Genomic DNA, 57,033 nt, shown 5'->3' on the forward strand with positions numbered 1-57,033 from the left:
GAATCGACATGCGCGATTCGCCGTAAAATGGAAGCCCAATGTGTAACCTATGTCTCCCGACAAAGTGTTACCCATGTCTGCCGACTAAACACCCTCAGGGTCCGACCCCGGCATTTTCGCCGTTCGGGTGAGTATGAAAATCGCAGCCTGGATTACTGTGCCGCCACGTGGCCGTAGCAGGTTTTCAGTTTGGCGTAGTCATAGTAGTGGCTGTTGACGGCATGGCGGGCGCCGTCGCAGGCCGCCTGGAAGTCCGTTTCCTTTTCGTTGTACAGCATTTTGACCAGCACCTCGCCGGCGCTGTTGCGGTACACATCCCATTGCATATTGGCCGCCATCGGTGCCACGTACAGGCCACGCCAGCTGTTGTTGTCGTAGCTGTAGCTTTGCGCCGCGGGCAGTGGCACCGTCACGCCCTTCAGGCCCATGGCGGTGGCCAGCGGGATGATCGCTTCGGCATGCGTGAAGCGCAGCTTGGCGCCGTGCGACAGGTTGCCGCGCACGATGGCGTCCACCTCCTTGAAGAAATCCTCGCGCAGCGCCCGCACGTAGTTGTAGGTAACGCCCGCGCTTTCCGTGGTGCCCGGCCCCTTGTTGTAAAAGTCCTGGTAATCCTGCACGAAAGCCTGGTACTTGGCCGCGTCCGACGGCATGTACTGCACGAAGTCGGCCTTCACTTCATTGCTCATGCCGGCCACGATGGCGTACAGGTTGTACAGCACCGAGGCCGCATCGGCCAGGCCCTTGATGGTGGTCTTGCCGTCGCCCGTGACGGTATTGGCGAACTTGCCGTCGTCGCTGCTGAAGGTATAGGTGCCGGTATTGGCAAAGCTGTAGCTGCCGTTGTCGATCTTGTCGACGAATGTTTTGGCAAACAGGCGTTCGAGCACTTCGCGGCCCAGGGTGCGCGCGGTGGCATCGGTATCGATCGCCGTGTATTTGGCGAGGAAGGCCGGGCTTTCCAGGTAGGCCTGGTAGGCCTGGCTGTCCTGGTAGGTGGCGTGGAACGGATCCGACGCATTGCTCGCCAGGTCGCTCTTGGGCACCAGCTTGTGCGAGTACAGCAGGAAGCGGTTGGTGCCGGCCGGCTGGATCACGGGCTTGTCATTCGGGTAGCCGGCAGGGGCGGGCGGCAGGGTAATCAGCGGTGCGATGGCCGGTGCGCTGGCGGCCAGCGACTGGGCGAAGAAAGCCGCGCTGTCCTTGGCGCGGTCCACGCCTGAACTGATGGTGACGATCTGGCGCGGCGCGCTGGCGGCCGTGGCGCCAAGCTGCGTGAACAGCGCGGGCAGGCGCGCCAGCATGCGCACGGCCAGCTGCTTGTGCTCATTGATGCCGGTCTGCGACAGGTTGCCGTAGCCCGGTGCGCTGATGCCCTCGACGCCATAGCCGAGCAGGGCGTTGGCCTTCATCAGCTTGAGGATGTCGGCGCCCAGCTTCTGGCCCAGTGGCGTCAGGGCGTCGTCGGCGGCCGCCTTTTGCCAGACGTTGTAAAAGGCCGCGTCATACTTCATGCTCGACAGGCCGCGCGAGCCGTGGCGCGCCACCAGTTCGGTGAAGATGGGCGCATAGCCGGCCGGCGCCGCCTCATAGGTGGCCGCCTCCTGCTGCGGCGTGTACGGCGTCTTGGTCTGGTAATAGGTAGCGGCAGCGGCGACGGGTGGCGTGACGACAGCGGCAGGGCTGTCGTCGCCGCCACCGCAGGCGGCAAGGCTCAGCATGATCAAAGAAAGCGGGAACGGCAGACGGCGTGCGTTATGCATGGTGTTTCCTTCAGATGTGGGGGCACAGGGTGCCCGCATCAGGCGGCGCACCCGGGTGGAAAGACGATGTGGATGGGTTTAGAGCTTGAGCGCTTTGGCCAGGCTGTTGGCCCGGGCGTCGCGTTCGCTCAGTGGCGCCAGGCCATGGCGCTCCTCGATGAATTTGAGGATGGAGACGGTTTCATATTCGGTATGGTCGATATGGCCGCCTTCGCTGAACGGCGAAATCACCAGCGCAGGAATGCGCGTGGCCGGGCCGAAGCGGTCGCCCTTGGGCGGCGCCACGTGGTCCCAGAAGCCGCCGTTTTCATCGGTGGTGACGACGATTACGGTGTCCTTCCACTGCGGGCCTTCCATGATGGCGTTGATGATGGCCACGCCCTCGTCGTCGCCGGCGGCCACGCTCGATTTGTCCATCCCCGGATGCATGTTCTTCTTGCCCATCGGCTTGTAGAACGAGACCGGCGGCAGCTTGCCGGCCTTGACGTCGGCGATCATGTCCGAGCGGTCTTTCAGGTGGGTGGCGCGCTGCTGCGCACTGTCGATAAAGCGCTTGAAGTAGGTGAACGGCTGGTGGTGATATGAAAAATCGTCTGCCTTCTTGCCCGACTTGGTCGAGGCCACGGCGATATCGTAGCCGTCGGCGTAGTACACCCACGAGATGCCCTTGTCGCTCAGGCGGTCGCCGATGGTCGGCATGGTTTGTGGCGGCAAGAAGGTCTGTTTCTTGGTCGGATCGAACAGCAGCGGCCCTTGCATGGTGTTGACCGCGTAGCCGTCCTGCGTCACTTCCGCTTCCTCGCCTTTCTTGTGGCCGGTGCCGCGCTCGTCGCGCGCGACGAGCGATTCGGGCGCATTCGGGAACACGGGCGTGCAGGCGCAGGTCAGCCACATATGGTTCAGGAACGAGCCACCATAGGCAGACTGGAAGAAGCGGTCGGCCAGCGTGTAGCGCTGCGCCAGCGCCCACAGTTTGAGCTTGCTGCCGTCAAAATGGCCCATCGGCAGGGCGCCGGTATTGCCTTCGACCACGAAGCGGTCGTTCTTGCCATCATTGATCTGGCGCTTGTGGGTCCAGAACGCGTGCACCGGGCTGGCCGTCTTGTCGCCCAGCGAGACGCTCGGTTCGAGCCGGAATACATTGTTGGCGATATCACCCTTGAAGCGCTGGTCGAAACCGCCCTTGTCGAGCGCCACGGCCGGCAGCAGCACATATGGCTTGCCGTCCGGGCCGGTCTGGGTGGTGGTGTCGGGCGAGCGGCCATTGGCGATGCCGTCGGCGCCGGGAAAGGTGCCGAACAGATGGTCGAAGCTGCGGTTTTCCATGTAGACGACAACGATCTGGCCGATCTTCGCCAGCTTCGGATCGGCGGCGGTCTGCTTGCCTGTGGTACCGGTGGCGTGAGGCGTGGTGCAGGCGGCCAGGCTGATGGCGCCGACGCCGGCCAGGGCGAGTCTGAGTACGTGATTCAACATTGCGGGTCTCCTTGCGACGCCTCCATGGCTGGGGCGTCTTTTTTTGATTGAATGGCCAGAACTGGCTTCATGAAGAAATTGCACACGTGTGCATCACGCGTGTGCAAACCTTAACCCGGAATTTTTTTGGTGTCAACAAGTACAGGAAAGGGGAGGATAAGTGTGGAAAAACGCAGACGGAGCGCGCTGGCGCCGTCTGGTGTCGAAGGCCTTAGCGCGTGCTGCCGCGCCGCACCAGCGTGACCGGCACTTCCTTCAGCCGGCCCGGCATGGAGAATTTTTCCATCCGTTCGACCAGGCTTTTCACGGCGCGGCGCGCCAGTTCGCCGGCGTCCTGCCGGATGGTGGTCAGGCCATAGGCGTCCAGCGACGCCATCGGAATATCGTCGAAGCCGATCACCTGCAATTGCTCCGGCACCTGCAGGCCGTATTTGCTGCGCGCCGCATCGATAAAGCCGCAGGCGATCAGGTCGGTCGCGCAAAAGACGCCGTCTGGCAGCTTGCCCGAGGCCAGCAGCGCGTCGGCCGCTTCCTGGCCCGCCTGGTAGCCGATGGCGCCGGCCAGGTATTCGGTGGCGCTGCAGCGCTTTTTGGCAATCGCCGGCGCCAGGTGTTCAAAAAACGCCTTGCCGCGTGCGATGCCGCTGAAACTGCTGGACTGCATGTTGACAAAGGCCAGGCGTTTGGCGCCGCTATCGAGCAGGGTGCTGGCCGCCAGTTCGCCGCCGCTGCGGTTGTCGCTGTTGACGACGTCCACGCCCTTCAGGTCGCGCGCGCGGTTGATCATCGCCACCGGTACTTGCCGCTGCAGGTATTCGCTGGCCACGGCGGACGGCGGCGAGCCCGATGTCATGATCACGCCCGAGATTTTATAACTGAGCAGGATGCGCAGCAGTTCGCTCAGGCGTTCCGGGTCTTCCGCGTTCATCAGCAGCGGCACCAGCGCATGCTCGCTGAGGCTGCGCGTGATTTCACCGAGCAGGGCCACGCGGAAAGGGTCGGTAAAGCCCGTGATGACGACGCCGACCAGATTGCTCTGGCCCTGGTTCATGCTGCGCGCCAGCATATTGACCTGGTAGCCCAGCGACTGCGCCGCCGCCATCACGCGGGCCCGCGTTTCCGGCGCCACGCTGGCGCCCGGCGTAAAGGTGCGCGAGACAGCCGAACGCGACACGCCGGCCCGTTTGGCGACGTCGACCGAGGTGACCCAAGACTTGTCTTTTTGATCCATGGAAGGTGTAGAGAATGGTAGGCTGATGCACAACATTGCACGGCGGCTTGCCGCGCCATCATCTTAGCCGAAAAACAGGCGGCGCGGCACAGGCAAGATGCCCGCGCCGTGCCGCCGTTTGTGCCGCCTGCCCCTCAGCCTACCACTTCGGCGTGTACTTCAAGGTGAGCTGCACGCTGCGCGGGTCGCCGAAATGGTTGTTGCCACCGGTGTCGTTGTACGACGGGATCACATAGCGCTTGTCGAACAGGTTGTTGACGTTCAGCGCCAGCGATACCTGCGGCGTGGCCTGCCAGGCCAGGCGCGCGCTCCACAGCGAGAAGCCGGCCACGTCGAAGCTGCGGCCATAGTCGAGCGTGTGGCTTTGCATGGTCACGCCGCCACCCACGCTGAACTTGTTCCACGCGCCGGGCAGGGTGTAGCCGGACCACAGGCGCAGCATGTGCTTCGGCGTCCAGGTCGAAAATACCTGGCCCTGGTTGTCCGGGTCCTCAAGGTAGGTGGTGGTGGTGTAGGCGTAGCCGGCCGACAGCTGCAGGCCCGGCGCCACTTCGCCCGACACTTCCGTCTCCAGGCCCTGGCTGCGCACCTTGCCCGAGGCGCGCGAGCAGTACCAGCCGTCGCAGGCAAAGCCGGCGTCGTAGTCGGTGACGGCGCGGTCCTTGTGCTCGTAGCGGAATACCGCCAGCGAGGTGTTCACTTTGCCGTCCAGCAGTTCGCCCTTGATGCCCGCCTCGTAGCTGTTGCCGGTGATCGGTTTCAGGATCTCGCCGGCCACATTGCGGTTGGTCTGCGGCTGGAATACGCCGGCATAGCTGAGATAGGCATTCCACTCTGGCGTGAGCGCATAGATCAGGCCGGCCGATGGGCTGAACTTGGCCGATACATCGGTGGTGTCGCGGTAGTCGTCGCGGGTGGCATACACGAAGTCATACCAGCTGAAACGCCCGCCCAGCACCGCTTTCAGCTGGCTCGTCAACTGGCCGTTCCAGCTGCCGTACAGGCCTTTCTGGCGCATGTCGTAGGTGCTGTAGCTGGTCACGCCGCGCGCGGCGATGGTGTCGAAGTCCTGCCATGGGCGGTGATGGTCGATATTGAAAATCTGCGCGCCCTGGGTCCAGGCGCGCGCATAGCGGTCGTCGGAATGGAACGTCACGTAGCTGGCGCCGAGCACCACTTCCTGGTCGATGCCAAGACCATCGAATTTGCCACGCACAAAGGCGTCGATGCCGCGCTTGCGGTTGTCGAAATCGGTGGAAAAGTCGCCATACATCGAGCCGCTGCCGTCCGCCTTGATGGTGCCGGCCATGCGCTGGTGGGTCGAGCTGGTTTTTTCATTGGTGGCCAGGGCGGAGGCCTTGAAGGTCCACTGGCTGTTGAAATGGTGTTCCAGGTCCGCGTTCACGGTGGTCTGTTCGACCTTGCTGCGGTTCCAGTCGGCGCCCGTATAGGTCGAGCGCGGCAGGCCCAGTTCGCTGCCGTCCGCATAGCGGCCCACGCCGATGAATGTCGGCCGGCCACGGCTGTTGACATTGCTGAGCGCCAGGCCCACGGTGGTGCTCGGGCTCAAGTCGTAGTCGAGCGCCGCATAGGCGGTGCGCGTTTTGCTCCATACCTGGTCGATGAAGGAGTGCGTATCGTCCTGGTCGAGGATCACGCGCCCGCGCAGGCTGCCGTCCGCGTTCAGGGGGCTGCTGACATCGACCTGGCCATTGTAGTGATCCCAGGAACCGGCGCGGCCCATCAGGCTGACCTGGCGGCCGGCCAGCGGGCGCTTGCGCACCAGGTTGACCGAGCCGCCCGGGCTGCCAGTGCCCTCCAGCAGGCTGGACGCGCCGCGCAGCACTTCCAGGCGGTCGTAGATGACCATGTTTTCCTGGCCCCAGTTGCCCAGCGCATAGGTATTGCGGTCGATCGGCACGCCGTCGTACTGCCACTGGTCAATCTGGAAGCCGCGCGAGGTAATCACCACGCCCGGCCCCACGCCATGCACGCCGACCACGCCGGTGACGTTGTTGACCGCTTCGCGCAGATCGGTGATGCCCTGGTCGTCGAGGCGCTGGCGCGTCAGCACGCTGACCGACTGCGGCATGTCCTTCATCGATTGCTCGCCCTTGCCCAAGGTGATCTTGCGCGCCGTGTACGAACCGCTGCCTTCGGTGGTGGCGCCCTGTTCAGCCTGGCCGACGATGGTAATGGCGGGCATGGTGCGGTCGACGGCTGCAGTCGTCGCAGGTACGGCAGGGGTCGCCGGGGCGGCCACCAGCACATAGCCGGTCGGCGTCTTGCCAATCGCGTAGCCGCTGCCGCGCAGCAGCACCGCAAAGCCTTCGTCGACGCTGTAGCTGCCCTGCAGGCCGGCGGTGGTCAAGCCTTGTACCCTGGCCGCGTCGATCACGATCGCCACGCCGGACTGCTGGGCGTAGCGGTTCAGGGCGCCGGCCAGCGGGCCGGCGGGGATCGTGTAGTGGATGGCCGCGGGCGTGGACTGGGCCAGCGCCGGCAATTGGGTGCCGGCGCAAGCGAGCAGCAGGGCGGCGACAGCCAGCGGACGCAAACGTGTATTGAGCGTGCGTGGGAATGGAGCAGTAACGGACATGGGGACAGCCTTTTGTGAATGATCTCAGCTGCCTTGACGCACGAGATGCGACTACACGAACCTGCGTAGGCAATTATTTTTTTGCGGAGCCAGTGTCTGGTACATCCACCATCACCAGATAGCGCGTCAGCATGCGCACGCGCAGCTGCGGGAAATTATCGAGCAGCAGCTGCAGCGCCTTGTCTGTGTCGTCCAGCGGCAGCACGGCCGCCACGCGGATATGTTCGAGTTGCGCGCGGTCGTAGCGCAGCTGGCCCGGACGGTGGCGCGCCAGTTCGTCGAGCACCTCGGGCAGCGGCCGGTCGTCGACCACCAGCTGGTGCGCGCGCCAGGCGTCCTGCAGGCTGGCCGCGTCAAACGTTTCCAGCTGCCCGGTGCCAGCATTGGTGATGCGCGTGCGCTGGCCGGCCGCCACCACCGTGTCCGCATGGCGTGGCAGTTGCACAGCCACTTTCGATTCGAGCATGCTGAGGATGGTGGCATCGTCCTGCTGGCGCACCGTGAAGCGGGTACCGAGCGCGCGCAGGGCGGCATGGTGGCTGTCGACGATAAACGGACGCCGCGCATCTTTCGCCACCTCGACCAGGATCTCGCCTTGCACCAGCTGCAGATGGCGCTCGCCTTTTGTAAAGCGCAGATTGACGGCCGTGTCGCTGCTCAGGGTAAGGTGGCTGCCATCGGCCAGCGTATGCGTGCGCCACTGGCCGGTCGGGCTGCGCAGGTCGGCCAGCAGGTAGGCCGGGCGGTCGCTGGCGGCCAAGCCCACTGTTAGCACCAGCATGGCAGCGGCAACGCCAGCCGCCAGATGGCGCCGACGCCTGGGTGCGACGGTCGCCAGCGCGGCGCGCGCCGGGCGCGTGTCGCCACCTGCCGCGTCGCGCACGGCATGCACCTGGCCCAGCAGGCTTTCCATGCCGGCGGCGGCGCTGGCGTGCAACGGGTCTTGCGCCTTCCAGGCTGCGAAGCCGGCATGGGCCGCCTCGCGTTCGCGCGCATCATCGGCGCTCAGCTGGACGATCCAGTGCGCGGCCTGCTCTGCAATGCTGTCCGCCTGCACGCGATTCATGCGGGAATCGTCAGGATGCCTGGCGGCAGGCCAGCAGCGCCTGCACCAGGTATTTCTGCACCATCCGCGTCGACACGCTCAGCTGCTGCGCCACTGCAGCCTGCGGCTGTTCGTCCAGGTAGTGCAGCAGGAACGCCTCGCGCGCCCTGGCCGAAATGCCGGCCAGCGCGCCGGCAATCTGTTCCAGCGCCTGTACCGCCATCAAAATCTCGTCGGGCGACGGCGCGCCTTCCGTTCCATCCATCACCAGCGCCAGTTCGGCCAGGTAAGTGCGCTCCAGCAGCTGCCGGCGCGCCCGGTCGACCAGCAGCCGCTTGGCCGTGGTGGACAGATAAGCGCGCGGTTCGCGCATGCCGAACAGCGCGTCGCGCGACGCGATAATGCGCACAAACGTATCCTGTGCCACGTCGGCCGCGCTGTGCGGGCAACTGAGCTTCTTGCGCAGCCAGCCATACAGCCAGCCATGATGCTCGCTGTAGAGCGCGTGCACTTGCTGTTGCAGGGTGGGTTGAACGGCGGACATGAAAGAACGGATGGCCTATGAATGAGAATTATTCTCATTGTAAGCGCCAGCCATGCTTTGCCACAATCCCAAAAGCGACTGCTTGCCAGCATTGTTGCTTTCAGGCTGCACGAGCCCCCTAAGGCTTGTGCGCAGTGCCCCTCTTTTTGGCGATCTGATCCAGCCGGTGCAGCGCCTGCGTGCGCAGCATTTCGTCGTTCGACGACGCGCACTCGCGTATCACGGCCAGCGCTTCCTCGGTGCCGATCGTCTGCAGCGCCCACAGGCATTTCTTGTAATAGGCGCCGTAGTCGTCATAGTCGAGGTAGGCCAGCGCTGGTTTCAGGGCAATCGCGCTTTTCAGATAGGGCACGCTGGCAGGGTCCGGGTAGTCCTGCAGGTAGCCGACGATATCCTCGTGTTCGTCATGGTCAGGATCGAGCAGGCGTTCACGTTCCGCCGCGAAGTCGGATGGCAGGTCACAGGTCATGGTCAAGTCCGGGTTGCTGCGCCGTGAAGGCGCGATAGTGCCAGTGTGACGGCAAACGCGGGCTGGATCAATCGTCCGGCGCGCGCACAAAAAAACCCGCTGTTGCGCGAGGCAAAAGCGGGTTCTCAATGCTGCAAATTCTTGGTGGTGATAGGTGGACTTGAACCACCGACCCCAGCATTATGAATGCTGTGCTCTAACCAACTGAGCTATATCACCAAACAGACCGGTCAGACCGGATGCTGGTTTTGACCAGGGGAAAACCTGATCGATGTTCTTTGGTGGTGATAGGTGGACTTGAACCACCGACCCCAGCATTATGAATGCTGTGCTCTAACCAACTGAGCTATATCACCCAACAGCCGAGCATTATCCAGTCTTCCGATTTCCTTGTCAATGCTGGCCGCAAAAAATCTGTGGGTTTTTCGCGTGCTCTTATTTTAGCAACGGTTTTATCTGCGCCAGCATCTGCGCGGCCGGGTCGGCACTGAGGCAATCGATAACGATGCGGTCCGGCATGGCGCGCAGCCAGGTCAGCTGGCGCTTGGCCAGCTGGCGCGTGGCGATAATGCCCGTTTCGCGCAGTGCGGCGCGGTCGATGCGCCCGTCGAGGTAGTCCCAGGCCTGGCGGTAGCCGACGCAGCGCATCGATGGCAGGCCCGGGTGCAGGTCGCCACGGCGGCGCAGTCCATCGACTTCATCTAACAGGGCGTCGTCTTTCAGCATGGCGTCAAAACGCGCGGCGATGCGCGCATGCAGCACGGCGCGGTCGGAAGGTTCCAGCGCGAACGACTGCAGCCGGAACGGCAGCACGGTCTTTTCGCGCAGCGCCAGCAGGGCCGACATGGGCTGGCCCGACAGGGCGATGATTTCCAGCGCGCGGCCGATGCGCTGGGCGTCGTTCGGTGCCAGGCGCGCGGCCGTGGGTGGGTCGAGTTCAGCCAGGCGCGCATGCATGGCGGGCCAGCCGATGGCGGCCGCGTCCGCTTCGAGCTGCACGCGCAGGTCCGCGTCGGCGCCCGGCAAATCGTCGAGGCCGTCTGCCAGTCCCTTGAAGTACAGCATGGTGCCGCCGACCAGCAGCGGCAGCTTGCCGCGCGCCGTGATGTCGGCCACCAGGCGCAGCGTGTCGTTGCGGAACTGCGCCACCGAATACGAGTCGAGCGGGTCGATGATATCGATCAGGTGGTGCGGCACCGCCGCCAGTTCTTCAGGCGTCGGCTTGGCCGTGCCGATATCCATGCCGCGGTAGACCAGGGCCGAGTCGACCGAGATGATTTCGGATGGGATCGCTTGCGCGATGGCCAGCGCGGCGGCGGTCTTGCCGCTGGCCGTGGGGCCCATGATGGCGATGGCGGGGGGGAGAATGTTGGTCATGATGCTTGATGGTGGCTTGCTATGCAAACCCAAAAGCAAGGGCCGGGATCAGACCCTCAGGGTCTGACCCCAGAATTTGCGGTTGGGGTTAAAAGTTATTGTCCGCGCAGGAAGAGCTTGTCCAGCGCATTGATCTCGACCTGCACCCAGGTGGGTCGCCCGTGGTTGCACTGGTCGGCCCGTTCGGTGCTTTCCATCTGGCGCAACAGGGCGTTCATTTCCTGTACCGACAGGATGCGGTTGGCGCGCACGGCAGTGTGGCAGGCGAGGGTGCCCAGCAGTTCGTTCTGGCGCTCGATCAGCACGCGCGAGCCGCCGTATTCGCGCACGTCGCGCAGCACGTCGCGCGCCAGCGTCTGCGCGTCGGCGTTTTTCAGCAGGGTCGGCACGCTGCGCACGGCCAGGGTGGTGGGCGACAGGGCGGCGATATCGAAGCCCAGCGCTTTCAATGTGTCCTGGTTTTCATTGGCGGTCGACACTTCGATCGCGTCGGCATAAAACGTCACCGGGATCAACAGCGCCTGCACCTGCATGTCGTGGCCCGATACCTGCGCCTGCAGCGCGTTTTTCAGCTGCTCGTAGAGGATGCGTTCGTGCGCCGCGTGCATGTCGACCAGCACCAGGCCCTTGGTATTTTGCGCCAGGATATAAATGCCGTGCAGCTGGGCCAGCGCAAAGCCGAGCGGATATTCTTCGCGCGCCATCGCTTCGGGCGAGGCGACATACGGTTCGACCTGGGTGATCGGCGAAGCGGCGCCGGCGCCGAACAGCGCGCCATACGATGCCGTGTCCTGGGCCACGCCCGGCGCCTCGGCAAAAAACGGGCGCGTGCCGCCAGCAGGCGGGGGCGCAAAGGTATTGGTGAACTGCGCGCCAAACGAGGTCTGCGTCTGTTCGCGGCGCCACAGGCCAGGTCCACCCAGGCCCGCGCCGGTATCGCCGCCGAGGCTGGACGCGGCAGGCAAGGGCGCCGGCACGCTGCCGAAGGCGGTGGCCGAGGTTTGCGCCAGCGCGCGCTGTACCGCGTGGAAGACGAACTGGTGCACCGAGCGGCTGTCGCGGAAGCGCACTTCGATTTTCGACGGGTGCACATTGACGTCGACCAGTGACGGGTCGAGGTCGAGCGCCAGCACATAGGATGGAAAACGGTCGCCGTGCAGCACGTCCTGGTAGGCCATGCGTACCGCATGGACCAGCAGCTTGTCGCGCACGAAGCGCCCGTTGACATAGAAGAACTGGCCGTCGGCGCGCGCTTTGGACGCCGTTGGCAAGCCGGCAAAGCCGTGCAGGCGCAGGCTGCCGGCCGTCTCATCCAGTGCCAGGCGCGCTTCGGCAAAGTCATTGCCCAATATATGGGCGCTGCGTTTGGCCAGTTCGCTGATGTTCCACTGGTCGATGGTGCGGCCGTTGTGCGACAGCGAAAACGACACGTCGGGCCGCGCCAGCGCGATGCGGCGCACGACTTCGGCGCAGTGGCCGTATTCGGTCTGTTCCGATTTCAGGAATTTGCGCCGCGCCGGCGTATTGAAATACAGGTCCTGCACGTCGACCGTGGTGCCCGGCGCACCCGACGACGGCGCGACCGTGCCATTGTGCGAGCCGACGATTTCCCAGGCATGGGCGGCGTCGGCCGTGCGCGAGGTGACGGTGACGGCGGCAACCGAGGCGATGGAAGCGAGCGCCTCGCCGCGAAAACCCAGAGTGCCGACGTTTTCCAGGTCGTGCAAGGACGCGATTTTCGAGGTGGCGTGGCGCGCCAGGGCCAGCGGCAACTGGTCCTGGGCGATACCGCGGCCGTTGTCGGTAATCGCGATGCGTTTCACGCCGCCTTCTTCCAGGCGCACGGTGATCTGCGTGGCGCCCGAGTCGAGCGCGTTTTCCAGCAGCTCCTTGACCACCGCCGAGGGCCGCTCGACCACCTCGCCGGCGGCGATTTGCGAAATCAGCTGGTCAGGCAGGGCCTGGATCGGACGGTGGGGCGTGATGGGAGCGTTCATGCCGTGATTATAGCGTGGCTGGCGTGGCGCTTATTTCCCCGCCTCGCGCACCGGTATCGGCGCATTGCACAGGTCGAGATGGCCGGCCTGCACCTTGCTCCACGGCCCGCCCCGGTTGCGCTGGGCTTCCAGCACCGCCTGGTAGGCGGCGCTGTCGGTACGCATCACCTCCATCTGCACGCGCTGCTCGACTGGCACATCTGCCGCCAGGCGTATGGACTTGATCGGCACGTTTTTGTCCGGGCTGTCATAAAAGCCCATCGGCGCCGCGCCGCGCGGCAGGGTCGCCAGCAAGGGCATGCCGGAAACCACGCGCCCGACTACCGTGATGTCGCGGTCCAGGTGGCGCGGCGACTGGCCGATGACCGCGTACAGTTCGGTGCCGCCGCCGCTGTCGCTGCCCACGTCGCGGCCCACGCCGACGGTGGCGTAGCAGTGCGTCAGCCAGGCAGTGCCGCTTTTCGGGTCGCGCGCGGACGGAAAATCGTTCGAATGGCCCACTTGCGGCGCGTAGCCGTCAGCGTCGGGCAGGCGCGTGAAGCTGGTGATGGTTTTCAGTGGCACCGTGAATTCGCCGGGCAGGGTGCGCTGCGCATGCTTGATGGCTTTCGGATTCTTTTCGTCCGGATCGCCCCACTGCGCGACCCAGTTGTCCTGCGCGCGTGTGATCGCCAGGCCGTCGTAGTACTGCTCGGCCACCAGCGCCTTGATATTGGCCACGTGTTTCGGCGCGAACTCGGGCGCCAGTTCAATCACCACGCGGCCCAGCGCGGTGTCCATGTACAGCGTGTTGGCCGGATCCAGCGCGCGCCAGTCGGCCGGCGTGGAGGCCTTGATCACGTCGGCCACCGTCTGTTTGGCGGGCAGTTCGGCTGGCGCACGGATAGTGGCGGCATGCAAGGACGGCAGCGCGGCGCTGATGGCGGCGGCGATTGTCAGTGTCTTGAGGTAGTTCGGTCGCATGGAGTCTCCTGGCTGGCGCGGCTTGCGCCCGGCGGAAAGTTTATAACGGAATGGCAATATTTCGCAAAGAAAAGCATGGCGCAAAAGTGCGCTTGCATGTCGCGCCGCAAGGCCGTCGCCGCCGTGTTTCCTTAACCTGGCCTTAAATTGTGATGCCGCATGCCACACATGCCGGGGCGCTGAAAAATTAATCATAAAATATCGGGCCCGGGACTGCCGTCGCACAGGCCCGGTGGTGTATGATTCCGCCGCTACCTTTAGGGAAAAAAATATGGATTTTGTGCAATTCCTCGACATGATTGTCCATGTCGACAAGACACTCGGCATCTTGATTGAACAGTACGGCACGCTGGTGTATGCGGTGTTGTTTGCCATTATTTTCTGTGAAACAGGCCTGGTAGTATTGTTTTTCTTTCCTGGCGATACTTTGCTGTTTATTGCCGGCGCTTTTTGCGCGACCGGCCAGATGCACCTGGGCTTGCTGATTGCGCTATTGGTCACGGCCGCCGTGACGGGCAATACCCTCAATTACTGGATAGGCGAGGCGATCGGGCAAAGGGTGTTTACCCATGATTACCGCTGGATCAACAAGGACGCCATGCGCCGCACGCATGAGTTTTTTGAAAAGCATGGCGGCAAGACGATTATTCTGGCCCGCTTCGTGCCCGTGGTGCGTACCTTCGCGCCGTTCGTGGCCGGTATTTCCGACATGACGCATACGCGCTTCCAGATGTACAACATTACGGGCGCCCTGCTGTGGGTGGTGGGCCTGGTGACGGCCGGCTATTTCTTCGGCAATATCCCGTGGATCCGCGACCACCTGACCCTGATCGTGCTGATCGGCGTGGGCGCTGCCGTGGTGCCGGTGGCGCTGGGCGGCATCTGGAAACTGTACAAGAAAATGACGGCCAGGTCGGCGTAAAATCGACGTAAAGCAGCAAACGGTTCCAGGGCAATCGCGCCCCGGAGCCGATTTTTCCCTTCCATCAGTCCTGTTGTTCTTCGACTGCGATTCAAGTTTTGGATGTTTCCAGCCGTAAACCAGGGAGTACTCTTACTTTCTGGATTTCCATGCGACACTTGAGCGCCCTGTTAGCTTGCAGCCTGGCCGTGATGACGGCGATGGCAAGCGCCAAAGATGCCCCCACGCCGCTGGTCCCCGCCAAGACCCCCGCGGCTGCGTCCGCTCCCGCGTCGGCCTCCGAGCGCGCGGCCGCCATGAAAACCCTGACCGAGTCCGTCAAGGGCAAGCCGTCCGTCACCGTTGCCCCCACCGCGCGCGACAAGGAAGAGGCGGCCGAAGTCGACCTGTCCGAACGCATCGCGGCGCGCCTGGCGGAAATGCGCGCCACCCAGGCCGCCCGCGCCGCCGCCCGCGCCAGGCATGCCGCCGTGACCAAGGCAGTGCCGCCACCGCCGCCACCGGTAGCGCGCGGCACGCACTGGTCGTACGAAGGCGACAGCGGCCCGGCCAACTGGAGCAAGATCAATGTGGACTGGGGCAAGTGCAGCACCGGCAACCGCCAGTCGCCGATCGATATCCGCGACGGCATGAAGGTCGAACTCGAACAGATCAGCTTTGACTACCACCCTTCGTCATTCAACGTAGTCGACAATGGCAATACGGTGCAGGTGGCCGTAGGCAGCGGCAATTACATCACGGTGCAGAACCGCATGTTCGAACTGCAGCAGTTCCATTTCCACCGGCCGTCGGGCGACCGCATCAATGGCAAGACTTATGAGATGGTGGTGCACCTGGTGCACCGCGACGCCGAGGGCCGCCAGGCGATCCTGGCGCTGATGCTCGAACGCGGCACGCCGCAGGCGACCATCCAGACCGTGTGGAACAACCTGCCACTGGAAAAATTCGACACCATGAGCCCGTCGATTTTGCTCGACCCGATGGAAATGCTGCCGACGCGGCGCGATTACTACACCTACATGGGATCGATGGAGCAACCGCCGTGCAGCGAGAACGTGCTGTGGCTGGTGATGAAGCAGCCGGTGCAGGCATCGGCGGCGCAGATGGCGCTGTTCAGCCGGCTGTATCCCTTGAATGCGCGGCCGATTCAGGCGACCAATGGCCGCATCATCAAGGAGTCGAATTAAACTGTAATTGCTGGCTGCCGTGCCACTCGGCGCCGGCGGCCAGCAAATCGGGCTGGATCAGCGCCGCTTCGATGCAAACAAAGCGCGGGTATTCATCGTCGGCCAGGTCGGGCAGGGCGGCTGCGTCCTGCGCGCCCGGATTCCATACCACCGCATCGGTAAAACCCTGCTGCGCCAGGCGCAAGGTGTCGGCGCCCGATTCAAGCTGCAAGGGGCCGGGCAACTGGTGATAGATGCGATCGAGCTTGTCGGCAAATTGCAGCACTTCTTCCGCTTGCAGCGCGTCCGGCGGTGTCTCGTCCGAATAGCGCACGCGCTGCAGGCCGGTAATGCGCGCCTGGTCCAGCTGTTCGATGGCGAAATAGCTGTGCAGGGCGGCCGAGAACGGGAACGGCTGGCTGCCCGTGTTGCGCACGGCGAGGCTGATCTCCAGCGCCGATGCCTGCACTGTCACGCGCAGGCGCAGCGCGAAGTCGAACGGCCAGGCGGCGGCGATCGCCGCTGGCAGGTCGTCCTGGTCGAGGCTGAATTCGGCCCAGGCGGCGCCATTGTCGGTTCCGCTGGCCGCTTCCTGCCAGGTCGCCACGCGGGCAAAGCCGTGGCGCATGCCGGCGCCGCGCGCACCAAATTGCGGGAAGATCACGGGCACGCCGCCGCGGATGGCGCGGCTGCCGTCAAGAGCCGAATCGCGGCTGCAGAACAGGCGCTCGCGGCCATCGCTGCTGCGCCACGATACCAGGTGGCCGCCGTACAGCGTTACCGTCGCCTGCGCGCCATCGGCGGCGCGGATGGTCACGGCCGGCAGCTGGCCGAATGTGTTCTTGCTCATGCTTGTATTCCTGTCAGGTCATGCGGCTTTTCGCCAGCGGCGGATTTTTCGCAAAATAGTTCTTGATGCCGGTGACGATGGCGTTGGCCATCTGGTCCTGGTAGCCGTTGTCGGTCAGCTTGGCTTCTTCTTCCGGGTTCGAGATAAAGGCGGTCTCGATCAGGATGGAAGGGATGTCGGGCGCTTTCAGCACGGCGAAGCCGGCCTGCTCGACGGAGCCCTTGTGCAGGCGGTTGATGCCGCCGATTTCGCGCAGCACGGCCGCGCCCAGCTTCATGCTGTCATTGATCTGCGCCGTCGTCGACAGGTCGAGCAGCACGCTGGCCAACTGCTTGTCGTGGTTGCCCACATTTACGCCGCCGATCAGGTCGGCCTGGTTTTCCTTGTCGGCCAGCCAGCGCGCCGCGCTCGACGAGGCGCCTTTTTCGGACAACACGAACACCGACGAGCCGCGCGCGGTCGGCTGCACGAAGGCGTCGGCGTGGATCGAGACAAACAGGTCGGCCTGCACCTTGCGCGCTTTTTCCACGCGCATGCCGAGCGGCACGAAGAAGTCGGCGTCGCGCGTGAGCATGACGCGCATGTTCGGCTGCAGTTCGAGCTTGGCTTTCAGGCGCTTGGCAATCGCCAGCACCACGTCTTTTTCGCGGCTGCCCCTGCCGCCCGTGGCGCCCGGGTCCTCGCCGCCGTGGCCGGGGTCGAGCGCGATGGTAATCATGCGCACCACTTTCTGGCCCGGCTGCGGGCGCGCTTCCGGACGCTGTTCGGGGCGCAGGTCGGGCCGGATCGCCGGCAGCGACGGCGTGGCCGGCACGCCCGGGATCACCACCACCAGCGGCGGCTTGCCGCTCTCGGGCAGGGGCAGGGCCGGCGGCGGCGTATGCGTGTCGGACATCAAAGGCTTGGCCGGGTCGCTCGACCAGTCGCCCTTTTCGATCATCTGCGCGATCAGGTCCTGCTCCTGCACCGGGTACAAATCGAAAATCAGGCGGTGGTTGTAGGAGCCGGCCGGCGGCAGCGTAAACAGCTGCGGGCGGATTTCTTCCTTCAGGTCGAACACCAGGCGCACCACGTTGGGCCGGTTCTGGCCCACGCGTACCTGCTTGATATACGGGTCGTTCGACTGGATCTTGGCCACCAGGCCCTTGAGCGTGGGATTGAGTTCGAGTCCCTCGATATCGATCACCAGCCGTTCCGGGTCCTTGACGATGAAATGGGTCGCCTTGAGGATGCTGTCGTTTTCCAGCGTGACGCGGGTGTAGTCGTCGGCCGGCCAGACGCGCACGGCGAGGATTTGCGCCGCCATCGCCGACATCGGCGCGAACACGGACAACAGCAGGGTGCCGCCGGCCTTGAGTACCGTGCGCCGGCTTACCGGCGAGGCGATCAGAGGTTCGGGGCGAATTTGAGACGGTGGAGGCATGACAGACCCAATTCAGAAGACGCTTGCAATTCTACATCACGGCCTGTGCCGGCCACGCTCAAATAAATATCGAGATCGGCCTTCGGCAGCACCGGACAGGCTTTTTCCGGCCACTCGATGATGCAGATGTTATGGCCGTCGAAGTCTTCGCGAAAGCCGGCGTCGAGGAATTCTTCGGCGCTGCCCATGCGGTACAGGTCGAAGTGGATCACCTGCACCGCCTGGCCGTCCAGTTGCACCGTGTACGGTTCGGACAAGGTGTAGGTAGGGCTTTTCACATGGCCCGCATGGCCGGCTGCATGCAGCAGGGCGCGCGTCAAGGCCGTCTTGCCGGCGCCCAGGTCGCCGTGCAGATAAATCGCCAGCCCCGGCGCCAGCGCGCGCGCCAGGGCGGCGCCCAGCGCGGCCGTGCCGGCTTCGTCGTGGAGATGGGCTTTGAAGTGTTCGGTCATAGTCTTCGGTATCGCATAAAATGGAGGCTGCATGCGCCTGCGCGCATCAGTCATTGTAACCGCCAGCGCTTCTGCCGCACTTCGTAAAGTTTCCTATGTCCACCACCATCACCGATCTCGCCGATCTCGCCGCTTTGGCGCACACCATCAGGCAATGGGGGCGCGAGCTCGGTTTTGCCGAGGTGCGCATCACCGACGTCGACCTGTCACACATGGAGGCGCCCTTGCAGGCCTGGCTGGACGCAGGGTATCACGGCGAGATGGAATACATGGCCAGCCATGGCATGAAGCGTGCGCGTCCGGCCGAGCTGGTGCCAGGCACGGTGCGCGCCATCAGCGCGCGCATGAACTACCTGCCGCCGGCGCTGGGCCCGGATTGGCGCGAACGGGAAGCGGCGCGCGACGCCGATCCGTCGGCCGCCGTGATCTCGGTGTATGCGCGCGGCCGCGACTACCACAAGGTAATGCGCTCGCGATTGCAGCAGCTGGCCGAACGCATCAAGGGCGAGATCGGCGACTTCGGCTACCGCGTCTTCAGCGATTCGGCGCCCGTGATGGAAGTCGAACTGGCGGCCAAGGCGGGGCTGGGCTGGCGCGGCAAGCATACCTTGCTGATCAACCGCCAGGGCGGCTCCTTCTTTTTCCTCGGCGAGATCCTGGTCGACGTGCCGCTGCCGGTCGATCCTCCCGAAACGCCGCATTGCGGCCAGTGCTCGGCCTGCATTACCGTCTGCCCGACGCAGGCCATCCTGGGGCCGTACCAGCTCGATGCGCGCCGCTGCATTTCCTACCTGACGATCGAACTGAAGGGCGCAATTCCCGTCGAGATGCGCCCGCTGATCGGCAACAAGGTGTATGGCTGCGACGATTGCCAGACCGTCTGCCCGTGGAACAAGTTCGCCCAGCGCGCGGTGGTGCCCGATTTCGACGAGCGCCACGGCCTGGGCAGCGCCAGCATGGTCGACCTGTTTGCCTGGACCGAAGACGAATTCAACCGCCGCATGGAAGGCAGCGCGATCCGCCGCATCGGCCATGAACGCTGGCTGCGCAACCTGGCCGTCGGCATGGGCAATGCGGCCGCCACGGCCAAAGGCCAGAGCGATATCGTGGCGGCCCTGCTGTCGCGGCGCGAGTATCCGTCCGAGATCGTGCGCGAACACGTGGCGTGGGCGCTGGCCCTGCACGGCATCGCCTGAAACAGGGTACGCATCTTTTCCTTGACTTATCGATATATCGTTATAAAATGACGATACCTACTAACGATATATCTTTAAAGAAGAGAAAACATGAGAAACTCACATTACACAGAACAAGGCCAGGGCGGCCAGCACCATCATGGTCATTGCGGCCACCATCACCATCACGATCACCACCATCACCATGGCCGCATGGAAATGCACGGCCGTGGCCCGCGCGGCGGCGGTTTTGACGGCGGCGAACGCGGCGACGGCATGGGCCGTGGCGGTCCGGGCGGCCGCGGCGAACGTGCCGAGCGCGTGTTTGGTCGCGGCGACCTGCCATTGATCGTGCTGGCGCTGATCGAGATCAGCCCGCGCCACGGTTATGAAATCATCAAGGCCATCGAAGAACGTTGCGCCGGCGCCTACGCCCCCAGCCCAGGCGCCGTCTACCCGACCTTGACCTTGCTCGAAGAGCAGGACCAGGTGACGGCGTCCGACAGCGGCAGCGGCAAGAAGCTCTACACCATCACGGAGCAGGGCCACCTTCATCTCGACGCCAACCGCGCCCAGGTCGACGGCATTTTCGCCCGCCTCGACATGGTGGCTCGCATGCAGGCACGCCGCGCGCTGCCCGAGCGCCTGCACCAGGCCATGCACACCCTGAAGCATGCGCTGCTGCTGAACAAAACCAGCTGGAGCGACGAGCAGACCGACAGAGTCGCCGCCATCCTGGAAAAAGCCGCCAACGAGATCGTCGACGGCCACTGAACTCACCAGATAAAGGACAGAACATGACTGATGCAGCAAATACTCCTTCGCGCACGCACACCATCGAACGCCTGCGCCATGACTTGAAACTGCGCGTACTGACCGTTGTGCGCACCGAAGAACTGACGGCGCACATGCGCCGCATCACCCTGGCCGGCGGCGACCTGGAAGGCTTTGTGTCGCCCTCGCACGACGACCATGTCAAACTGTTTTTCCCGGCGCCCGGCGACACGCAGCCAGTGTTCCCGGTGCTGGGCAATGGCGCCAATCCGGTGCAGCATGCCGAGGGCGCACGTCCGATCGCGCGCAACTACACGCCGCGCCGCCACGACCCGGTGAAGGGCGAGCTCGAGATCGACTTCGTGCTGCATGGCGACGGGCCGGCTTCAAGCTGGGCGGCGCAGGCGGCGCCGGGCCAGACCCTGGGCGTGGGCGGGCCGCGCGGCTCGATGGTGGTGCCGCTCGACTTTGACTGGTATGTGCTGGTGGGCGACCAGACGGCCCTGCCGGCAATCGCCCGCCGCCTGGAGCAATTGCCGGCCGGCGCGCGCGCGATTGCCGTGATTGAAACCGTGGACGACGGCGAGCAGGTGGCGTTGGAATCGTCAGCGCAGGTCGAGATTCACTGGGTCGGGCGCAATGGGCGCCAGGGCGCGCTATTGCTGGAAGCGCTGCAGCGGATCGCCTTGCCGCAGGACGGCGATGGTTTTGTGTGGGTGGCGTGCGAGCATGCGCAGGTAAAGGGTTTGCGCAGTCACTTTATCGATGCAGGCGTGCCCAAGGAGCATTTGCATGTGGCCAGTTATTGGAAGCATGGCGCGGCCGAGCATCATGAACACCATGACGAGTAATCAAGGCCAAGATCAACAGCGGGCCGGCGACGCGGACCTGAAGAAATGCCGATGGCGGCGTTGCAGCTCCTCGCCGTACATGCGTACTGTCTTCGTCGCTGCGCCTTGCCCTCGACATTTTTCAGGCCCGCTTGGCCCGATGTTGCCCGTGCCGGCGACCAAGGTTTTAATTCGCTTTGCGGGTGTAATCAAGGCGCAGGGACGCTAATTTGACGGCCAAGGGTCTACTTCAACAACCCCGCCAGCTCGACCGCTGTCTTGACCTGCATCTTGTCGAAGATATGCGCGCGGTGCACTTCCACCGTGCGCATGCTGATGCCCAGCTTGTCGGCCACCACCTTGTTCATCTTGCCGGCCAAAATCAGGTCCAGCACTTCGCGTTCGCGCGTCGACAGGGTGGCCAGGCGCGCGTGCACGGCGGCCAGTTCGCCGGCCTGGCGCGAGTTGGCCAGGCCCTGCTGCACGCGATCCATCAGGTCGTTGTCGTTGAACGGCTTTTCAAAAAAATCAAAGGCGCCGCGTTTCAGGCTGTCGACCGCCATCGGCACGTCGCCGTGGCCGGTAAGGAAAATCACCGGCAATCGCGCCGTCAGGTCGCGCCTGACCAGCTGGTCGAACATGGCGATGCCGTTCATGTCGGGCATGCGCACGTCGAGCAGCACGCAGTCACCCTGTTCGTCAAACGTGCCGTCCAGGCTGTCGAGGAACTGCTGTCCGCTGGCGTAGCTGCGTGCCTCGATGCTGCGCGAGGCGGCCAGCCAGGACAGGGAATCGCGCACCACTTCTTCGTCGTCGATAATATGCAGCATGGTCTCTCCGGTTACTGTCGTTATGCGTGTATTTGCTGTGAATTGCCAGCCGCGCGCGGCACCGCCGGCACGCTGAAGGTAAAGATGGTGCCGCCGGCCGGATTCGCACTAAAGGTCAGCGCGCCGCCATGGAACTCGATGGCGGTGCGGCAGATATTGAGGCCCATGCCCATGCCTTCGGCCTTGGTCGAGAAAAACGGCGAAAACAGCCGTTCGGCGACATCGGCCGGGATGCCATGGCCCTGGTCGATCACGTCCACCGTCACCATTTCCTGCTGCGCGTCGTAGCTCGCCCGCAGGCGCATGATACGCCGTCCGGGCGCCGCGTCCTGCATCGCTTCGATGGCGTTGCGCGTCAGGTTCAGCAGTACTTGTTCGATCATGACCGGATCGGCATGCAGCAGCGGCAGTTCCGGCGGCAGTTCTTCCAGGATGGTGACATAGAATTTGCGCGCCTGCAGGTCGATCAGCGCGCGGATGCCGTCGACCAGGCTGCGGATATCGACATCCTGGCGCTGTGGCTCGCTCTTGCGCACGAAGTCGTGCACGCTGCGGATGATCTGGCCGGCCCGCTGCGCCTGCGCGCTGGCCTGTTCCAGTGCCGGTTTCAGGGTATTGGGCTGCACCGGCTGGCCGCTGTCGCTGGCCCGCTTGATCAGGTTCAGCGCGCCGGTGGTGTAGCTGGAAATGGCCGCCAGTGGCTGGTTCAGTTCATGCGCCAGCATCGACGCCAGTTCACCCATGGTGGCCAGGCGCGAGCTGGTCTGCAGCTTTTCCTGCTGCTGGCGATTGAGTTCTTCCACTCGCTTGCGGTCCGAGATATCGAGCACGGAGCCCATCCAGCCGGTCTGCTTGCCGTTCTTGTCGACCAGTGGCGCTTCAAAAATGAGCACCGGCACGCGGGTGCCGTCGGGGCGCTGGAAATAAGTTTCGAACTGCGGCGTGGCATTGCCGGCCAGCGCCTTGACGAAGCGCTGCTGGTATTCGTCCATCGCCTCGGGCGCCCAGTAGGGCATCGGCGGCAACCGGCCCAGGATTTCTTCCGAGCTGTAGCCGACCATCTGGCAGAACGCCGGATTCACATAGGTCACGCGCCCCTCCAGGTCGCGCGCGCGCATGCCGGTGACCAGCGAATTTTCCATCGCCGTGCGAAACAGCATCTGCTGGCGCAGCGCGCCTTCGGCCGTCAGGCGGCGCGAGATATGGCGCCACAGGGCCAGCAGGCTCCACAGCAAACCGAGCGACAGGGCGATGACCGAGCCGACCAGCAGGTTGGGCAGCAGCTTGGGCTGGCTTTTCACGCTGTCGGTAAACAAGGTGATGTTCGCGCCCGGTACGTCGAGCGCGCGCTTGTGCGTGTACACGCCGTGACCGGGGCCGGCGGCGGCGCGCCGCGCCAGCACCTTGTCGTCGCGGTCGATCAGCGAAATCTGGTTGTCCTGGGCGAACCACCAAGGCACCATTTCATCGAGCAGGCTGCTGACCTGGTAGGTGGCCACCAGACTGCCGATATAGTGCTGGCCGTTGTACAAGGGCTGGTGGTAGTCCATCAGCATGGCGCCGGGCGGGGCGTCGGGAAAGCCGCTTTGCTGCGCCGGCTGGGCGTACTGGCCCCGGTGCAGACGGCGCGCATTGTCGCCGGCCGTCAGCGACAGCGCTGAAAAATGCGTTTCCTGGCTCAGGGTATGGTCGCTCGAGGCGCGCACCTGGCCTGCGGTGTCGAGCCAGATCACGCGCTGCAGTTCGCGCCCGTTGCGCAGCATCTGCTGCAGCCGTTCGTGCACGCCGGACGCTGGCAGCGTGCCCTTGGCGATATCGGCGCCCAGGTTGAACAGGCTTTCCTCGTTGCGCGCCAGCTGGAAGCGGATGGTCTGCTCGACCCACAGGGTATCGGCGATCAATTGCTCCTGGCGTTCGTTGCTTTCCATCTGGCGCGCCTGCCAGGGCAGCCAGAACAGCACGGACAGGAACAGCAGCAGCAAGATCACCGGCAGCAGCCAACGCACGGGGCTGGTAAACTGCAGGCGGCGCGCGAAGGTGGGCGGTTTTTTCATGGCTCGCAGGGTAGCGCGTTATCGGGGTGATGCCAGTGTGGTTAACCACACTGGCTTTATTCCATTATTTCGCACATTATCGGCGCAGATCCATAATAAGGCATCTGTTTTCGCCACGGAGACTGCAATGCACATCAAATCCATGCTGGCCCTGTTATGGCTGGCGATCGGTGCCGGCGCGGGCAGCCATGCCGGCGCGCAAGCGACCATCGTCATCAAGTTCAGCCACGTGGTCGCGCCCGACACGCCGAAAGGCCAGGCCGCCGAACGCTTCAAGCTGCTGGCCGAAAAGGCCACGCGCGGCAAGGTCCGCGTCGACCTGTACCCGAACAGCCAACTATATAAAGACAAGGAAGAACTCGAAGCTCTGCAACTGGGCGCGGTGCAGATGCTGGCGCCCTCGCTGGCCAAGTTCGGCCCTTTGGGCGTGAAGGAATTCGAGGTATTCGACCTGCCCTACATTTTCCCCACCAAGACGGCACTGTACAACGTGACCGAAGGCGATATCGGCAAGGGTTTATTGAAAAAGCTCGAACCGAAAGGCATCACCGGCCTGGCGTACTGGGACAACGGCTTCAAGGTGATGTCGGCCAACCGCCCGCTGCACCACCCGGCCGACTTCAAGGGCCTGAAAATGCGCATCCAGTCGTCGAACGTGCTCGACGCGCAGATGCGTGCGCTGGGCGCCAATCCGCAGGCGCTGGCGTTTTCGGAAGCCTACCGCGCGCTGCAGACGGGCGTGGTCGACGGCACCGAAAACCCGCCGTCCAATATGTACACGCAAAAGATGCATGAAGTGCAAAAGCACCTGACGGTGTCGAATCACGGTTACCTGGGCTATGCCGTTATCGTCAACAAGAAATTCTGGGACGGCTTGCCGTCGGACATACGGGCCCAGCTGGAAAAAGCCATGAAGGAGGCGACCACCTTTGAAAAGGCAATCGCCCAGAGTGACAACGACAAGGCACTGGAAGCGATCCGCAAGAGCGGCAAGACGCAGATCTATACCTTGAGCGTGCAGGAGCAGGCCGAATGGCGCCGCGCGCTGGCGCCGGTACAGAAAAGCATGGAGCAGCGCATCGGCAAGGAATGGATTTCGGCGATCAACCGCGAGAGCGCCAAGTAAATGTCACGCAAATATGACAAGAGCGTGACATACCACAATTTGCGGCGCTTGCGCCAGTGCCTTTTGCATGGCGAACACGGCTCCCTTTGATGGTGCAAAAAAAGTCGATCCAGAAGATTAAATACGTTATGATGAGCAGCGTTACGGGGAAACACGTATAAGCTTATACAGCCCGGTAGCAAGACGGCAACACAGAATTGGTCACAAAGTTGGTGGGGGAGTGGCTATAAAAACGGTATTGATACCGGGGATATATTGAGGAGACACACGTTTCACAGAAGTTGTTGAGTCATAGCTGTCTGCGGCCACAAGCCGGCACCGGCGGACCCAAACGACCGGGAACGTGAAGCAATATTTGAAGCGCACCAGCTGGTGCGCTTTTTTTTCGTCCGCCGCAAACAATCACCGGCCCGGCCGTGGTGCATGCATAATCGTGCGTACGCCACTTTCTGGTGCACGGGAGTTGTATATTTGCCACATTTAATATTTTGATCGCGACCGCGCCGATGATGAACAGCCTGCTTGCGCCCGACAACGCCACCCTGATCGACGAATTCTGCGACAGCCTGTGGCTGGAAGACGGCCTGTCGAAAAACTCTCTCGACGCCTACCGGCGCGACATGCGTTTGTTTGCGCGCTGGCTGGAAGTGAACCGGCCCGGGCGCGACGGCCTGTACGAGGTCGCCACCGCGGACATCGAAGCGTATTTCACCGCCCGCCACGACGACAGCAAGGCGACTTCATCGAACCGCCGCCTGTCGGTGCTCAAGCGCTTTTACCAGCTGGCGCTGCGCCACAAGCACATCGATGTGGACCCTTGCCTCAAAATGGTCTCGGCCAAGCAGCCGACGCGTTTTGTCCATACCTTGAGCGAAGCGCAGGTGGAAGCGCTGCTGGCCGCGCCCGATGTCGCCACGCCGCTGGGCCTGCGCGAGCGCACCATGCTCGAATTGATGTATGCGAGCGGCCTGCGCGTGTCGGAACTGGTGGAGCTGAAAGCGGTGGAACTGAGCCTGAACGATGGCGTGCTGCGCATCACCGGCAAGGGCGACAAGACACGGCTGGTGCCGTTCGGCGCGCAGGCGCGGCGCTGGATAGAGCGCTACCTGAAAGAGGCGCGCGCCGTCATCCTCGACGGCCAGATGGATGACGCCCTGTTCGTTACGCGCCGTGGCGGCGCCATGACGCGGCAGATGTTCTGGGTGATCATCAAGAAACATGCGATGAATGCGGGCATTACCTCGCCCTTGTCGCCGCACACCTTGCGCCACGCGTTTGCCACGCATTTGCTGAACCACGGGGCGGATCTGCGCGTGGTGCAATTGTTATTGGGACACTCCGATATTTCCACCACGCAGATCTATACCCACGTGGCGCGCGAACGCTTGAAACTGCTGCATGCCGCGCACCATCCGCGAGGCTGAACATTTTTGCATTTGCCCCAACTGCGTCATAATGTGGCTAGTGCGCTTATCTGTCACAACAAAACATTAAAGAGGTAGTAAATGGCCAAGACAAATTTCCAATACGAAAAACGGCAAAAAGAGCTGGAAAAGAAGAAGAAAGCCGAGGAAAAAGCCAGGCGCAAGCTGGAAGCGAAAAACAATCCGAAGCCGGCCGATGGCACCGAAGAAGCCGAGGATGATGACGCCGATGAGGCCGATGACGCCGCCGAAGGCGACGCGCCAGCCCAGCCGCAGTAATTGTGATTGCCGCCGCGTCGTCCCCGCCAGTGCGGGGACGGTGAAGGCGATCTTGCGCAGCGTCAGTGGACGCTGCCGATGGCGCTGACTTTGCCGCTGTCTTCCACTTCTTCCTCATGCTGTCCTGCGCCGCCAAAAAAGCGCGCCGCGCGCTTGCCCAGGCTGTCCAGGTAGGTGTACGCCACCGGCACCACCACCAGGGTCAACAGGGTCGAGGTGAGCACCCCGCCGATCACGGCGCGCCCCATCGGCGCCTGCGATTCGCCGCCGTCGCCCATGCCGATCGCCATCGGCAGCATGCCGAACACCATCGCCAGCGTCGTCATCAGAATCGGCCGCAAGCGCACCTGTCCCGCTTCCATCAGCGCCGCGAACTGCCCCAGCCCTTCGCGCTGGCGCTGGTTGGTAAAGTCGACCAGCAGAATCGCGTTTTTCGTCACCAGCCCCATCAGCATGATAAAGCCGATCACCGAGAAGATATTCAGGGTGCTGCCGGTGATCAGCAGCGCCAGCAGCACGCCGATCAAGGAGAGCGGCAGCGACACCATGATCGCGATCGGCTGCAAAAAGCTGCCGAACTGCGAGGCGAGCACCAGGTAGATGAAGATCACGGCGATCCCCAGCGCCATCATCGCGCCGCCCATGGTTTCGGCCATCTGCTGTGCATTGCCGGCCACGTCGAAGCGCACGCCCGGTGGCAGCGCGATCGACTGGATGGCTTTCTGTACATCGGCGTCGACGTCGCCGGCCGGGCGGCCCTGCGTCCCGGCATAGATCGCGACCCGGCGCTGCAGCGCCTGGCGTTTCAGCACCTGCGGGCTCGATGACGGCACGAAGTCGACCACCTGGCGCAGCGGAATCATGATCGGCGTGCCGTTGGCGTCAAGCTTGCTTGACGCCAGCGACAGGTCGGCCAGGTCGGCCACTTTCTGGCGGCCCGATTTGGGCAGCTGCACGTTGACGTCGTAGTTCTGTCCGTCGGACGCCAGCCAATGGCTGACGGTGTCGCCGGCAACAAACGGGCGCAGCGCATTGCCGATCTGCTGCACCGACAGGCCCAGGTCGCTGGCCAGTTCGTTGTTGATCTTGATGGTGGTTGACGGATTGGCGCCTTCCTGGCTGTATTCCATGTCGGCCAGGCCCTTGATGCCGCGCATCTTGTCCATCAGGGTATGCGCCACCGCATCGAGCTTGCCTTCATCGGTGCCCAGAATGGCGATAAAGATCGGCCGCTGCCCCACCGACAGGGTGATGCCGGCAATCGGCGCCAGGCGTTCGCGGATCAGCTTTTCCAGTTCCTGCTGCGAGCGGCGCTTGTGGGTTTTCACGTCCGTCAGCTTCAGGTTCACTTCGGCGGCATTGCGCCCATCCTGGGTGCCGATGTTGGCCACCAGGCTGTCGATCTCGGGGAATTGCTTCAGGGCCTGCTCGATCTGGCGCACTTTGCTGTCCGTGTATTCCAGGCTGGAGCCGACCGGCGTCTTGAAGCGCAGGTTGACCCAGCCCTGGTCGGTTTCCGGGAACATCTCGCCGCCGATCATCGGCACCAGCATCAGGCTGCCGGCGAACAGCGCCAGCGCCGTGGCCAGGGTGGTCTTGCGCCAGCGCAGGGCCAGCGCCAGCACCTTGCCATACCAGACGTGCAGGCGGTCGATGCCGGTTTCCAGCCAGGCCATGAAGCGGCCCAGCCACGGCGCATACTTGAAGCGGTCCTTGACCGGGTCGCGCCACACCGACGACAGCATCGGGTCGAGCGTGAAGCTGACGAACAGCGACACCAGCACCGCCACCGCCACCGTGATGCCGAACTGCAGGAAGAAGCGGCCGATAATGCCGTCCATGAAGGCCACCGGCACGAACACGGCGACGATGGCAAAGGTGGTGGCCATTACGGCCAGGCCGATCTCATTGGTGCCGTCGTTGGCCGCCTTGTAGTGGTTCTTGCCCATGCCCAGGTGGCGCACGATGTTTTCGCGCACCACGATGGCATCGTCGATCAGGAGGCCTATGCACAGGGACAGCGCCATCAGGGTCAAAAAGTTCAGGGTAAAACCGAACGCCTTCATGGCGATAAAGCTGGCCAGCACGGAAATTGGCAGGGTCAGCCCGGTGATAATGGTGCTGCGCCAGGAATGCAGGAACAGGAACACGATCACCATGGTCAAGATCGCGCCTTCGATAATGGTGCGCTTGACGTTATTGAGCTGGCTTTGCACGCGCTCCGATTCGTCGTCCAGCACCCGCAGCGAAATATCGGCCGGCAGCGTTTTTTGCAGGTCGGCCGCGACTTTCAATATGCCGGTGCCCACTTCGACCACGTTGGCGTCCTGCACCTTGGTAATTTCCATGGTTACGGCCTGCTGGCCGTTCATGCGCGAGATCGACAGCTCTTCCTGTTCGCCATCGACCACGGTGGCCACCTGGTCCAGGTAGACCGGGCCGACGGCGCGGCGCGCCACGATGATCTTGCCGAACTCGCGCGCATCCTTGATCTTGCCTTCCACCCGCACCAGCTGCTCGGCCGCACCATGGCTGATCGAGCCGGCCGGCAGATTGGTATTGGTGGCCTGGATCGCACGGATCACTTCATCGACGCCGATGCCCTGGGCATTGAGTTCGACCGGCTTCATGCTGATCAGAATCTGGCGCGCGCGCAGGCCACGCAGCTTGACCTGGCCGACCCCGGCCACGCTCTGGAAGCGCTTGCTGATCACCTGTTCCGTCATCGTCGACAGTTCGCGCAGGTCGTGCCCGGTGGAGGTCAGGACGATGGTGGCGATCGGACGTTCATTGTCGCCTTCGGCGCGCGCGATGAACGGGTCCTTGGCTTCCTTGGGGAAGCGCGGGCGCACCAGGGCCACCTTGTCGCGCAGGTCCTGCATCGCCTTGTCCATATTGGTCGACAGCTCGAATTCGAGGTAGACGCCGGCGCGTCCTTCCCACGAGTTGGCGCGGATGGTCTTGATGCCGCTGACGGTGTTGACGGCGTCTTCGATCGGGCGCGTGATGTCGTTTTCAACCGCTTCGGGCGAGGCGCCCGGGTAATTGACTTCAATCGCGGCAAACGGAAACTGCACGCTGGGCATGCTTTCCACGCCCAGGCCCCGATACGAGAACACACCCAGCACCACCAGCGCCACCATCACCATGGTGGCGAACACGGGGTTCCGGATACTGACTTTGGTCATCCACATGGCTCAGCCTTTCGGTGCCGGCGTGGCCGGCGGTATGGCGATCGCCGTTGCGGGTGCCGGCGGCGCGCCGAAGGTCACGCCATGGCCCGGTTTCACGCCATCGAGTTTGGCGATGATCACTTTGGCGCCCGGCGCCAGGCCATCTTTTACTTCCGCATAGCCTTCGTCTTCATTGCGCAGGCCGAGGGTCACGGGCTGTTCCACCACCTTGTTGTTGACCACCGCATACACCACGGTGCCGTGTTTTTCCGTGCGCACGGCCGTCAACGGCACCATCGGCGCCACGATCGAGCGTTCGGTCACGATGCTGCCCTTGGCGAACATGCCGCCACGCAGGGCGCCGTCGCCATTGTCGACGGCGATATACACCAGCATGGCGCGTGAGCCGCTTTCGGTGGTGGGGTTGATGCGCGCCACCTTGCCGGTAAAGTCGCGCACGCCAAAGCCGTCGACCTTGAAGCGCACTTCCTGGCCAATTTTGATGCGCGGAATTTCCGCGCTGGGCACCGGCGCTTCCAGGGTCAGTTGCGCCAGGTTGACGATGGTGTAGACCGGCATGTCAGGCGCGACCTTTTCGCCGGCCTGCACATGGCGCTTGCTGACGATGCCGGCCATCGGCGCGCGGATCACGGTGTCGGCCAGCGCGATGCGGGCAATTTCCACCATGGCGGCAGCCGACTTGACGCTGGCGCGCGCCAGGTCGACCGAGTTCTGCGTGGTGTCGTAGGCGGTCTGCGAGATGTATTTCTGCTTGAGCAGCGCCTGGCTGTTCGCCTCGTTCTTGCTGGCCATCGACAATCGCGCCTGCGCTTCGTCGAGCATGGCCTGCTGCTGCGTCAGGCGCGCGCGCTGGTCGGCCGCATCCAGGCGCAGCAGTACCTGGCCGCTGGACACCTGCTGGCCTTCCTGCACCGTCGTTTCGTGGATTTCACCGGATACCTTGGCCTTGATAGTGGCCTGGTTCAAGGGCGCCAGCGAACCGGACAAAGGCAGGCTGACGGCGAGTACGCGCGCGCTGATGGCGGCCACGTCGCCCTGCGCCAGTTCATGCACGGGGGTCTTGGCCTGTTCCTTTTTCTTTGCCGCCTGCGCCTCGGCCGCCTTGGCTGATTGTTGTTTCGATTGCATTACGGTCCAGCCACCGCCCGCCAGGCCCAGCACCAGCAGGATCAGCACGGGCGCGCGCCAGCGGCGCGGACGGCGGGTAGCGGCGAAGGGAAGCGGCGGTAACGGCGGGGTCGGGGGCGTTGTCTCGTTTTTCATAGGGTACTTTTATAGTAGGGGCATTCGGGTAGCGTAGCGCCGCGGCGCGGCAATGGCACGCCTGCCATGGCACCCGTTCACGGCGTTACGCATGTTGCCACTTTATGAAGGTTGCAGCCAGTGTGCCAGTCCCATGCGACAGATTGCACAAAAACGGGGCTGGAATGCATGGGCAAGCGACAGGAGCGGGGCGCGATGCTTGCGCAGTCTCAATAAGCCGATACGCTGGCGCGCAAGAATGGGGCGATGGTTGCGCCACCGGCGGGCTCGGCGCTCGCCGGTTGCAGCGCGGCCAATTGGGGGAGAGCATGGTTGACCGGATTGCCAGGCCCGCCGCGTCGCCGGGCCGTTTGCTCGCTGGCGCGCCCCTTGACACCGCGATGGCCACGCAGGCGCTCGATTTCCTGGCCATTATCGCCGCCGCTGTCGAGCAGGCGCCCGGCATGGCCGTGCGCGGCATCGACCGCGACGGCATCGTGCGCTACTGGAGCCCGGGCGCCGCGCGCCTGTACGGCATCAGGACCGAACAGGCCGTCGGCCAGGCCTGGGCCAGCGTTGCCTGCGCCGCCTCGCCCGAGTTTGCCGGCGAACTGGCCGGCGGTTTCGCACCGGAACTGGCGCTGGCGCTGGCCAGCGGCAAGGCCAGGCCGGCGCGCATGTGGCAAGCGGAGCTCGATGGCGCGGGGCCGCGCTGCTTCTGTTCCACCCTGTTCCCGCTGCTGCACGAAGGCCGGGTGCGCCACGTGGTGTGCATCGATGTCGATATCACGGCCGGCAGCCAGGACGGCATGCCGGTCGGTGCGCTGCTGCTGATGGCCGACCATTTCCGCCAGCTGTACGACAAATCGTCCGACGCCATCCTTTTGCTGCGCGACCAGCATATCGCCGAAGCCAATCCGGCCGCCGTGGCCCTGTTCCAGTGCGAGGACCGGCAGCGCCTGCTGGGCCGCCGCCTCAGCGATTTTTCGCCGCTGCGCCAGCCCGCAGGCGAATTGTCGGCCGCGCTGGGCACGCAGATGGCGGTCCAGGCGCATGCGGACGGCAACCACCGCTACGAATGGCGCTATCTGACTTGCCTGGGTGAACTGTTCTGGGGTGAAGTGCTGCTGACCTCCGTCACCGTGGACCACAGCTATCTGTTCTATGCCGTGGTGCGCGATATTTCGGCGCGCAAGCAGGCCGAGCGTTCGCTGCACCTGGCTGCGCAAGTGGTCGAACATGCGCACGAGGCCATCGTCGTCATGGATGAACAGCAGCATGTGCTGAGCATGAATCCCGCCTACAGCGAGATCAGCGGCTATCGCCTGGAAGACCTGCGCGGCCGGCGCTTTATTGATGTCGGCGGCGACGAACAGCAAGCGGTGCAGGCGCAAGCCTGGGAAACGGTGCAGCGCGAAGGGCACTGGCAGGGCGAATTCCTGGCGCCGCGCAAGACGGGCGCGCCGTATCCGGCCTGGCTGTCGCTGACCGCCATCCGCGACCATTCTGGCCAGGCCGGCAACTACCTGGCCATCCTGCTCGACATCAGCGAACGCAAGAAAGACGAGGCGCAGACGCGCCACCTGGCCGAACATGATTTCCTGACCGACCTGCCGAACCGCGTGCTGCTGCGCGACCGCCTGTCGCTGGCGCTGGCCGCCGCCCGGCGCAAGCTGCACATGCTGGCCGTGCTGTACCTGGACCTCGACCATTTCAAGCACATCAACGACAGCATGGGCCACCATGTGGGCGATTTGCTGCTCAAGGAAGTGGCGCGGCGCCTGGTGCGCTGCGTGCGCGGCGTCGATACCGTCAGCCGCCACGGCGGCGACGAATTCGTCATCCTGCTGGCCGAAGTGGGCGGCGCCGGGCAGGCGGCCCACGTGGCCGCCAGCGTGCTGCAAGCCATCACCCAGGTCTATCAGCTGGGCGAATACGAGCTGCATGTGTCGGCCTCGATCGGCGTGTCGGTATTTCCCGACGATGGCGACAATATCGACAGCCTGATGCATAACGCCGACGTCGCCATGTACCACGCCAAAAGCCGGGGACGCGATAATTTCCAGTTTTTCAACGCCGACATGAACGCCCGTATCGTCGAGCGCGCCAGCCTGGAACACGACCTGCACGCAGCGCTGGGCAAAAATGAATTCGTGCTGGAGTGCCAGCCGGTAATCGATATCGCCAGCGGCGCCGTGATCGCCGGCGAGGTACTGCTGCGCTGGCGCCATCCGCAGCTGGGCCTGCTGCTACCCGAGCGCTTCATCACCGTCGCCGAAGAATGCGGACTGATGGTGCCGATCGGCAACTGGGTCCTGCGCCAGGCCTGCGCCCGCGCTCGCGCCTGGCATGATGCCGGCCATCGACTGGCGGTGTCGGTCAACCTGTCCGCCGCGCAATGCATGCAAAACAATTTGCTGCAGGCCGTGCAGGAAGCACTGCAGGACGCCGGCCTGCCGCCCGCCTGCCTGCAGCTGGAAGTGACGGAAAGCATACTGATGAAAGGCGGCGCGCGCCTGATGGATGTGCTGGCGCAGCTGCGTGCGCTGGGCGCCACCATCAGCATCGACGACTTCGGCACCGGCTATTCGCGCCTTGCCACCCTGCGCCAGTACCCGGTCGACACCCTGAAAATTGACCCCTCCTTTTTGCAGGGCGACGACCACGCCATCGCCGCCACCATCATCGCCATGGCGCGCGAGCTGCAGCTGACAGTGGTGGCCGAAGGCGTGGAAACGGCGCAGCAGCTGGACTATTTGCGGCAGCAGGGCTGCGACCAGTACCAGGGCCGCCATGCCAGCGCGCAGGCCGAGGGCGACGCGGCAGGAAAGTTATTGGCGGGCTGAGGTGGCAATGCTCAATGGGGAACGGCGATTGCCTTGTCGCCGTCGGGCCTGGACCAGGCGGGACGCTGGTCTTCCGGCACCTCTGCCTGGACGATGGAATCGATATGTCGTAGCGTTTCCACGTCATGGAGCATCAGCGTGCCCGCAAAATGCCTGCCGCCACAATCAATCGCGATCTGCCGTCCTCCCATCCAGAACCAGTAATCGCGGATGAAGGGCTCGCACTTGATGTAGCGAAGCCGGCCATGTCGGTAAATGGCCAGCTGGCTGGCGCCTGGTACGGCATCTCCTGGCGCAATCCAGGAATTGAGCACCAGCCATGCCGCAGCGTTTTTGTCTGGCGCCAGGGTTGCGCCTGCCGCATTGCCGCTGCGGCTTATTTTCTTGTCCCTGCCATCATGAAGAACGATATGGACATTATTTGTCTTGTCGACGTAGACAGCCTTGAAGCCGTGATGGACGGTATCGCTGGCGTAGCCATGTGAAGCAACTATCATCAGAACGATAGCTATCACCTTTTTCGACAAGGCCATCATGCATCATTGGCCATGTGTAGCAGCCTGATGCGCGCCACCACCTGCCCGTGGTCCGAGGCCTGCGGCAGCGCCTGCAGCAAGTGGTCATTCACATACAGCACGTCCTGCACCGCGCCGATGGCGCGTGGCGAGGCGGGGTGGAAGTGCTCGGAGACGAGGATATGGTCGATCGTCATGTAGGTGCTGTCGTGCACATTGGTGTAGCCCACATGGCGCAGATAGTCCTGGCGCAGCTGGATGGCGTTGCAGTCGTACAGGCGCTCGCGCATTTCCGGCAGGTCGGCGCCCGGTTCGCACGGCGCGCCGGCGCCCATCACGATCGAGGTGGTGACGGCGCTGGCGATATCGTTGAAGTCGCCCAGCACGATGCAGGGCCGGCCGCTAGTGCCCAGGTCGCTGACCAGCACGCGCAGCGCCACCGCTTCGGCGCCGCGCCGCTGCAAGGAGCGCAGGTTGGCCAGCGCATAGCTGCGCGCGTCGGCGCCGTCGCCATGGCGGTAGTCGGGCCGGCGCGACTTCAGATGCACTACCAGCACGTCGGTGATCTGGCCGCCAGGCAGGATCACCTGCGCATGCAGCGGCGGGCGCGCAAAGCGCGACAGGGTGGCGTCTTCGGGGTGGCCGTCGGCCGGCATGGCCACGCCGGCGGGAAAGTCGGCATACGCCACGCTGGGGCCGGCCAGCGGCAGGCGCGACACCAGCGCCACGGTCGGCAGCAGGCGTTCGGGGCCGTCGGGCGCATCGTAGCCGGCCTGCACCGCGTCGCGGTAGTGGCGCGTGCGCGACAGCACGTCGCGCAGGGCGGCCTGCGAGAATACTTCCTGGAAACCGATCACGTCAGCATCGAGCAGGTCGACCTGGCGCGCCGTCCATTCGGCCTTGGCGTCGTATTCTTCCTGGCTCAAGGGCGCCAGGTTGTCATACAGTTTGGCGCCCGGCGGGGCAAGATTGCAGACATTGAAGGTGGCAAAGCGTATTTCTTGCTGCATAATTAGCACTCCTCACTGAACGATCAGCGTATCACGCATGGCTAAAAAAGAGCATATTTCAGAAACGCAGGCGACGCAGCTGCTGCGCAAGCACCAGGTCGCCTTCGACGAATGTCCGTATCCCTACGAGGAACACGGCGGCACCAGCGTCTCGGCGCGCGAACTTGGCGTGCCCGAACACGAGGTCATCAAGACGCTGGTGATGCAGGACGAGGCGGCCAAGCCGCTGATCGTGCTGATGCATGGCGACTGCAAGGTATCGACCAAGAACCTGGCGCGCGCCATCGGCTGCAAGTCGGTCGAACCGTGCAAGCCGGAAGTGGCGCAGCGCCATTCCGGCTACATGATAGGCGGTACTTCGCCGTTCGGCACCAAAAAGACCATGCCGGTCTACGTCGAGGAAAGCATCCTGGCCTTGCCGCGCATCTATATCAATGGCGGGCGGCGCGGCTTTCTCGTGGCGCTGGCGCCACAGGTGCTGCTCGATGTATTGAAAGCCAAGGCCGTGCATTGCGCCTTGCAGGATTAAGGATTTGCGCCGCTGCCCTGTCCTTGCTTGGTGCGCTGGTGTATATTCTGCTGCGCCAGCCCCGACGCCGGTAGCAATCATATAACAAAGGGAAGAAATGAATCCAGTAATCACAACCTTGGCGATGACAGTGGCCGCTTACTTGCTCGGCTCTATTTCATTTGCCGTGGTGATGAGCAAGGTATACGGCATCGCCGATCCGCGCACCTATGGCTCGAAGAATCCGGGCGCGACCAATGTGCTGCGCAGCGGCAACAAGGGCGCGGCCGTCATGACCTTGCTCGGCGACGGCGCCAAGGGCTGGCTGGCCGTATTCCTGGCCAATCATTTTGCCTTCGACCTGGGCGTGGACGACACCGCCGTGGCGCTGGTCGCCATCGCCGTGTTTTTGGGCCATCTGTGGCCGGTGTTCTTCCGCTTTGTCGGCGGCAAGGGCGTCGCCACCGCGCTGGGCGTGCTGCTGGGCATCAATCCCTGGCTGGGCCTGGCGACCCTGGCCACCTGGCTGATCATCGCCTACGCGTTTCGCTACTCCTCGCTGGCGGCGCTGGTGGCGGCGCTGTTTGCGCCGTTCTACTACGGCCTGCTGTTCGGCGTCGATGCGATTTTGTTGTCGGTAGTGGTCATGAGCGCGCTGCTGGCGTACCGCCACAGCCAGAATATCGCCAACTTGCTTGCTGGCAAGGAAAGCAGGATCGGCGCGAAGAAGGACGGCGCAAAAGCGGCGGTTGGCAAGAAAAAGTAAAATCAGGGGGTCTGGCCCGGTTTTCCTCTGGCCAACCACTAACTCGCGAAAGGTTGCCCCATGTCTGCTACCCCCGTCCGTATCGATTTTGTCTCCGATGTTTCCTGCCCCTGGTGCGTGATCGGCCTGAAGTCCCTGGAGCAGGCGCTGTCCACCCTGCAAGATACGGTGGCCGCCGAAATCCACTTCCAGCCGTTCGAGCTGAACATCAACATGGGTCCCGAAGGCCAGGATATCGGCGAACATATCGCCGAAAAATATGGTTCCACGCCAGAACAGATGGCGCAATCGCGCGAAGCGATCCGCGCGCGTGGCGAGTCGCTCGGCTTTACCTTTTCGATGGACAAGCGCGGCCGCATCTACAACACCTTTGATGCGCATCGCCTGCTGCACTGGGCCGAACTGGCCGGGCGCCAGCGCGAACTGAAGATGGCCCTGTTCGACGCCTATTTCACGCAGGGCCAGGACCCGTCCTCGCACGAGGTGCTGGTCAAGGCCGCCGACGATGCGGGGCTCGATCCGGATACTGCGCTGGACATACTGACATCGGGCAAATATGCCGACGAAGTGCGCGCGCGTGAACAGTTCTACCAGCAAAACGGCATCAGCTCGGTGCCGGCCATTATCATCAACGAACGCCACCTGATTTCCGGCGGCCAGCCACCGGAAGTGTTTGAACAGGCTTTGCGCCAGATCATCACGCAAGGGTAAGTTGCACCAGCGCACCAATGGCGCGCGCCGTTTCTTGATATTCAGGCTACACTTCCGGTTCACCGGAGGATAGCCGAATGCCTACAGCAACCTGGAATGGCGCCGTCATTGCGCAAGCGAACAGCGATCAGGTACAGATCGTTGAAAACAATGTGTATTTCCCTCTCTCTGCCGTCAGCCAGGACTACCTGCGCGCCAGCGGCCACCAGACGACCTGCCCCTGGAATGGCATCGCCAGCTATTACGACCTGGTCGTCGATGGCCAGGTGAACCAGAACGCCGCCTGGTATTACCCCGAACCGAAGGCTGAAGCGCGGCAGATCGCCGGCCATGTCGCCTTCTGGCGCGGCGTGGTGGTCGACCGCTGACCGGCAGTTCCTCTTTTCACTTCGAAAGCAGACGATGGATCTACGCCTCGCCGTGTATCAACTCGCCGCCAGCAATCAGCTTGACGCCGCGCAAACCCGGCAATTGCAGGAACTGGCCGGCTTCGGGCACGAGCCAAAAAGCCTGTCCTGGTGGCTGCCACGTGGCGTGGCCGTGCTGGCCGCCGCGCTGCTGGGCATGGGATTGATTTTCTGGGTTGCCGCCAACTGGGAAGACCTGGGCCGCACGGGCCGTTTTGCGCTGATCCAGGCAGTGTTTGCCGTATCTTGCCTGGGCGCTTTTGTGTTTCCTGCTGCACGCACGCCTTTGCTGCTGATTGCCATGCTGGCCATCGGCGGCCTGTTTGCCTACTTTGGCCAGACTTACCAGACCGGCGCCGATCCATGGCAGCTGTTTGCCGTCTGGGCCCTGCTGGCGCTGCCGCTGTGCCTGGTCGCGCGCAGCGATGTGCTGTGGACGCCATGGATGCTGGTGCTCGCCACCGGCATTACCTTGTGGATGCAGGCCCATTCCCGTCATAGCTGGCTGATACGCGCCGACGATATCGACATTCTGCTGACAGGCTGGGCGGCGCTGCTGGTCGCCTGTGCGCTGGTGTCCCCGCTGCTGGCGCGCTGGACCGGCACCGGGCCGTGGCCGCTGCGCCTGGGGCTGATGCTGGCCGTCATCATGATTAGCGGTTCCGGCCTGAGCGCGCTGTTCAGCAGCGATATCGCGTCGCCGTACTGGGCTGCCCTGGGCGTGCTGGCGGTGGCCGCCGGCCTGCTGCTGACGCGCCAGTTCTTTGACGTGTTTGGCCTTTCCGCCGTCGCGCTCGGCATCAACACCTTGCTGGTGTGCGGACTGGCGTCGCGCCTGTTCGACCGCGGCCACGATGAAATCGCCGGCATGCTGATGCTGGGCCTGGCCGCCGCCGTGCTGCTGGCGCTGACCGTGCAGGGCATTTTGTGGCGCACGCGCCGGGAGCTGGCATGACTGTTCAAAAAAACGATGCACTGGGCGAACTGATCCATGATGCCGCCCAGGCCGGTGTGCTGCCCGCCAACGTCACCCTGCCGGTGCAGGACGTAAGGCCGTGGCCGGTAGTGCTGATGACAGCGCTGGGCGCCTGGCTGGCGGCCTTGCCGCTGGTGCTGGCGCTCGGTTTCATGCTGGGCAGCTTCCTGGAAAAAGGCGGCGGCACCTATCTGGTGGGATTGATGGCCCTGGGCGTGGCCGTGATGCTGATCCGTCCGCGCGGCGTGTCGCTGTTTGTCGAGCAGCTGGGCGTGCCGATGCTGCTGGTGGGCGGCGGCTTGCTGGGCTATGCGCTGTTCCGTGACATGGACGACCAGTTTGCCGCGCTGGCGCTCAGCGCTGTCAGCCTGGCGTTTGCCGCCATCCTGCCGCGCGACTGGCTGCGCGTGCTGCTGGGCCTGGTTGCCTGCGGCCTGCTGGCGCTGGGCAGCATCGGTAGCCATTACAGCTGGTCGTATGGCAATGATTCGGCGACCCTGTACCTGGCGTGGATGCTGGCGCTGGGCATCTGGCTTGGCGCCCACTGGCTGCAAAAGACCAACTATGACGATGGCCGTGGCGCGCCGGTGGCGGCGTATATCGAATCGGTGTCGACCGGCTGGGTGCTGGCCGTGTTGCTGGGCCTGGTCAGCTGGTCCGGCAAGACTTTCATGATGAGCGCCAGCGTGGGCGATGGCTTGCTGGACGATTTCGCCAACGAACTGACCACCCGCCATGGCGGCAGCTGGTACGCGCAGCTGCTGCCATTTTTGTCGGTGGCGATGGCCGCCGCCGGCGCCTTCTGGATGCTGCGCCGCTGGCCGTCGCTGCGCCAGCTGCCAGCGGCCGGCGTGGCGCTGGTGCTGGCGGTACTGGCCTGGTTCCTGCCGGCACTCGGGCCGGTGCTGCTGGTGCTGGCATTCTGCGTGACCAGCGCGCGCCTGCGCGTGGCGGTGGCGGCCGGCGTGGCTGCCGCCTGGGTGATTGGCAGCTTTTATTATCTGCTGGCGTGGCCGCTGGCGACCAAGGCGCTGGTGTTGGCTGGCGCCGGCCTGGTGCTGGGCGTGCTGTCGTGGCTGGCCACGCGCGGCGCCTTGCTCAATCTGGCAGACAAGCCTGCCGGCGCATTGGCAAGCCACCCGCGCGCAGCCAGGGCCGGCTTGCTGGCGGGGCTGCTGCTGGTGCTGGTGGTGGCCAATGGCGGCATCTGGCAAAAGGAACAACTGATCGCCCAGGGCCAGCCCGTTTTCATTCCGCTGGCGCCGGCCGACCCGCGTTCGCTGATGCAGGGCGACTTCATGCGCCTGAACTTCCTCGGCTTTGGGGCCTTCGAAGATCTCGACAGCATGGACCGCCGCAGCGCGCGGCCCTTGGTCGTGCTGCAGCGCGACGCACGCGGCGTGTCGACCGTGCAGGGGCGCGACGATGGCAAGCCACTGGCGCCGGGCGCCTTGCGCATGGAGCTGACGCCGAAAGACGGCCGCTGGGTGCTGGTCACCGACGCCTGGTTCTTCAAGGAAGGCGAAGCGGCACGCTGGGAAAAGGCGCGCTTCGGCGAGTTCCGCGTGATGCCCGACGGGCGCGCCTTGCTGGTCGGCATGCGCGACGAAAACCTGGTGCCGTTGTAGCAAAAAGCATATGGCGCGGCGCGGCCGTACTGTAAAATTGCCCGATGGATAATATTACACATTCGGCGATCGGCTTGGGCGTGGGCGAGCTGCTGCACCGCAGCTTGCCACCCGAGCCGCAGGAAGCTCCCCAGCGCACGCGGCGCGCCCTGTTTCTGTTTGCGGCCTGGTTCGCCAGCAATGCGCCGGACCTCGACCTGTTCCTGACCCGGCTGATGCCGCGCCCCTTCGGCTACATGCTGCAGCACCGCGGCCATACCCACACTTTATTGCTGGCGCTACCGCAAGCGTTGCTGGTGCTGGCTTTGCTGTGGCTGCTGTGGCCCGGCGCGCGCCGGCTGCTGAAAACCAGCCAGCCGGCGCGTATCGGCCTGGCGCTGTGCCTGCTGCTGGGCCTGGGCCTGCACATGGGCATGGATTTCCTCAATTCCTACGGCCTGCATCCGTTTTATCCGTTCGACAACCGCTGGCTGTTCGGCGACATGGTCTTCATTGTCGAACCGATGTTCTGGGTGCTGCTGGGCGTGCCCGTGATGATGGCGCTGCGCACCAGGCTGCTGAAAGGCGTGTTGCTGGCCGGGCTGGCGGCGGCCCTGTGTTTCTTTGCCTATAAAAATTATTTGTCGCCGGTGGCGCTGGCCGTGCTGCTGGCGCTGGGCGCCATGATGGCGCTGCTGCAAGGGCGCGCCGGCGTGCGGGGGAAGGGCGCATTGCTGCTGGGCTTTGCGCTGTCGGCCACCTTTATCGGCATGCAGGGCACGGCGTCTGCACTGGGCCGCGCCCGGGTCGAGGCCGCCTTGCAGCGCACCGATCCCGGCACCCGCGTGTGGGACGTGGCGATGACGGCGTTTCCCAGCCATCCGCTGTGCTGGACCTATGTCTCGCTCGACAGCAAGACCGACTCTTATACTCTGCGCCGTGGCACCATGAGCTTGCTGCCGGCCAGCCTGGCGCCCGCCGCCTGTCCTGCCGGCCTGGCCGAAGCTGGCGATGGCGGCGGCCAGCTGGCGCCCGGTATCGCCATTTCGGCGCAAGCGACCGGCAGCCTGGCGGCCTTGCGCGCGCTGCAATCGACCAATTGCCACGCCGACGCCTGGCTGCGCTTTGGCCGCATGCCGAAATTGAGCGGGAGCAGCCTGACCGACGTGCGCTTCAACCCCGACATGCAGGACAACTTCACCACGGTGCAGCTGGAACAATTCAGCGGCAAGCCTTGTCCACGCCATGTGCCGGGCTGGGAACGGCCGCGCGCGGACATGCTGGGCCTGCCAGTTCATACGCAACCTTAGGGGGCCACTTTGGAAGAACAGCACGCCCTGCCGTATTTGCGCGAAACCTTGCTGTTTCTCGCCCTGGCCGGCATCTTCATTCCGCTCCTGCAGCGCCTGAAAGTCAACCAGGTGCTGGGCTTTCTCGCCGTCGGCGCGCTGTTCGGGCCTTTCGGCTTCGGCCTGTGGGCAGGAGACTTTACCTGGCTCACCTATTTCTCGTTCGTGCGCGCCGAACAGGTCAGCGGCCTGGCCGAGCTGGGCGTGATGTTTTTGATGTTCATGATCGGTTTGGAGTTATCGACTGAGCGGCTGTGGGCGCTGCGGCGCTGGGTGTTTGGCGCCGGCGTCGGGCAGGTGATCGTGAGCGCCTGCCTGATCGGCGCGGTGGCGTATTCTGTCGGCCTGTCGCTGGAAGCGGCCATCGTGCTGGGCCTGGTGCTGTCGCTGTCGTCGACTGCCGTCGTGATGCAGCTGCTGACCGACCAGCGCTCGCTGCAAACCCCAAGCGGCCAGGCCGGCTTTTCCATCCTGATGTTCCAGGACCTGATGGTGGTGCCGCTGTTTATCCTGATCGATGTGTTCGCCAGCGGACATAGCGATGAGCTGGCGTACTTGCTCGGCTTTGCGGCTGTCAAATCGGCCGGCGCCATCCTGCTGATCTACCTGCTGGGGCGGCGCGTGATCCGCCCGCTGTTCCAATTTTTTGTCGGCAAGCGCCAGCCGGACGTGTTCATGGCCCTGACACTGCTTTGCACCCTCGGCATCGCCGGCCTGACCTACCTGGCCGGCCTGTCGATGGCGCTGGGCGCCTTGCTGGCCGGGCTGCTGCTGGCCGAAACGGAATTTCGCCATGAAGTGGAAGTCATCATCGAGCCGTTCAAGGGGCTGCTGATGGGCCTGTTTTTCATGTCGGTCGGCATGCAGATCGACGTGCGCGAAATCATCCGCTCGCCGGTCTGGATACCGCTTGCCGTGCTCTGCCTGTTTGCCGTCAAGACGCTGGTGACCAGCGTGATCTTCCGCATCGGCGGCTTTCCCTGGGGCCGCGCGGTGGCGTCGGGCGTGCTGCTGGGGCAGGGCGGCGAGTTCGCCTTTATCGTCGTGGCGTATGCGCTGGGGACAAAACTGATCGCGCCCGAGCTGGCGCAGTTCGTGATGCTGGTGGTGGGCCTTAGCCTGTTCGCCACGCCGGCGCTGGCGAAAGCGGCGCGCGGCCTGGGTGGCTGGTGGGACCAGCGCCACCATCACCAGCTGGCCGATCTCGACAAGGGCGCGGCGCCCGTAGCGGGCAGCGTCATCATCGCCGGCTTTGGCAGGGTGGGCCAGCTGCTGGCCAGGGTGCTGACCGAGCACGATATCAGCTACGTGGCGATTGAAAACGATGCGCGGCTGGTCACAAGCTTGCATCCGCGCGGCTTTCCCGTGTATTTTGGCGACGCTTCGCGCGCCGAGCTGCTGCAAAAACTCCATGCCGACCGCGCCAGTGCGGTGGTGCTGACGATGGACCATCCGGCGTCCGTGCTGCACGCCGTGCGCTCGATCCGGCGCGCCTATCCGCAACTGCCCGTGTATGCGCGCGCCCGCGATGAAGCCCACGCGCTGGCGCTGGTGCAGGCCGGCGCCACCCTGGTAGTGCCCGAAGCGCTGGAAGCGGCGCTGCAACTGACGGCTACCGTCTTGTTGACGGCCGGCGTGAGCGAAGCGCGCGCGTTTGACATCGTGCAGGCCGAAAGGGAGCGCCGCAACGCCGTGCTGCAGGCGCAGCAGCCCTCTCAACCCTTCTAGCGTGTCGCCATGGTCGCCAGATTATCTATACAATAATTGGCATATGAGCACATTACCAGCATGAAGGCCGCACCCCTGACGCCGCAGCAGCGTTCTGCGCAGGAAGCGCAAAAACGATACGGCAAGCCCGAGGCGGGCTGGCGCGCGCACATGTACAACGTGATCTTCGAGTCGGAAACGCGGGCCGGCCGTGCGTTCGACCTGGTGCTGATCGCCGCCATCCTGGTCAGCGTGACGGTGGTGGTGCTGAGCAGCGTGGCCTCGGTGGCGGCCCGCCATGGCCCACTGTTGCTGGGGCTGGAATGGTTTTTCACTTTCCTGTTTACGATCGAATACCTGGCCAGGCTGTCGTGCCTGCAGCATCCCGTGCGCTATGCGCGCAGTTTTTTCGGCATTATCGACTTGCTGGCCATCGTGCCGACCTATATCGGCCTGCTGCTGCCGGGCGCCCATGTGCTGATCGATGTGCGCATTTTGCGCCTGCTGCGCATGTTCCGCATCTTGAAGCTGACGTCGTATGTGCATGAATACACGATGCTGGGCCGCGCGCTGCTGGCCAGCCGGCGCAAGATCCTGATTTTTTTGTCGGTCGTGATGATGGTGGTATTTTTGCTCGGTACCGTGATGTACGTGGTGGAAGGGCCGCAAAATGGCTTCAGCAGCATTCCCACCTCGATCTACTGGGCCATCAGCACCATGACGACGGTGGGCTTTGGCGATATCACGCCGAAGACCGATATCGGGCGCACCATCGCCTCGATGATGATGCTGCTCGGCTGGGGCATCCTGGCCGTCCCGACCGGCATCATCAGCGCGGAAATGACGGTGCAGCGCGGTGGCCGCCAGCAGGAGGGCCGCCGCTGCCCAGGCTGCGGCGAACGCGATATCGATGACGACGCCAATTTCTGCAAGCACTGCGGCGACTCCCTGCCGACACCCTGAACGACGCCGCATCAACATAACAATAAAGAGGCTTCCATGATTCCAGTACGCCTGATCGCGACCGGCAAGGCCGTGCCGCCGCATAGCGTGACGTCCGACAGCCTGGACCGCAAGCTGGGCCATCGGCCCGGCTACACCCTGCAAAAAAGCGGCGTGCTGTCGCGCTTTGTCGCCGCGCCCGACGAATCGCAAAGCCAGTTGGGCGCCGCCGCGCTGCTCGACGCCTTGAAGAACGCCGGCCTGCAGCCATCGGACATTGATCTCTTGATCGGCGCCTGCGGCGTGCCCGAGCAGGCCTTGCCGAACACCGCCTGCTTTATCGCCTTGCACGCAGGCCTGCCGCCCGGTACTCCCGCCTTCGACATCAACGCCAGCTGCCTCAGTTTCATGGCGGCGCTGCGCGTGGCCGCCTCGATGCTGTCTGAAGGTGGATACAAGCGCATCGCCATCGTTTCGTCCGACCTGGCCTCGCGCGGGGTCGACTGGAGCGAACCGGAAGCGTCGATGATCTTCGGCGACGGCGCCGCTGCCGTGATCGTCGAGCGCGGCGACGGCAAGGCCGGCATTGTCGCCTATAAAATGGGCACGTATCCGGAAGGGCGGCGCTACTGCGAGATACGCGGTGGCGGCACCGAGCGCAACCCGCGCAACGGCTGCGAACCCGGTGATTATCTGTTCCATATGGATGGCAAGGCCGTGTTCCGCCTGGCCGTCAAGGTGATGCCGGCTTTCCTCGACCAGCTGATGGTCGAATCCGGCGCCGGCCTCGATCGCATCGATGTGGTGGTGCCGCACCAGGCCAGCCCGCTGGGACTGGCGCATGCCGCGCGCATCCTTGACGTGCCCGATGCTAAAATCATCAAGATCTTCGAGACCCATGGCAACCAGGTGGCGGCCTCGCTGCCCACCGCGCTGCACGAGGCCGTGATGACGGGCCGGGCCGTGCCGGGCCAGCGCCTGCTGATGATGGGCACGGCCGCCGGTCTCACCATCGGCGGCATGATACTTGATCTATGAACATGATTTATGATTGTCGATCCATGAGGATGGTGCGATGAAGCGGATACTGGTCACGGGGGCGACGGGCGGCCTGGGGCGCAATGCCGTGCACTTCCTGCTGGCGCAGGGCGTGGACGTGCGCGCCAGCGGCCGCAACCTGGCCGTGGGCCGCGAACTCGAACGCCTGGGCGCGCAGTTCGTGCCGCTGGACCTGGCGCAAGCCACGCCGCAGCAGGTCGATCAGCTGGTGCGCGGCATGGACGCCGTCTGGCACTGCGCTGCGCTGTCTTCGCCATGGGGCCTGGAACGCGACTTTATCGCCGCCAACGTCACGGCCACCGGCCAGTTGCTGCGCGCGGCTGGCGCCGCGCACGTGGCGCGCTTCGTGCACATTTCCACGCCGGCCATCTATTTCGACTACCGCCACCGCCACGAGGTGCCGGAAACCTTCCGCCCCGATACTTATGTGAACGCCTACGCGCGCACCAAGGCGATGGCCGAAAAACTGGTGCAGGAAGCGGCCGACAAGCACCGCGCCATGTTGTGCGTGATTCTGCGCCCGCGCGCCATTTTCGGCCCGCACGACCAGGTGCTGATCCCGCGCCTGGCGCGCGTGCTGCGCGAGCGCCATGGCAAGCTGCCGCTGCCTGATGGCGGTGCGGCCACCATCGACATCACCTATGTCGACAATGTGGTGCACGCGATGTGGCTGGCCACCCTGCACAAGACGCTGGCCTCGGGCAGCGCCTTCAATATCACCAACTGCGAACCGGCGCGCCTGTGCGACATTTTGCGCAGCCTGTTCTGCGACCAGCTGCGCCAGCCGTTCGAGATCGTCAGCATGCCCTACCGGCTGCTGGCCATTGTCGCGCGGTTGATGCAGTTTGGCGCCCGTTTCACGCGCCGCGAACCGTCGCTGACGCCCTACAGCATCGGCGCGCTCAGCTTCGACATGACGCTCGATAACGCCAAGGCGCGCAAGGTGCTCGGCTACCGCCCCATCGTCAGCCTGCAGGACGGCATCGCCCGCACCGCGCAATGGATGCGCCAGGAGGCGGCCGCACACAAGGTGGCAAAGGAGCGCAATGGCTAGCATTACCGCCTTTCGCGTCGGCCACTGCACTCACCCGTCCTGCATGGTATTGAAAGGCAGCGGCTTTGCCAGCCGCTGCTTCCCTTCGCGCGCCTATCTGATCGAAACGCGCGCCGGCCTGTACCTGTGGGACACCGGCTACGCCGATCATTTTCGCGCCGCCACGTCAAAAGGCGTGTACCGCATGTACGCCTGGGTCACGCCGGTGGTGTTCGATGCGCACGAGTCGTTGCAGGGGCAACTGCGCGCGCATGGCGTGTCGCCCGGCGACATCCATACCCTGCTGCTGTCGCACTTCCATGCAGACCATATCGCCGGTATGCGCGACTTTCCGCAGGCGCGGCTGATGGCCTCGAAAACCGGCTGGGATGCGGTGCGCGGCTTGTCGGGCATACCGGCCGTGCGCCAGGCTTTTGTGCCCGAGCTGCTGCCGCTTGACATTGCGGATCGCCTGGCGTTCGTGGAAAGCGTGCCGGAAACTGCCTTGCCGGCCGCCTTGCAGCCGTTCACGACGGGGCGCGATGTCAGCGGTACCGGCGAAATCTATATTGTCGAGCTGCCCGGCCATGCGATTGGCCACCTGGGCGCGTTCGTGCTGCAGGATGGCGGCTGGACCTTGCTGGCGTCGGACGCGGCCTGGGTGCCGGAAAGCTTCCAGCAACTGCGCGGGCCGTCCGAGCTGTCGTTCATTATCCAGCACAAGCGCGCGCCATATTACGAGACCTTGCACCGCCTGCACCAGCTGCACCAGGGCGGCCAGGCGCAGATCCGCATCACGCATGAAGACACCGACGATTATGCGCCTGTGGCGGGCCGCTCTTGAAGCGCATCGTCTGGCTGCTGCTGGCCTACTGGCGCACGCGCCGCCTGCGCTTTGCCGGCCGCGCGCAGCTGGACGCTTATCAACAGCGCCAGCTCACAAGCTTTATTGACAAGTTGTGCGCGCGCAGCCCGTATTTTGCGCCGTTCCGCGCGCTGCCGCTGGCGCAGTGGCCAAGCATGAACAAGGCGCTGATGCTGGAACACTTTGATGCCATGAATACGGCAGGAATCGAACTGGCGCCAGCGATGGCCGCCGCCATGGCAGCCGAGCGCAGCCGTGACTTTACGCCCGCCGTGGGCGACATCACGGTGGGCCTGTCGTCGGGCACCTCGTCGCAGCGCGCCGTATTTACCGTGAGCCCGCGCGAAAAAGCCCAGTGGGCCGGCGTGATGCTGGCCAAGGCGCTGCCCGACGGCCTGTTTTCCGGCGAACGGGTGGCCCTGTTCCTGCGCGCAAACAGCAATCTGTACACGGCCGTGCGCTCGCCATGGCTGACCTTTGCCTTTTACGACCTGTTCCAGCCGTTCGATGCGCTGTGCGCCGAACTGGTGGCCTACCGACCATCGGTGATCGTGGCGCCCGCCCAGGTGCTGCGCCAGCTGGCGCTGGGCGTGATCGCTGGCAGGTTTGCACTGGCACCGAAAAAAGTCATTTCGGTGGCCGAAGTGCTGGAAGCGCAGGACCGCGCGCTGATCGTGCAGGCGTTTGGCGCCGTGCATGAAATCTACCAGGCCACCGAAGGTTTTCTGGCCAGCACCTGTGAACACGGCGTGCTGCACCTGAACGAGGAATACGTGCATGTCGAGCCGCAGTGGCTGGACCAGCAACAGCGCCGCTTCGTGCCGGTGATTACCGACTTTACCCGCATCACGCAACCCATCGTGCGCTACCGGCTTGACGATATCCTGCTGGCGCGCGCCACGCCTTGCCCCTGCGGGCGGGCCACGCGGGCGATTGACGGCATCGAAGGGCGCTGCGACGATATGCTGGTGCTGCCGGCGCTCCTCGACGGCCAGACGGTGGCCGTCTTTGCCGATGTGCTCACGCGCGCGTTTGCGCAAGCCCTGCCGGCCGATTGCGACTATCGCCTGGTGCAGCAGGGAGCGGCCACCTTGCAGCTGCATGCGGCGCAGGATACTGCGGGCCTGGCCGCGTTGAAAGCGCACCTGGTAGACGTGCTGCAAGGGCTGGGCGTGGCGCTCGAACGCCTGCACTGGACCGTCAGCCGTGACTTGCCCGCTTTTGATCCCACCATGAAACGGCGCCGTATCCGGCGTCTACTTTAACGATGACATTTTTCAAGCGTCTGCTGTATCTGCTGGCTGGCTGGGGCAGCGTGGGCCTGGTGTATTTTTCCAGCGACCTGCTGCAGGGGCAGGGCGTGATTTTGCCCGAAACCTTTATCGACCGCGCGATTGCCTACAGCGACGCAGCGATCTGGCTGTATTTGTCCTTCTTTATCCTGATTCCGTATACCTACCTGGTGGCCAGACCGGCGCGCGTGCGCTGGCTGGCGCGCGCCATGGCGGTGTCGGCGGTCATCTGCGGCGTGGTGTTTTTGCTGTACCCGACCACCTTGGCGTATCCGCCGGTCGGCGATGGCAGCGGCTGGAGCACGCAAGTATTGCGGATGCTGCAGACGATGGATTCCACCCAGAACTGCCTGCCCTCGCTGCATGGCGCCTTGACTTTACTGTGCGCCTGGGCGCTGCTGGAACGTGAGCGGCCCGTGCGCTCGCTGCTGGCCGTGCTGCTGCTGCTCGGCATCTGCTATGCCATCATCGCGCTGCGCCGGCATGTCAGCATCGACCTGGCAGCGGGCCTGCTGGTGGGCCTGGCGGGCGGCGCGCTGGCGAAAATGCGCGTATCCTCGGCAGATCGCCGCGATATTTTCCCGGAAATTGCACCATGACCCTCAATCCTTTTGCCCTCACTTTCGTGATCATGCTGGCCTTCGTGCTGGCCGAACTCCTGATACTCAAATGGGTACGCAAGACGCCGGTGCCATGGAAGGACGTGATCTTCAACCTCAATTCCGGCCATATCCTGATGTGGGTGTTTCGCGGCGTGGAAGTGGCGGCGTTTGCGCTGCTGCTGCGCCACGCCAACCTGCATGTGGTCGACCAGTGGCCGCTCGCCGCGCAATGGCTGTTTGCGTTTGTCGCCTGGGATCTGTGCTTTTACTGGATGCACCGCCTGCATCACAAGATCCCGCTGCTGTGGGCGGTGCACGTGGTGCACCACCAGGGCGAGCATTTCAACCTGTCGCTGGGCGTGCGCAATTCCTGGTATTCATCGCTGACCAATTTCCCGTTCATCGCCATCCTGGCCGTGCTGGGCCTGCCGCTGGAAATTTTTGTCGTCATCTCTTCGCTGCATTACTCGGTGCAGTTCTACAACCACAATGCGCTGGTCAACAAATCCGGCATCCTCGACAGAATCATGGTCACGCCGTCGCACCACCGGGTCCACCACGGCACCGACAAGCGCTATATCAACCGCAATTTTGGAGGAACCCTGCTGCTGTGGGACAAACTGTTCGGCAGCTTCCAGCCGGAACTCGACGGCGTGGAAATGCGCTATGGCGTGAAGGGCACGACGCCGACGAATAACCCGCTATTGGCCAGCAACGGCAAATTGTTCAAATGGCTGCGCGCGCGTTTTCCCGACTGGCAGTCGCGTGGCGTGTTCCACGTGCCGGAACTGTATATCGGCATCGGCGGCATACTGCTGTTTGGGCTGGTGATCTACTACGTCAACCATGAAGCGGCATGGACCGCCGCGCAGCAGGTGGCGCTGTTTGCGCTGATCTTTGCCGGCACGCTTGCCTTGGGCGGGCTGTCGGACGCACGCCGCTGGGGTGCAATGGCCTGGATCGCCATCTGCCTGGTGCTGCCGCTGCTGTTCCTGTTCTGGTACGGCGCGCGCGACGCCTGGGGCGTGGTGTTCATGGGCCTGTTGCTGGTGCATGGCCTCGATGGCGCGCGCCGGCTATGGTGGCCGGCGCAAGAGGGTAGGCGCGCATGACGGTTTCCTCCCAACGGCCGCCGCTACGTTTCCAGCCGGCGCGCTATTCGGCCTTCCGCCGCGAGCTGCGCGAGCGGGCCGACGCCTATCTGGCGGCGGCATCCACGCACCGCTTTGCCGACTGGCGCATGCATGCCAAGGCCATCGCCCTGACTGGATTGGCGGCGCTGCTGTATGTGCTGGCGCTACGCGCCGGGACCACCCCCGGCTTTGTCGCCAGTTATGTCGCTTGCGTGGTGACGGCCATGGTGCTGGCCATGAACAGCCTGCACGACGGCGCCCACAGTGCCATGTTCCGGCGTGGCGCGCTGAACCGCCTGCTGACCCGCCTGGTCAGCCTGCCGGTGGGCGTGGACATGGATTTCTGGACCATCCGCCACGTGCACTTCCACCACACTTATGCCAATGTCGAAGGCTATGACCTCGACACCGAACCGAATCCGTTTTTGCGCCAGACGCCATTCCAAAGCTGGTCGCCGCAATACCGCTACCAATACCTGTACTGGCCGCTGGTGGCTGCGCTGTCGCTGCCCTATCTGAACTGGTATGGCGACTGGCTGGACCGCTTCGGCAAGACACCGGTGGCCGCCCACAGCCGCTTGCAGGGCTGGCGCGGCTGGGCCGCGTTCCTGGGCTGGAAGCTGGGCCATGTGGCGCTGGTGCTGGCCTTGCCGATATGGGTGGTGCAGGGCCACGGCATAGGCTGGGGTGTGGTGCTGGGTGCGTACCTGCTGGGCCAGATGATTGCCTCGTGCGCGCTGGTGGCGCTGATCCTGGGCACGCACTGGGCCGAAGTCGATTTCTTCCAGCCGGGGGCAGACGGTACCTTGCCGCACGACTGGTACCAGCACACCTTTCATACCGCCTGCGACTGGACGCCGAAACCGCGCGCCTTGCGCTGGCTCGGCTACTGGCTCGGTGGACTCAATTTGCACCTGACCCATCATCTGTTCCCGACCTGGAACCACCGCCACTATCCGGCGCTGGCGCGCATCATCGCCGAACTGGCGCCGCGCCATGGCCTGACCTACCGCGAGATCGGCTACCTGCAGCTGCACGCCTCGCAGCAGAAATTCCTCAGGACCATGGGCCAGCCGCCACAATCTCTGTAACGAATCGCGCTTGACTCGGCTTGCGTAGCGCCTTACATTTCTGTAACGACAGAAATAAGAGAAACTATGGAACTGAGTCCGACCACACAGAAGTACATTCTTCACTGGGGCGAGATGGGCACCCGCTGGGGTGTCAACCGCACCGTGGCGCAGATCCACGCGCTGCTGTTCCTTGCCAACGAGCCGCTGACGGCCGAAGATATCGCCGCCAGCCTGAATGTGGCGCGCTCGAACGTCAGCAACAGCCTGAAGGAACTGCAAAGCTGGGGCCTGGCGCGCATCACGCATGTGATGGGTGACCGGCGCGACCATTTCGTGGCGCTGCAGGATGTGTGGGAAATTTTCCGCGTCATCATGGAAGAGCGCAAGCGGCGCGAGATCGATCCGACCCTCACCGTCTTGCGCGAGTGCGCAATCGAAGGCGAGCACGATGCGGCGATCCCGCCGGCCACGCTTGAACGCATGGGCGAAGTGCTGGCCTTCCTGGAAATGCTGAGCGCCACCTACAGCGACTACAAGAACCTGCCGCCGGCCACCTTGCAGCGCATGCTGTCGATGGGCGGCAAGGTCGCCAAGTTCCTCAGCCCCGAAGACAAACCTGAAAAATCCGCCAAAGCGAAGAAAGCCAAACCATGAACGGACCATCCGAAGGAGAGCTGTTCAAGAAAGTGATGGGCGATGCGTGGCAAAACCTGCACCCCGATATCCGCCGCCGCTTCGAAAAAAATCCGGCGCCGGGCCAGCCTTTGTACTACCGGGGCGAACTCAGTGAATTGAGCAGCTCGCGCCTGGGCAAGATGCTGGGCTGGATCACGCGGCCCTTCATCAACGGCGCGCTGATTCCGCATGACGACTACAATTTTCCGGTCGATATCGAGGTCTATTCGCGCCCCGGCTGCCCGCATATTTTCAAGCAGCGCACCTACCGCCTGCACGAGCGCAAGCCGATACGCTTCACGTCCTACATGGCCGAAAGCGAAAAAGGCGAGGTGCTGGAATACGTCGGCATGGGCCTGGGCATGAAGCTGGTGCTCGATATCCGCGAAGGCAATCTGTACTTCACCAGCGACGGTTATTTTTGGGACCTGTTCGGCTGGCGCCTGCCGCTGCCCGGCCTGCTCACGCCCGGCAAGACCTACCTGTGCCACCGCAACGACAATCCGCAGCAATTCAATATCCGCATCGAGATCCGCCACGTGCTGTTTGGCACCACCTTTACCCAGGTCGGCGTGTTTCGCGAAGCGGCAGCGCCACACCACGAGGACACACCATGAATACGCATCTGCTGGCCCTGCAACTGATGGCTTTCCAAGGCTGCCTGGGCGCCTTTGACACCATCTACCACCACGAGATCACCGAAGCGCTGCCGCAAAAAAAATCCGCGCGCCTCGAATTGACCATCCACTCGATCCGCGCGCTGATCTACAGCCTGCTGTTTGCCGGCCTGTCGTCCTGGGAATGGCACGGCGCCTGGGCCTGGGTACTGGTGCTCGTCTTCAGCGTGGAGATCGTCTTGACCTTGTGGGACTTTGTCGTCGAAGACCGTACGCGCCTGCTGCCGGCCACCGAACGGGTCACGCATACGGTGCTGGCAATCAATGCCGGCGCGTTTATCGCCTTGCTGGCCCTGAACAGCGCCGACTGGGCAAGTCTGCCAACGGACCTGGTGTGGCAGCCCTATGGCTGGTTGAGCGTGTTCCTGGCCCTGTGCGGCGTCGGTGTCGGCTTGTCGGGCGTGCGCGATGGCTATGCGGCCTGGCAGTTGGGCAAAAGGGTGGAACAAGAAGAGGGTAAGGTGGAAACCATCCATTTCGCCAGCGCGCCGCAGCAGGTGCTGGTGACGGGCGCCACCGGCTTTATCGGCCAGCAATTGGTCGCCGCCTTGCTGGCCGATGGCCACCAGGTGACGGTGCTGACGCGCCAGGCCAAGCAGGCGGCATGGACTTTCGATGGCAAGGTGCGCTGCATTACCGGCATGGCCGATCTGCGTGACCATGAGCGCATCGATATGGTGGTCAATCTGGCCGGTGCACGCATCGTCGGCGCGCGCTGGACGCAGGCGCGCAAGGCGGCCTTGCGCCGCAGCCGCATCGCCCTGACGCAGGAAGTCGTCGCCTGGATCGGCCGCACCAGCCACAAGCCGCGCGTGCTGCTGTCGGCGTCGGCGATCGGCTACTACGGCGTGCAGCCGCAGGGCGATGACCGGGAACTGGCGGAAGACAGCGCGCCGCAAGCGATCTTCATGTCGCAGCTGTGCAGCGAATGGGAAACTGCCGCGCGCGGCGCCGAAGTCCATGGCGTGCAGGTGGGCTGCATGCGCTTTGGCCTGGTGTTCGGCCACCAGGGTTCCTTGCCACAGATGCTGCTGCCGATACGCCTGGGCGTGGGCGGTCCGCTGGGCAGTGGCCGGCAATGGCTGTCGTGGGTGCATGTGCAGGACGTGATACGCGGCATCGCCCACCTGGCGCGCCGCAGCGAAGACGCCAGCGTCAGTGGCGCCTGGAATTTCTGCGCGCCGGAAGCACTGCACCAGGGTGACTTTGCGCGGCTAGCCGGCAGGGTGCTGCACCGGCCATCGTTCATGCCGACGCCGGCGTTCGTCATGCGCACCTTGCTGGGCGAGCAGGCCGACCTGCTGGTCGAAGGCCAGCGCGTGGTGCCGCGCCGGCTGCTGGCAGACGGTTTCGTGTTTCGCCACCCGGCTGTGGAAGGCGCGCTGCGCAGCCTGGAGTAATGGCGTGCAGGCGTAGAATGGCTGTCACGGGAGGAAAACCTGATGACTCATTATGCGCATGTGCTGGGAAGCATGGTCTACCGCTTCCGCGACCTGAAAGACCTGCTGGCCAAGGCAACGCCCTTGCGCTCGGGCGATGTGCTGGCGGGCGTGGCGGCGGCCAGCGCGCAGGAGCGCATCGCCGCGCAACTGGCGCTGGCCGAGCTGCCTTTGAGCGTGTTTTTGAACGAAGCCCTGGCGCCGTATGAAAGCGATGAAGTCACGCGGCTGATTATCGACACCCACGACCACGCCGCGTTCGCAGCGATTTCCCATCTGTGCGTGGGCGAGCTGCGCGACTGGCTGCTCAGTGACACGGCCGACAGCTCCGCGCTGGCGGCGGTGGCGCGCGGCATTACGCCCGAAATGGCGGCGGCCGTGTCGAAACTGATGCGCCTGCAGGACCTGGTGCTGGTGGCGCGCAAATGCCGCGTCGTGACCGCCTTTCGCAATACCCTGGGCCTGGCGGGCCGCCTTGCCACGCGCTTGCAGCCCAATCACCCGACCGACGACGCCACCGGCATTGCGGCGTCCATCGTCGATGGCCTGATGCATGGCAGCGGCGACGCCGTGATCGGCATCAATCCGGCCACCGACAATGTGGCGCAGGTGGTGTCGCTGCTGCACCTGCTCGACGGTGTGATCGGCCAGTACGACATACCCACCCAGTCCTGCGTGCTGACGCATGTGACGAACACGATAGAGGCGATACGGCGCGGTGCACCGGTTGACCTGGTATTCCAGTCGGTGGCCGGCACCGAGGCGGCCAACCGCAGTTTCGGCATCGACCTGGCGCTGCTGGCCGAGGGCCGGGCGGCGGCGCTGTCACTGGGGCGAGGCACGGTGGGCAACAACGTCATGTATTTCGAGACGGGGCAGGGCAGCGCGCTGTCGGCTGGCGCCCATCACGGCATGGACCAGCAGACCTGCGAGGCGCGCGCCTATGCGGTGGCGCGAGCATATGCGCCGCTGCTGGTCAATTCGGTGGTCGGTTTCATCGGCCCCGAATACCTGTACGACGGCAAGCAGATCATCCGCGCCGGGCTGGAAGACCATTTCTGCGCCAAGCTGCTGGGCCTGCCCATGGGTTGCGACGTGTGCTATACCAACCACGCGGAAGCGGACCAGGACGACATGGATGTGCTGCTGACCATGCTGGGCGCGGCCGGCTGCAACTTCATCATGGGCGTGCCCGGCGCCGACGACATCATGCTCGGCTACCAGAGCACTTCGTTCCACGACGCCCTGTATGCGCGCCGCGTGCTGGGCCTGGGTGCCGCGCCCGAGTTCGAAGCCTGGCTGGCGCGCATGCATATCACGCACGGCGATGGCCGCTTGTCCGCCGCACTGGCGCCCGCTTTCCAGGCGGCGCTGCGGCGGCTGGCCGGGTAACAGATGTAAATGGCGCCCTGGCTGGCCATGCGGGTGCGATAATCAACCCTCTATCTTAGCGACGCCATCATGCTGCCACCCGAACCCGATTCGCTTGATCCGCGCACTCCCGAAGAATGGGATGACTTCCGCGCGCAAAGCCACCGCATGCTCGACGACATGCTCGACTATGCGCAGCAGATACGCCAGCGGCCCGTCTGGCAAGCCGCGCCCGCCACGGCGCGCGCCAGCTTCACCGAGCCGCTGCCGCGCGCGCCCGGTGAGCTGGCCGACGCCCATGCCACCTTCATGCACGACGTGCTGCCCTATGCGGTGGGCAATGTGCATCCGGGCTTCATGGGCTGGGTGCATGGCGGCGGCACGCCGGTCGGCATGCTGGCCGACATGCTGGCGGCGGGCCTGAACGCCAATGTGGGCGGGCGCAGCCAGATGCCGGTGGAAGTCGAGCGCCAGATCGGGCGCTGGATGCGTGAACTGTTCGGCTTTCCCGACACGGCCAGCGGCGTGTTCGTCACCGGCACTTCGATGGCCAATTTGATGGGCCTGCTGGTGGCGCGCACCCAGGCACTGGGCGTGCTGGCGCGCCAGGATGGCGTGAAAAACACGCGGCTGGTGGCTTACACCTCGGCCGCCGCCCACGGCTGCATCGCCCAGGCGATGGATCTGTCGGGCCTGGGCACCGCAGCTTTGCGCCGCATCGCCGTCAACGCGCAGCAGCAGATCGATGTCAAGGCGCTGGCGCAGTGCATTGCGCAAGACCGCGCGGCCGGCCTGAAGCCCTTCTTTATCGTCGGCACGGCAGGCACGGTGGACACAGGCGCCATCGACGACCTGACTGCGCTGGCGGCGCTGGCGGCGCGTGAAAAACTGTGGTTCCATGTCGACGGCGCCTATGGTGCATTGGGCATGTTGTCGCCCGAAGTGGCGCCGCTATTGGCCGGCATCGAACTGGCCGATTCGCTGGCCTTCGATTTTCACAAATGGGGCCAGGTGCCCTACGACGCGGGCTTTTTGCTGGTGCGCGACGGCGCGCGCCATATGGCGGCGTTTGCGGCGCCGGCCGCCTACCTGCGCCGCGAAGCGCGGGGCCTGGCGGGCGGCTCGCCGTGGCCCTGCGACTTCGGCCCCGACCTGTCGCGCGGCTTTCGCGCTCTGAAGACCTGGTTCACCTTCAAGGTGCATGGTGCAGCACGCATCGGTGAGTCGATTGCCCATACCTGCGCGCTGGCGCGCTACCTGGCCGA

General features: G+C 64.2%; 49 protein-coding genes and 2 tRNA genes (1 of these 51 only partly in view). 30 read left to right on the forward strand and 21 right to left on the reverse strand.

The features are described from left to right. Nucleotides 1-152: 152 nt before the first annotated feature. The 12 genes from AC0Z42_RS13605 to AC0Z42_RS13660 form a co-directional block, all read right to left on the reverse strand. Nucleotides 153-1,763, reverse strand: a complete 1,611-nt coding sequence (locus AC0Z42_RS13605; protein WP_485468749.1) for a histidine-type phosphatase — start codon at nt 1,761-1,763, stop codon at nt 153-155. 78 nt (nt 1,764-1,841) lie between these two features. Then, a complete protein-coding gene (locus AC0Z42_RS13610; protein ID WP_485468750.1) occupies nt 1,842-3,239 on the reverse strand; it encodes an alkaline phosphatase family protein in 1,398 nt (465 codons plus the stop codon). Nucleotides 3,240-3,450: 211 nt separating this feature from the next. Then, nucleotides 3,451-4,470: a LacI family DNA-binding transcriptional regulator gene (locus AC0Z42_RS13615; protein WP_485468751.1), complete on the reverse strand. Its 1,020-nt coding sequence runs from the start codon at nt 4,468-4,470 to the stop codon at nt 3,451-3,453. Nucleotides 4,471-4,609: 139 nt separating this feature from the next. Further along, a complete protein-coding gene (locus AC0Z42_RS13620; RefSeq protein WP_485468752.1) occupies nt 4,610-7,069 on the reverse strand; it encodes a TonB-dependent siderophore receptor in 2,460 nt (819 codons plus the stop codon). 73 nt (nt 7,070-7,142) lie between these two features. Next, nucleotides 7,143-8,135, reverse strand: coding sequence for a FecR family protein (locus AC0Z42_RS13625; protein ID WP_485468753.1), 993 nt, complete (start codon nt 8,133-8,135; stop codon nt 7,143-7,145). A 10-nt stretch (nt 8,136-8,145) separates the two neighbouring features. Beyond that, on the reverse strand, nt 8,146-8,658 hold the full coding sequence (locus AC0Z42_RS13630; RefSeq protein WP_485468754.1) for a sigma-70 family RNA polymerase sigma factor: 513 nt from the start codon (nt 8,656-8,658) through the stop codon (nt 8,146-8,148). Nucleotides 8,659-8,776: 118 nt separating this feature from the next. Further along, nucleotides 8,777-9,127 carry a HEAT repeat domain-containing protein gene (locus AC0Z42_RS13635; protein WP_485468755.1) on the reverse strand — a complete coding sequence of 117 codons (351 nt, stop codon included), beginning with the start codon at nt 9,125-9,127 and terminating at the stop codon, nt 8,777-8,779. A 142-nt stretch (nt 9,128-9,269) separates the two neighbouring features. Next, nucleotides 9,270-9,346, reverse strand: a tRNA-Met gene (locus AC0Z42_RS13640). A 60-nt stretch (nt 9,347-9,406) separates the two neighbouring features. Beyond that, nucleotides 9,407-9,483, reverse strand: a tRNA-Met gene (locus tag AC0Z42_RS13645). A 79-nt stretch (nt 9,484-9,562) separates the two neighbouring features. Continuing rightward, nucleotides 9,563-10,504: a tRNA (adenosine(37)-N6)-dimethylallyltransferase MiaA gene (miaA, locus tag AC0Z42_RS13650; RefSeq protein ID WP_485468756.1), complete on the reverse strand. Its 942-nt coding sequence runs from the start codon at nt 10,502-10,504 to the stop codon at nt 9,563-9,565. 95 nt (nt 10,505-10,599) lie between these two features. Beyond that, nucleotides 10,600-12,501: a DNA mismatch repair endonuclease MutL gene (gene mutL / locus AC0Z42_RS13655; RefSeq protein ID WP_485468757.1), complete on the reverse strand. Its 1,902-nt coding sequence runs from the start codon at nt 12,499-12,501 to the stop codon at nt 10,600-10,602. A 30-nt stretch (nt 12,502-12,531) separates the two neighbouring features. Continuing rightward, nucleotides 12,532-13,464 (reverse strand): peptidylprolyl isomerase, encoded by a 933-nt coding sequence (locus tag AC0Z42_RS13660; protein WP_485468758.1) that lies wholly within the window; start codon nt 13,462-13,464, stop codon nt 12,532-12,534. 271 nt (nt 13,465-13,735) lie between these two features. Between AC0Z42_RS13660 and AC0Z42_RS13665 the strand changes: the two genes are divergently transcribed. Together AC0Z42_RS13665 and AC0Z42_RS13670 are read left to right on the forward strand one after the other, a co-directional pair. After that, on the forward strand, nt 13,736-14,386 hold the full coding sequence (locus AC0Z42_RS13665) for a VTT domain-containing protein (protein ID WP_312440296.1): 651 nt from the start codon (nt 13,736-13,738) through the stop codon (nt 14,384-14,386). A 149-nt stretch (nt 14,387-14,535) separates the two neighbouring features. Then, nucleotides 14,536-15,573, forward strand: a complete 1,038-nt coding sequence (locus AC0Z42_RS13670; RefSeq protein WP_485468759.1) for a carbonic anhydrase — start codon at nt 14,536-14,538, stop codon at nt 15,571-15,573. On the opposite strand, the gene AC0Z42_RS13675 is transcribed toward AC0Z42_RS13670, so the two are convergent. The 3 genes from AC0Z42_RS13675 to tsaE are packed head-to-tail and all read right to left on the reverse strand — an operon-like array spanning nt 15,557 to nt 18,277. Further along, nucleotides 15,557-16,402 (reverse strand): D-hexose-6-phosphate mutarotase, encoded by an 846-nt coding sequence (locus tag AC0Z42_RS13675; RefSeq protein WP_485468760.1) that lies wholly within the window; start codon nt 16,400-16,402, stop codon nt 15,557-15,559. The genes AC0Z42_RS13670 and AC0Z42_RS13675 overlap by 17 nt on opposite strands. A gap of 13 nt (nt 16,403-16,415) precedes the next feature. Further along, complete coding sequence (locus AC0Z42_RS13680; protein ID WP_485468761.1) at nt 16,416-17,825, reverse strand: N-acetylmuramoyl-L-alanine amidase; 1,410 nt, start codon at nt 17,823-17,825, stop codon at nt 16,416-16,418. Further along, complete coding sequence (gene tsaE / locus AC0Z42_RS13685; protein WP_485468762.1) at nt 17,789-18,277, reverse strand: tRNA (adenosine(37)-N6)-threonylcarbamoyltransferase complex ATPase subunit type 1 TsaE; 489 nt, start codon at nt 18,275-18,277, stop codon at nt 17,789-17,791. Before tsaE ends, AC0Z42_RS13680 begins: the two co-directional genes overlap by 37 nt. A 95-nt stretch (nt 18,278-18,372) precedes the next feature. Here tsaE and queG point away from each other — a divergent pair, with 95 nt between their 5' ends. From queG to AC0Z42_RS13700, 3 genes are all read left to right on the forward strand, one after another. Beyond that, the gene (queG, locus tag AC0Z42_RS13690) at nt 18,373-19,473 is read left to right on the forward strand and encodes a tRNA epoxyqueuosine(34) reductase QueG (protein ID WP_485468763.1); all 1,101 of its coding nucleotides are present in this window, start codon (nt 18,373-18,375) and stop codon (nt 19,471-19,473) included. Between the two features lie 90 nt (nt 19,474-19,563). Further along, nucleotides 19,564-20,226 (forward strand): PadR family transcriptional regulator, encoded by a 663-nt coding sequence (locus AC0Z42_RS13695; RefSeq protein WP_485468764.1) that lies wholly within the window; start codon nt 19,564-19,566, stop codon nt 20,224-20,226. 23 nt (nt 20,227-20,249) lie between these two features. Continuing rightward, the gene (locus AC0Z42_RS13700) at nt 20,250-21,077 is read left to right on the forward strand and encodes a siderophore-interacting protein (RefSeq protein WP_485468765.1); all 828 of its coding nucleotides are present in this window, start codon (nt 20,250-20,252) and stop codon (nt 21,075-21,077) included. 224 nt (nt 21,078-21,301) lie between these two features. On the opposite strand, the gene AC0Z42_RS13705 is transcribed toward AC0Z42_RS13700, so the two are convergent. Both AC0Z42_RS13705 and AC0Z42_RS13710 read right to left on the reverse strand, forming a co-directional pair. After that, a complete protein-coding gene (locus AC0Z42_RS13705; RefSeq protein ID WP_485468766.1) occupies nt 21,302-21,886 on the reverse strand; it encodes a response regulator transcription factor in 585 nt (194 codons plus the stop codon). Nucleotides 21,887-21,906: 20 nt separating this feature from the next. Continuing rightward, complete coding sequence (locus AC0Z42_RS13710) at nt 21,907-23,940, reverse strand: sensor histidine kinase (RefSeq protein ID WP_485468767.1); 2,034 nt, start codon at nt 23,938-23,940, stop codon at nt 21,907-21,909. Between the two features lie 142 nt (nt 23,941-24,082). On the opposite strand from AC0Z42_RS13710, the gene AC0Z42_RS13715 reads away from it, so the two are divergent. The 3 genes from AC0Z42_RS13715 to AC0Z42_RS13725 all read left to right on the forward strand — a co-directional run bounded on the left by AC0Z42_RS13715 (nt 24,083) and on the right by AC0Z42_RS13725 (nt 26,769). Further along, nucleotides 24,083-25,066, forward strand: a complete 984-nt coding sequence (locus AC0Z42_RS13715) for a TRAP transporter substrate-binding protein (protein ID WP_485469025.1) — start codon at nt 24,083-24,085, stop codon at nt 25,064-25,066. Nucleotides 25,067-25,572: 506 nt separating this feature from the next. Beyond that, a complete protein-coding gene (xerD, locus tag AC0Z42_RS13720) occupies nt 25,573-26,490 on the forward strand; it encodes a site-specific tyrosine recombinase XerD (RefSeq protein WP_485468768.1) in 918 nt (305 codons plus the stop codon). An 81-nt stretch (nt 26,491-26,571) separates the two neighbouring features. After that, nucleotides 26,572-26,769, forward strand: coding sequence for a hypothetical protein (locus AC0Z42_RS13725; RefSeq protein ID WP_485468769.1), 198 nt, complete (start codon nt 26,572-26,574; stop codon nt 26,767-26,769). 62 nt (nt 26,770-26,831) lie between these two features. Here the strand turns inward: AC0Z42_RS13725 and AC0Z42_RS13730 are convergent, their stop codons facing one another. Both AC0Z42_RS13730 and AC0Z42_RS13735 read right to left on the reverse strand, forming a co-directional pair. Next, the gene (locus AC0Z42_RS13730) at nt 26,832-29,963 is read right to left on the reverse strand and encodes an efflux RND transporter permease subunit (RefSeq protein ID WP_485468770.1); all 3,132 of its coding nucleotides are present in this window, start codon (nt 29,961-29,963) and stop codon (nt 26,832-26,834) included. 3 nt (nt 29,964-29,966) lie between these two features. After that, nucleotides 29,967-31,226 (reverse strand): efflux RND transporter periplasmic adaptor subunit, encoded by a 1,260-nt coding sequence (locus tag AC0Z42_RS13735; RefSeq protein WP_485468771.1) that lies wholly within the window; start codon nt 31,224-31,226, stop codon nt 29,967-29,969. 308 nt (nt 31,227-31,534) lie between these two features. Between AC0Z42_RS13735 and AC0Z42_RS13740 the strand changes: the two genes are divergently transcribed. Continuing rightward, nucleotides 31,535-34,051 (forward strand): sensor domain-containing protein, encoded by a 2,517-nt coding sequence (locus AC0Z42_RS13740; RefSeq protein WP_485468772.1) that lies wholly within the window; start codon nt 31,535-31,537, stop codon nt 34,049-34,051. A gap of 11 nt (nt 34,052-34,062) precedes the next feature. On the opposite strand, the gene AC0Z42_RS13745 is transcribed toward AC0Z42_RS13740, so the two are convergent. Further along, complete coding sequence (locus tag AC0Z42_RS13745; RefSeq protein WP_485468773.1) at nt 34,063-34,587, reverse strand: hypothetical protein; 525 nt, start codon at nt 34,585-34,587, stop codon at nt 34,063-34,065. Continuing rightward, a complete protein-coding gene (locus AC0Z42_RS13750) occupies nt 34,584-35,576 on the reverse strand; it encodes an endonuclease/exonuclease/phosphatase family protein (RefSeq protein ID WP_485468774.1) in 993 nt (330 codons plus the stop codon). The genes AC0Z42_RS13745 and AC0Z42_RS13750 overlap by 4 nt, the downstream gene beginning before the upstream one ends. A gap of 37 nt (nt 35,577-35,613) precedes the next feature. On the opposite strand from AC0Z42_RS13750, the gene ybaK reads away from it, so the two are divergent. The 21 genes from ybaK to AC0Z42_RS13855 form a co-directional block, all read left to right on the forward strand. Next, nucleotides 35,614-36,105: a Cys-tRNA(Pro) deacylase gene (gene ybaK, locus AC0Z42_RS13755; RefSeq protein WP_485468775.1), complete on the forward strand. Its 492-nt coding sequence runs from the start codon at nt 35,614-35,616 to the stop codon at nt 36,103-36,105. 97 nt (nt 36,106-36,202) lie between these two features. Then, on the forward strand, nt 36,203-36,850 hold the full coding sequence (gene plsY, locus AC0Z42_RS13760; protein ID WP_485468776.1) for a glycerol-3-phosphate 1-O-acyltransferase PlsY: 648 nt from the start codon (nt 36,203-36,205) through the stop codon (nt 36,848-36,850). 60 nt (nt 36,851-36,910) lie between these two features. Further along, on the forward strand, nt 36,911-37,561 hold the full coding sequence (locus AC0Z42_RS13765; protein WP_485468777.1) for a DsbA family oxidoreductase: 651 nt from the start codon (nt 36,911-36,913) through the stop codon (nt 37,559-37,561). Nucleotides 37,562-37,638: 77 nt separating this feature from the next. Then, a complete protein-coding gene (locus AC0Z42_RS13770) occupies nt 37,639-37,929 on the forward strand; it encodes a DUF427 domain-containing protein (protein ID WP_485468778.1) in 291 nt (96 codons plus the stop codon). Between the two features lie 34 nt (nt 37,930-37,963). Beyond that, nucleotides 37,964-38,923, forward strand: a complete 960-nt coding sequence (locus tag AC0Z42_RS13775) for a DUF2157 domain-containing protein (RefSeq protein ID WP_485468779.1) — start codon at nt 37,964-37,966, stop codon at nt 38,921-38,923. After that, nucleotides 38,920-40,572 carry a GDYXXLXY domain-containing protein gene (locus AC0Z42_RS13780; protein WP_485468780.1) on the forward strand — a complete coding sequence of 551 codons (1,653 nt, stop codon included), beginning with the start codon at nt 38,920-38,922 and terminating at the stop codon, nt 40,570-40,572. The genes AC0Z42_RS13775 and AC0Z42_RS13780 overlap by 4 nt, the downstream gene beginning before the upstream one ends. Nucleotides 40,573-40,616: 44 nt before the next feature. Further along, on the forward strand, nt 40,617-41,861 hold the full coding sequence (locus AC0Z42_RS13785) for a metal-dependent hydrolase (protein WP_485468781.1): 1,245 nt from the start codon (nt 40,617-40,619) through the stop codon (nt 41,859-41,861). A gap of 9 nt (nt 41,862-41,870) precedes the next feature. Continuing rightward, nucleotides 41,871-43,628, forward strand: a complete 1,758-nt coding sequence (locus AC0Z42_RS13790) for a cation:proton antiporter domain-containing protein (protein ID WP_485468782.1) — start codon at nt 41,871-41,873, stop codon at nt 43,626-43,628. Nucleotides 43,629-43,688: 60 nt separating this feature from the next. Then, nucleotides 43,689-44,570 carry an ion transporter gene (locus AC0Z42_RS13795; protein ID WP_485468783.1) on the forward strand — a complete coding sequence of 294 codons (882 nt, stop codon included), beginning with the start codon at nt 43,689-43,691 and terminating at the stop codon, nt 44,568-44,570. Nucleotides 44,571-44,606: 36 nt separating this feature from the next. Beyond that, the gene (locus AC0Z42_RS13800) at nt 44,607-45,587 is read left to right on the forward strand and encodes a 3-oxoacyl-[acyl-carrier-protein] synthase III C-terminal domain-containing protein (protein ID WP_485468784.1); all 981 of its coding nucleotides are present in this window, start codon (nt 44,607-44,609) and stop codon (nt 45,585-45,587) included. 37 nt (nt 45,588-45,624) lie between these two features. Then, nucleotides 45,625-46,662, forward strand: a complete 1,038-nt coding sequence (locus tag AC0Z42_RS13805) for an NAD-dependent epimerase/dehydratase family protein (RefSeq protein ID WP_485468785.1) — start codon at nt 45,625-45,627, stop codon at nt 46,660-46,662. Further along, nucleotides 46,655-47,485: an MBL fold metallo-hydrolase gene (locus AC0Z42_RS13810; RefSeq protein ID WP_485468786.1), complete on the forward strand. Its 831-nt coding sequence runs from the start codon at nt 46,655-46,657 to the stop codon at nt 47,483-47,485. The genes AC0Z42_RS13805 and AC0Z42_RS13810 overlap by 8 nt, the downstream gene beginning before the upstream one ends. After that, on the forward strand, nt 47,482-48,771 hold the full coding sequence (locus tag AC0Z42_RS13815; RefSeq protein WP_485468787.1) for a F390 synthetase-related protein: 1,290 nt from the start codon (nt 47,482-47,484) through the stop codon (nt 48,769-48,771). The genes AC0Z42_RS13810 and AC0Z42_RS13815 overlap by 4 nt, the downstream gene beginning before the upstream one ends. A gap of 2 nt (nt 48,772-48,773) precedes the next feature. After that, on the forward strand, nt 48,774-49,397 hold the full coding sequence (locus AC0Z42_RS13820) for a phosphatase PAP2 family protein (protein WP_485468788.1): 624 nt from the start codon (nt 48,774-48,776) through the stop codon (nt 49,395-49,397). Then, on the forward strand, nt 49,394-50,512 hold the full coding sequence (locus tag AC0Z42_RS13825; protein WP_485468789.1) for a sterol desaturase family protein: 1,119 nt from the start codon (nt 49,394-49,396) through the stop codon (nt 50,510-50,512). The genes AC0Z42_RS13820 and AC0Z42_RS13825 overlap by 4 nt, the downstream gene beginning before the upstream one ends. After that, entirely contained in the window at nt 50,509-51,624 is a 1,116-nt protein-coding gene (locus AC0Z42_RS13830) for an acyl-CoA desaturase (protein ID WP_485468790.1), read from the forward strand. The genes AC0Z42_RS13825 and AC0Z42_RS13830 overlap by 4 nt, the downstream gene beginning before the upstream one ends. 66 nt (nt 51,625-51,690) lie before the next feature. Further along, the gene (locus tag AC0Z42_RS13835; protein ID WP_485468791.1) at nt 51,691-52,260 is read left to right on the forward strand and encodes a GbsR/MarR family transcriptional regulator; all 570 of its coding nucleotides are present in this window, start codon (nt 51,691-51,693) and stop codon (nt 52,258-52,260) included. Continuing rightward, complete coding sequence (locus AC0Z42_RS13840) at nt 52,257-52,898, forward strand: DUF4166 domain-containing protein (protein ID WP_485468792.1); 642 nt, start codon at nt 52,257-52,259, stop codon at nt 52,896-52,898. Before AC0Z42_RS13835 ends, AC0Z42_RS13840 begins: the two co-directional genes overlap by 4 nt. After that, the gene (locus AC0Z42_RS13845) at nt 52,895-54,358 is read left to right on the forward strand and encodes a TIGR01777 family oxidoreductase (protein ID WP_485468793.1); all 1,464 of its coding nucleotides are present in this window, start codon (nt 52,895-52,897) and stop codon (nt 54,356-54,358) included. The genes AC0Z42_RS13840 and AC0Z42_RS13845 overlap by 4 nt, the downstream gene beginning before the upstream one ends. A 42-nt stretch (nt 54,359-54,400) precedes the next feature. Further along, nucleotides 54,401-55,789: an ethanolamine ammonia-lyase subunit EutB gene (locus AC0Z42_RS13850; protein ID WP_485468794.1), complete on the forward strand. Its 1,389-nt coding sequence runs from the start codon at nt 54,401-54,403 to the stop codon at nt 55,787-55,789. Nucleotides 55,790-55,858: 69 nt separating this feature from the next. Then, nucleotides 55,859-57,033, forward strand: partial view of a pyridoxal phosphate-dependent decarboxylase family protein gene (locus tag AC0Z42_RS13855; RefSeq protein ID WP_485468795.1) — the 5' portion only. Its footprint extends 277 nt past the window's final position; only the first 1,175 of its 1,452 coding nucleotides appear in the window; its start codon is at nt 55,859-55,861; its stop codon lies beyond the right edge, outside the window.

The organism is Janthinobacterium sp. 1L-D-8-B-C4 (assembly GCF_057291295.1).

Excerpts from the sequence above, each read along its gene's own strand:
- AC0Z42_RS13605 (WP_485468749.1), bottom strand. The coding sequence starts at position 1,763 with ATGCATAACGCACGCCGTCTGCCGTTCCCGCTTTCTTTGATCATGCTG.
- AC0Z42_RS13610 (WP_485468750.1), bottom strand. The coding sequence starts at position 3,239 with ATGTTGAATCACGTACTCAGACTCGCCCTGGCCGGCGTCGGCGCCATC.
- AC0Z42_RS13615 (WP_485468751.1), bottom strand. The coding sequence starts at position 4,470 with ATGGATCAAAAAGACAAGTCTTGGGTCACCTCGGTCGACGTCGCCAAA.
- AC0Z42_RS13620 (WP_485468752.1), bottom strand. The coding sequence starts at position 7,069 with ATGTCCGTTACTGCTCCATTCCCACGCACGCTCAATACACGTTTGCGT.
- AC0Z42_RS13625 (WP_485468753.1), bottom strand. The coding sequence starts at position 8,135 with ATGAATCGCGTGCAGGCGGACAGCATTGCAGAGCAGGCCGCGCACTGG.
- AC0Z42_RS13630 (WP_485468754.1), bottom strand. The coding sequence starts at position 8,658 with ATGTCCGCCGTTCAACCCACCCTGCAACAGCAAGTGCACGCGCTCTAC.
- AC0Z42_RS13635 (WP_485468755.1), bottom strand. The coding sequence starts at position 9,127 with ATGACCTGTGACCTGCCATCCGACTTCGCGGCGGAACGTGAACGCCTG.
- miaA (WP_485468756.1), bottom strand. The coding sequence starts at position 10,504 with ATGACCAACATTCTCCCCCCCGCCATCGCCATCATGGGCCCCACGGCC.
- mutL (WP_485468757.1), bottom strand. The coding sequence starts at position 12,501 with ATGAACGCTCCCATCACGCCCCACCGTCCGATCCAGGCCCTGCCTGAC.
- AC0Z42_RS13660 (WP_485468758.1), bottom strand. The coding sequence starts at position 13,464 with ATGCGACCGAACTACCTCAAGACACTGACAATCGCCGCCGCCATCAGC.
- AC0Z42_RS13665 (WP_312440296.1), top strand. The coding sequence starts at position 13,736 with ATGGATTTTGTGCAATTCCTCGACATGATTGTCCATGTCGACAAGACA.
- AC0Z42_RS13670 (WP_485468759.1), top strand. The coding sequence starts at position 14,536 with ATGCGACACTTGAGCGCCCTGTTAGCTTGCAGCCTGGCCGTGATGACG.
- AC0Z42_RS13675 (WP_485468760.1), bottom strand. The coding sequence starts at position 16,402 with ATGAGCAAGAACACATTCGGCCAGCTGCCGGCCGTGACCATCCGCGCC.
- AC0Z42_RS13680 (WP_485468761.1), bottom strand. The coding sequence starts at position 17,825 with ATGCCTCCACCGTCTCAAATTCGCCCCGAACCTCTGATCGCCTCGCCG.
- tsaE (WP_485468762.1), bottom strand. The coding sequence starts at position 18,277 with ATGACCGAACACTTCAAAGCCCATCTCCACGACGAAGCCGGCACGGCC.
- queG (WP_485468763.1), top strand. The coding sequence starts at position 18,373 with ATGTCCACCACCATCACCGATCTCGCCGATCTCGCCGCTTTGGCGCAC.
- AC0Z42_RS13695 (WP_485468764.1), top strand. The coding sequence starts at position 19,564 with ATGAGAAACTCACATTACACAGAACAAGGCCAGGGCGGCCAGCACCAT.
- AC0Z42_RS13700 (WP_485468765.1), top strand. The coding sequence starts at position 20,250 with ATGACTGATGCAGCAAATACTCCTTCGCGCACGCACACCATCGAACGC.
- AC0Z42_RS13705 (WP_485468766.1), bottom strand. The coding sequence starts at position 21,886 with ATGCTGCATATTATCGACGACGAAGAAGTGGTGCGCGATTCCCTGTCC.
- AC0Z42_RS13710 (WP_485468767.1), bottom strand. The coding sequence starts at position 23,940 with ATGAAAAAACCGCCCACCTTCGCGCGCCGCCTGCAGTTTACCAGCCCC.
- AC0Z42_RS13715 (WP_485469025.1), top strand. The coding sequence starts at position 24,083 with ATGCTGGCCCTGTTATGGCTGGCGATCGGTGCCGGCGCGGGCAGCCAT.
- xerD (WP_485468768.1), top strand. The coding sequence starts at position 25,573 with ATGATGAACAGCCTGCTTGCGCCCGACAACGCCACCCTGATCGACGAA.
- AC0Z42_RS13725 (WP_485468769.1), top strand. The coding sequence starts at position 26,572 with ATGGCCAAGACAAATTTCCAATACGAAAAACGGCAAAAAGAGCTGGAA.
- AC0Z42_RS13730 (WP_485468770.1), bottom strand. The coding sequence starts at position 29,963 with ATGTGGATGACCAAAGTCAGTATCCGGAACCCCGTGTTCGCCACCATG.
- AC0Z42_RS13735 (WP_485468771.1), bottom strand. The coding sequence starts at position 31,226 with ATGAAAAACGAGACAACGCCCCCGACCCCGCCGTTACCGCCGCTTCCC.
- AC0Z42_RS13740 (WP_485468772.1), top strand. The coding sequence starts at position 31,535 with ATGGTTGACCGGATTGCCAGGCCCGCCGCGTCGCCGGGCCGTTTGCTC.
- AC0Z42_RS13745 (WP_485468773.1), bottom strand. The coding sequence starts at position 34,587 with ATGATGGCCTTGTCGAAAAAGGTGATAGCTATCGTTCTGATGATAGTT.
- AC0Z42_RS13750 (WP_485468774.1), bottom strand. The coding sequence starts at position 35,576 with ATGCAGCAAGAAATACGCTTTGCCACCTTCAATGTCTGCAATCTTGCC.
- ybaK (WP_485468775.1), top strand. The coding sequence starts at position 35,614 with ATGGCTAAAAAAGAGCATATTTCAGAAACGCAGGCGACGCAGCTGCTG.
- plsY (WP_485468776.1), top strand. The coding sequence starts at position 36,203 with ATGAATCCAGTAATCACAACCTTGGCGATGACAGTGGCCGCTTACTTG.
- AC0Z42_RS13765 (WP_485468777.1), top strand. The coding sequence starts at position 36,911 with ATGTCTGCTACCCCCGTCCGTATCGATTTTGTCTCCGATGTTTCCTGC.
- AC0Z42_RS13770 (WP_485468778.1), top strand. The coding sequence starts at position 37,639 with ATGCCTACAGCAACCTGGAATGGCGCCGTCATTGCGCAAGCGAACAGC.
- AC0Z42_RS13775 (WP_485468779.1), top strand. The coding sequence starts at position 37,964 with ATGGATCTACGCCTCGCCGTGTATCAACTCGCCGCCAGCAATCAGCTT.
- AC0Z42_RS13780 (WP_485468780.1), top strand. The coding sequence starts at position 38,920 with ATGACTGTTCAAAAAAACGATGCACTGGGCGAACTGATCCATGATGCC.
- AC0Z42_RS13785 (WP_485468781.1), top strand. The coding sequence starts at position 40,617 with ATGGATAATATTACACATTCGGCGATCGGCTTGGGCGTGGGCGAGCTG.
- AC0Z42_RS13795 (WP_485468783.1), top strand. The coding sequence starts at position 43,689 with ATGAAGGCCGCACCCCTGACGCCGCAGCAGCGTTCTGCGCAGGAAGCG.
- AC0Z42_RS13800 (WP_485468784.1), top strand. The coding sequence starts at position 44,607 with ATGATTCCAGTACGCCTGATCGCGACCGGCAAGGCCGTGCCGCCGCAT.
- AC0Z42_RS13805 (WP_485468785.1), top strand. The coding sequence starts at position 45,625 with ATGAAGCGGATACTGGTCACGGGGGCGACGGGCGGCCTGGGGCGCAAT.
- AC0Z42_RS13810 (WP_485468786.1), top strand. The coding sequence starts at position 46,655 with ATGGCTAGCATTACCGCCTTTCGCGTCGGCCACTGCACTCACCCGTCC.
- AC0Z42_RS13820 (WP_485468788.1), top strand. The coding sequence starts at position 48,774 with ATGACATTTTTCAAGCGTCTGCTGTATCTGCTGGCTGGCTGGGGCAGC.
- AC0Z42_RS13825 (WP_485468789.1), top strand. The coding sequence starts at position 49,394 with ATGACCCTCAATCCTTTTGCCCTCACTTTCGTGATCATGCTGGCCTTC.
- AC0Z42_RS13830 (WP_485468790.1), top strand. The coding sequence starts at position 50,509 with ATGACGGTTTCCTCCCAACGGCCGCCGCTACGTTTCCAGCCGGCGCGC.
- AC0Z42_RS13835 (WP_485468791.1), top strand. The coding sequence starts at position 51,691 with ATGGAACTGAGTCCGACCACACAGAAGTACATTCTTCACTGGGGCGAG.
- AC0Z42_RS13840 (WP_485468792.1), top strand. The coding sequence starts at position 52,257 with ATGAACGGACCATCCGAAGGAGAGCTGTTCAAGAAAGTGATGGGCGAT.
- AC0Z42_RS13845 (WP_485468793.1), top strand. The coding sequence starts at position 52,895 with ATGAATACGCATCTGCTGGCCCTGCAACTGATGGCTTTCCAAGGCTGC.
- AC0Z42_RS13850 (WP_485468794.1), top strand. The coding sequence starts at position 54,401 with ATGACTCATTATGCGCATGTGCTGGGAAGCATGGTCTACCGCTTCCGC.